Origin of the sequence: Streptomyces solicavernae (assembly GCF_029968095.1) — a bacterium.
Classification (GTDB): domain Bacteria; phylum Actinomycetota; class Actinomycetes; order Streptomycetales; family Streptomycetaceae; genus Streptomyces; species Streptomyces solicavernae.
Map to the genome: position 1 here is coordinate 1 of NZ_JASCIR010000014.1, position 54,999 is coordinate 54,999.

57 protein-coding genes (1 of these 57 only partly in view) are annotated in these 54,999 nt (G+C 72.8%); 35 read left to right on the plus strand and 22 right to left on the minus strand.

All coding sequences use genetic code 11. The features are described from left to right. The first annotated feature begins 118 nt into the window (after nt 1–118). From QIS99_RS17505 to QIS99_RS17540, 8 genes are all read left to right on the plus strand, one after another. Nucleotides 119–505: a VOC family protein gene (locus QIS99_RS17505; RefSeq protein WP_282514405.1), complete on the plus strand. Its 387-nt coding sequence runs from the start codon at nt 119–121 to the stop codon at nt 503–505. Nucleotides 506–788: 283 nt separating this feature from the next. Then, a complete protein-coding gene (locus tag QIS99_RS17510; RefSeq protein ID WP_282514406.1) occupies nt 789–2,081 on the plus strand; it encodes a cytochrome P450 in 1,293 nt (430 codons plus the stop codon). A 152-nt stretch (nt 2,082–2,233) separates the two neighbouring features. After that, a complete protein-coding gene (locus QIS99_RS17515; protein WP_282514407.1) occupies nt 2,234–2,884 on the plus strand; it encodes a DUF5134 domain-containing protein in 651 nt (216 codons plus the stop codon). A gap of 120 nt (nt 2,885–3,004) precedes the next feature. After that, nucleotides 3,005–3,940: a M56 family metallopeptidase gene (locus QIS99_RS17520; protein WP_282514408.1), complete on the plus strand. Its 936-nt coding sequence runs from the start codon at nt 3,005–3,007 to the stop codon at nt 3,938–3,940. Nucleotides 3,941–4,020: 80 nt separating this feature from the next. Next, nucleotides 4,021–4,731, plus strand: coding sequence for a phosphatase PAP2 family protein (locus QIS99_RS17525; RefSeq protein WP_282514409.1), 711 nt, complete (start codon nt 4,021–4,023; stop codon nt 4,729–4,731). A 125-nt stretch (nt 4,732–4,856) separates the two neighbouring features. After that, nucleotides 4,857–5,552 (plus strand): HAD family hydrolase, encoded by a 696-nt coding sequence (locus tag QIS99_RS17530; protein ID WP_282514410.1) that lies wholly within the window; start codon nt 4,857–4,859, stop codon nt 5,550–5,552. Nucleotides 5,553–5,595: 43 nt separating this feature from the next. Continuing rightward, on the plus strand, nt 5,596–5,856 hold the full coding sequence (locus QIS99_RS32185) for a hypothetical protein (protein ID WP_349017304.1): 261 nt from the start codon (nt 5,596–5,598) through the stop codon (nt 5,854–5,856). Beyond that, nucleotides 5,853–6,431: a 2'-5' RNA ligase family protein gene (locus tag QIS99_RS17540; protein ID WP_282514411.1), complete on the plus strand. Its 579-nt coding sequence runs from the start codon at nt 5,853–5,855 to the stop codon at nt 6,429–6,431. Before QIS99_RS32185 ends, QIS99_RS17540 begins: the two co-directional genes overlap by 4 nt. 27 nt (nt 6,432–6,458) lie before the next feature. Here the strand turns inward: QIS99_RS17540 and QIS99_RS17545 are convergent, their stop codons facing one another. Next, nucleotides 6,459–6,806, minus strand: coding sequence for a VOC family protein (locus tag QIS99_RS17545; protein WP_282514412.1), 348 nt, complete (start codon nt 6,804–6,806; stop codon nt 6,459–6,461). Between the two features lie 220 nt (nt 6,807–7,026). On the opposite strand from QIS99_RS17545, the gene QIS99_RS32340 reads away from it, so the two are divergent. Continuing rightward, nucleotides 7,027–7,101, plus strand: a complete 75-nt coding sequence (locus tag QIS99_RS32340; protein WP_373297613.1) for a 50S ribosomal protein bL37 — start codon at nt 7,027–7,029, stop codon at nt 7,099–7,101. Between the two features lie 105 nt (nt 7,102–7,206). On the opposite strand, the gene QIS99_RS17550 is transcribed toward QIS99_RS32340, so the two are convergent. Then, nucleotides 7,207–8,433 (minus strand): acyl-CoA dehydrogenase family protein, encoded by a 1,227-nt coding sequence (locus tag QIS99_RS17550; protein WP_282514413.1) that lies wholly within the window; start codon nt 8,431–8,433, stop codon nt 7,207–7,209. A 164-nt stretch (nt 8,434–8,597) separates the two neighbouring features. Between QIS99_RS17550 and QIS99_RS17555 the strand changes: the two genes are divergently transcribed. Next, nucleotides 8,598–9,242: a TetR family transcriptional regulator gene (locus QIS99_RS17555; RefSeq protein ID WP_282514414.1), complete on the plus strand. Its 645-nt coding sequence runs from the start codon at nt 8,598–8,600 to the stop codon at nt 9,240–9,242. A gap of 174 nt (nt 9,243–9,416) precedes the next feature. On the opposite strand, the gene def is transcribed toward QIS99_RS17555, so the two are convergent. After that, entirely contained in the window at nt 9,417–9,959 is a 543-nt protein-coding gene (def, locus tag QIS99_RS17560) for a peptide deformylase (protein ID WP_282514415.1), read from the minus strand. Between the two features lie 138 nt (nt 9,960–10,097). Here def and QIS99_RS17565 point away from each other — a divergent pair, with 138 nt between their 5' ends. From QIS99_RS17565 to QIS99_RS17585, 5 genes are all read left to right on the plus strand, one after another. Further along, nucleotides 10,098–11,345 carry a Mur ligase family protein gene (locus QIS99_RS17565; RefSeq protein ID WP_282514416.1) on the plus strand — a complete coding sequence of 416 codons (1,248 nt, stop codon included), beginning with the start codon at nt 10,098–10,100 and terminating at the stop codon, nt 11,343–11,345. Nucleotides 11,346–11,388: 43 nt separating this feature from the next. Then, nucleotides 11,389–12,117, plus strand: coding sequence for a type 1 glutamine amidotransferase (locus QIS99_RS17570; RefSeq protein ID WP_282514417.1), 729 nt, complete (start codon nt 11,389–11,391; stop codon nt 12,115–12,117). Nucleotides 12,118–12,390: 273 nt separating this feature from the next. Beyond that, complete coding sequence (locus QIS99_RS17575; protein WP_282514418.1) at nt 12,391–13,416, plus strand: 6-phosphofructokinase; 1,026 nt, start codon at nt 12,391–12,393, stop codon at nt 13,414–13,416. A gap of 101 nt (nt 13,417–13,517) precedes the next feature. Next, on the plus strand, nt 13,518–14,468 hold the full coding sequence (locus QIS99_RS17580; protein ID WP_282514419.1) for a cytochrome c oxidase assembly protein: 951 nt from the start codon (nt 13,518–13,520) through the stop codon (nt 14,466–14,468). A gap of 197 nt (nt 14,469–14,665) precedes the next feature. Continuing rightward, complete coding sequence (locus tag QIS99_RS17585) at nt 14,666–14,845, plus strand: hypothetical protein (RefSeq protein WP_282514420.1); 180 nt, start codon at nt 14,666–14,668, stop codon at nt 14,843–14,845. Nucleotides 14,846–14,925: 80 nt separating this feature from the next. Here the strand turns inward: QIS99_RS17585 and QIS99_RS17590 are convergent, their stop codons facing one another. The 7 genes from QIS99_RS17590 to QIS99_RS17620 all read right to left on the minus strand — a co-directional run bounded on the left by QIS99_RS17590 (nt 14,926) and on the right by QIS99_RS17620 (nt 20,843). Continuing rightward, nucleotides 14,926–15,420, minus strand: coding sequence for a thioesterase family protein (locus tag QIS99_RS17590; RefSeq protein WP_282514421.1), 495 nt, complete (start codon nt 15,418–15,420; stop codon nt 14,926–14,928). Next, the gene (locus QIS99_RS17595; protein ID WP_282514422.1) at nt 15,417–16,424 is read right to left on the minus strand and encodes a 3-hydroxyacyl-CoA dehydrogenase NAD-binding domain-containing protein; all 1,008 of its coding nucleotides are present in this window, start codon (nt 16,422–16,424) and stop codon (nt 15,417–15,419) included. Before QIS99_RS17595 ends, QIS99_RS17590 begins: the two co-directional genes overlap by 4 nt. 48 nt (nt 16,425–16,472) lie before the next feature. Continuing rightward, nucleotides 16,473–17,369, minus strand: coding sequence for a BKACE family enzyme (locus QIS99_RS17600; protein WP_282514423.1), 897 nt, complete (start codon nt 17,367–17,369; stop codon nt 16,473–16,475). Nucleotides 17,370–17,587: 218 nt separating this feature from the next. After that, entirely contained in the window at nt 17,588–18,481 is an 894-nt protein-coding gene (locus QIS99_RS17605) for a TetR/AcrR family transcriptional regulator (RefSeq protein WP_282514424.1), read from the minus strand. 70 nt (nt 18,482–18,551) lie between these two features. Further along, nucleotides 18,552–19,232, minus strand: coding sequence for a DedA family protein (locus QIS99_RS17610; RefSeq protein WP_282514425.1), 681 nt, complete (start codon nt 19,230–19,232; stop codon nt 18,552–18,554). After that, nucleotides 19,225–20,091 (minus strand): lysophospholipid acyltransferase family protein, encoded by an 867-nt coding sequence (locus QIS99_RS17615; protein ID WP_282514426.1) that lies wholly within the window; start codon nt 20,089–20,091, stop codon nt 19,225–19,227. The genes QIS99_RS17610 and QIS99_RS17615 overlap by 8 nt, the downstream gene beginning before the upstream one ends. Beyond that, nucleotides 20,088–20,843 carry a GNAT family N-acetyltransferase gene (locus QIS99_RS17620; protein ID WP_282514427.1) on the minus strand — a complete coding sequence of 252 codons (756 nt, stop codon included), beginning with the start codon at nt 20,841–20,843 and terminating at the stop codon, nt 20,088–20,090. Before QIS99_RS17620 ends, QIS99_RS17615 begins: the two co-directional genes overlap by 4 nt. Nucleotides 20,844–21,158: 315 nt before the next feature. On the opposite strand from QIS99_RS17620, the gene QIS99_RS17625 reads away from it, so the two are divergent. Beyond that, nucleotides 21,159–21,908: a lysophospholipid acyltransferase family protein gene (locus QIS99_RS17625; RefSeq protein WP_282514428.1), complete on the plus strand. Its 750-nt coding sequence runs from the start codon at nt 21,159–21,161 to the stop codon at nt 21,906–21,908. 302 nt (nt 21,909–22,210) lie between these two features. Here the strand turns inward: QIS99_RS17625 and QIS99_RS17630 are convergent, their stop codons facing one another. From QIS99_RS17630 to QIS99_RS17665, 8 genes are all read right to left on the minus strand, one after another. Further along, complete coding sequence (locus tag QIS99_RS17630; RefSeq protein ID WP_408909581.1) at nt 22,211–23,725, minus strand: alpha/beta hydrolase; 1,515 nt, start codon at nt 23,723–23,725, stop codon at nt 22,211–22,213. A 312-nt stretch (nt 23,726–24,037) separates the two neighbouring features. After that, nucleotides 24,038–24,802, minus strand: a complete 765-nt coding sequence (locus QIS99_RS17635; protein WP_408909582.1) for an urease accessory protein UreD — start codon at nt 24,800–24,802, stop codon at nt 24,038–24,040. Nucleotides 24,803–24,804: 2 nt separating this feature from the next. Further along, a complete protein-coding gene (gene ureG, locus QIS99_RS17640) occupies nt 24,805–25,506 on the minus strand; it encodes an urease accessory protein UreG (RefSeq protein WP_282514433.1) in 702 nt (233 codons plus the stop codon). 48 nt (nt 25,507–25,554) lie between these two features. Beyond that, nucleotides 25,555–26,229 (minus strand): urease accessory protein UreF, encoded by a 675-nt coding sequence (locus tag QIS99_RS17645; RefSeq protein WP_282514435.1) that lies wholly within the window; start codon nt 26,227–26,229, stop codon nt 25,555–25,557. Nucleotides 26,230–26,239: 10 nt separating this feature from the next. Next, nucleotides 26,240–27,961 (minus strand): urease subunit alpha, encoded by a 1,722-nt coding sequence (locus tag QIS99_RS17650; protein ID WP_282514436.1) that lies wholly within the window; start codon nt 27,959–27,961, stop codon nt 26,240–26,242. Beyond that, the gene (locus QIS99_RS17655; RefSeq protein WP_282514593.1) at nt 27,954–28,265 is read right to left on the minus strand and encodes an urease subunit beta; all 312 of its coding nucleotides are present in this window, start codon (nt 28,263–28,265) and stop codon (nt 27,954–27,956) included. The genes QIS99_RS17650 and QIS99_RS17655 overlap by 8 nt, the downstream gene beginning before the upstream one ends. Nucleotides 28,266–28,335: 70 nt before the next feature. Further along, a complete protein-coding gene (locus QIS99_RS17660) occupies nt 28,336–28,638 on the minus strand; it encodes an urease subunit gamma (RefSeq protein WP_282514437.1) in 303 nt (100 codons plus the stop codon). Nucleotides 28,639–28,872: 234 nt separating this feature from the next. After that, on the minus strand, nt 28,873–29,490 hold the full coding sequence (locus QIS99_RS17665) for a TetR/AcrR family transcriptional regulator (protein WP_282514438.1): 618 nt from the start codon (nt 29,488–29,490) through the stop codon (nt 28,873–28,875). 206 nt (nt 29,491–29,696) lie between these two features. On the opposite strand from QIS99_RS17665, the gene QIS99_RS17670 reads away from it, so the two are divergent. Further along, nucleotides 29,697–30,644, plus strand: a complete 948-nt coding sequence (locus QIS99_RS17670; protein ID WP_282514594.1) for an ABC transporter permease — start codon at nt 29,697–29,699, stop codon at nt 30,642–30,644. Between the two features lie 31 nt (nt 30,645–30,675). On the opposite strand, the gene QIS99_RS17675 is transcribed toward QIS99_RS17670, so the two are convergent. After that, complete coding sequence (locus tag QIS99_RS17675) at nt 30,676–30,954, minus strand: type II toxin-antitoxin system Phd/YefM family antitoxin (RefSeq protein WP_282514439.1); 279 nt, start codon at nt 30,952–30,954, stop codon at nt 30,676–30,678. Between the two features lie 86 nt (nt 30,955–31,040). Here QIS99_RS17675 and QIS99_RS17680 point away from each other — a divergent pair, with 86 nt between their 5' ends. The 4 genes from QIS99_RS17680 to QIS99_RS17695 all read left to right on the plus strand — a co-directional run bounded on the left by QIS99_RS17680 (nt 31,041) and on the right by QIS99_RS17695 (nt 33,617). Next, nucleotides 31,041–31,676 carry an ATP-dependent Clp protease proteolytic subunit gene (locus QIS99_RS17680; protein ID WP_282514440.1) on the plus strand — a complete coding sequence of 212 codons (636 nt, stop codon included), beginning with the start codon at nt 31,041–31,043 and terminating at the stop codon, nt 31,674–31,676. 9 nt (nt 31,677–31,685) lie between these two features. After that, nucleotides 31,686–31,994: a hypothetical protein gene (locus QIS99_RS17685; RefSeq protein ID WP_282514442.1), complete on the plus strand. Its 309-nt coding sequence runs from the start codon at nt 31,686–31,688 to the stop codon at nt 31,992–31,994. Nucleotides 31,995–32,503: 509 nt separating this feature from the next. Next, on the plus strand, nt 32,504–32,977 hold the full coding sequence (locus QIS99_RS17690; protein WP_282514443.1) for a C40 family peptidase: 474 nt from the start codon (nt 32,504–32,506) through the stop codon (nt 32,975–32,977). Nucleotides 32,978–33,044: 67 nt separating this feature from the next. After that, nucleotides 33,045–33,617: a DUF6328 family protein gene (locus tag QIS99_RS17695; RefSeq protein WP_282514444.1), complete on the plus strand. Its 573-nt coding sequence runs from the start codon at nt 33,045–33,047 to the stop codon at nt 33,615–33,617. 6 nt (nt 33,618–33,623) lie between these two features. On the opposite strand, the gene QIS99_RS17700 is transcribed toward QIS99_RS17695, so the two are convergent. Continuing rightward, nucleotides 33,624–34,055: an ATP-binding protein gene (locus QIS99_RS17700; RefSeq protein ID WP_282514445.1), complete on the minus strand. Its 432-nt coding sequence runs from the start codon at nt 34,053–34,055 to the stop codon at nt 33,624–33,626. A 236-nt stretch (nt 34,056–34,291) separates the two neighbouring features. Here QIS99_RS17700 and QIS99_RS17705 point away from each other — a divergent pair, with 236 nt between their 5' ends. Then, a complete protein-coding gene (locus tag QIS99_RS17705; protein WP_282514446.1) occupies nt 34,292–35,161 on the plus strand; it encodes a helix-turn-helix domain-containing protein in 870 nt (289 codons plus the stop codon). Nucleotides 35,162–35,170: 9 nt separating this feature from the next. Continuing rightward, nucleotides 35,171–35,410, plus strand: coding sequence for a DUF397 domain-containing protein (locus tag QIS99_RS17710; protein WP_282514448.1), 240 nt, complete (start codon nt 35,171–35,173; stop codon nt 35,408–35,410). Between the two features lie 16 nt (nt 35,411–35,426). On the opposite strand, the gene QIS99_RS17715 is transcribed toward QIS99_RS17710, so the two are convergent. Next, nucleotides 35,427–36,632 (minus strand): 8-amino-7-oxononanoate synthase, encoded by a 1,206-nt coding sequence (locus tag QIS99_RS17715; RefSeq protein ID WP_282514449.1) that lies wholly within the window; start codon nt 36,630–36,632, stop codon nt 35,427–35,429. A gap of 205 nt (nt 36,633–36,837) precedes the next feature. On the opposite strand from QIS99_RS17715, the gene bioB reads away from it, so the two are divergent. From bioB to QIS99_RS17745, 6 genes are all read left to right on the plus strand, one after another. Beyond that, complete coding sequence (bioB, locus tag QIS99_RS17720; RefSeq protein WP_282514450.1) at nt 36,838–38,052, plus strand: biotin synthase BioB; 1,215 nt, start codon at nt 36,838–36,840, stop codon at nt 38,050–38,052. After that, nucleotides 38,045–39,364: an adenosylmethionine--8-amino-7-oxononanoate transaminase gene (locus QIS99_RS17725; protein ID WP_408909576.1), complete on the plus strand. Its 1,320-nt coding sequence runs from the start codon at nt 38,045–38,047 to the stop codon at nt 39,362–39,364. Before bioB ends, QIS99_RS17725 begins: the two co-directional genes overlap by 8 nt. 91 nt (nt 39,365–39,455) lie before the next feature. Then, nucleotides 39,456–40,136 (plus strand): dethiobiotin synthase, encoded by a 681-nt coding sequence (bioD, locus tag QIS99_RS17730; RefSeq protein WP_282514452.1) that lies wholly within the window; start codon nt 39,456–39,458, stop codon nt 40,134–40,136. A 120-nt stretch (nt 40,137–40,256) separates the two neighbouring features. Next, on the plus strand, nt 40,257–40,940 hold the full coding sequence (locus tag QIS99_RS17735) for a class I SAM-dependent methyltransferase (RefSeq protein ID WP_282514453.1): 684 nt from the start codon (nt 40,257–40,259) through the stop codon (nt 40,938–40,940). 110 nt (nt 40,941–41,050) lie between these two features. Beyond that, entirely contained in the window at nt 41,051–41,932 is an 882-nt protein-coding gene (locus tag QIS99_RS17740; RefSeq protein WP_282514454.1) for an ABC transporter ATP-binding protein, read from the plus strand. 7 nt (nt 41,933–41,939) lie between these two features. Continuing rightward, the gene (locus QIS99_RS17745; protein WP_282514455.1) at nt 41,940–44,504 is read left to right on the plus strand and encodes an ABC transporter permease; all 2,565 of its coding nucleotides are present in this window, start codon (nt 41,940–41,942) and stop codon (nt 44,502–44,504) included. A gap of 55 nt (nt 44,505–44,559) precedes the next feature. Here the strand turns inward: QIS99_RS17745 and QIS99_RS17750 are convergent, their stop codons facing one another. Then, nucleotides 44,560–46,428, minus strand: a complete 1,869-nt coding sequence (locus tag QIS99_RS17750) for a serine/threonine-protein kinase (protein WP_282514456.1) — start codon at nt 46,426–46,428, stop codon at nt 44,560–44,562. 228 nt (nt 46,429–46,656) lie between these two features. Between QIS99_RS17750 and QIS99_RS17755 the strand changes: the two genes are divergently transcribed. The 6 genes from QIS99_RS17755 to QIS99_RS17780 form a co-directional block, all read left to right on the plus strand. Then, nucleotides 46,657–47,091, plus strand: coding sequence for a GNAT family N-acetyltransferase (locus QIS99_RS17755; RefSeq protein ID WP_282514457.1), 435 nt, complete (start codon nt 46,657–46,659; stop codon nt 47,089–47,091). A 258-nt stretch (nt 47,092–47,349) separates the two neighbouring features. Continuing rightward, nucleotides 47,350–48,732 carry a hemolysin family protein gene (locus tag QIS99_RS17760; RefSeq protein ID WP_282514458.1) on the plus strand — a complete coding sequence of 461 codons (1,383 nt, stop codon included), beginning with the start codon at nt 47,350–47,352 and terminating at the stop codon, nt 48,730–48,732. Beyond that, entirely contained in the window at nt 48,729–49,742 is a 1,014-nt protein-coding gene (locus QIS99_RS17765; RefSeq protein WP_282514459.1) for a hemolysin family protein, read from the plus strand. The genes QIS99_RS17760 and QIS99_RS17765 overlap by 4 nt, the downstream gene beginning before the upstream one ends. A 67-nt stretch (nt 49,743–49,809) precedes the next feature. Next, on the plus strand, nt 49,810–51,495 hold the full coding sequence (abc-f, locus tag QIS99_RS17770) for a ribosomal protection-like ABC-F family protein (protein ID WP_282514460.1): 1,686 nt from the start codon (nt 49,810–49,812) through the stop codon (nt 51,493–51,495). A 64-nt stretch (nt 51,496–51,559) separates the two neighbouring features. After that, the gene (locus QIS99_RS17775; RefSeq protein ID WP_282514461.1) at nt 51,560–52,390 is read left to right on the plus strand and encodes an SGNH/GDSL hydrolase family protein; all 831 of its coding nucleotides are present in this window, start codon (nt 51,560–51,562) and stop codon (nt 52,388–52,390) included. 155 nt (nt 52,391–52,545) lie between these two features. Beyond that, on the plus strand, nt 52,546–54,999 hold the 5' portion of the coding sequence (locus QIS99_RS17780) for an NACHT domain-containing protein (RefSeq protein WP_282514462.1). It continues 75 nt past the right edge of the window; the window shows 2,454 of its 2,529 coding nt (coding positions 1–2,454); its start codon is at nt 52,546–52,548; its stop codon lies off the right edge, out of view.

A 54,999-nucleotide genomic window follows, 5' to 3' on the forward strand; every position in this document is an offset into this window, starting at 1 on the left:
GTACTTGGGTGATTCGGGCGTGCGGCGAGTGGGGGTACCCCCGGCCGGAGGCTGGGGGAGCGTGCCAGACGTCGTGGACCCGCGAAGATCCGCCGGACAGGCCCTAGGGTGCCGTTTCATGGTCCACGTACTGAGCAGCCGCACCCTTCTGCGCCCCGTCGACCCCGAGCGGAGCCGCACCTTCTACGGGCGGACCCTCGGGCTCGGCATCTACCGCGAGTTCGGCACCGGGCCGGAGCGCGGCACCGTCTACTTCCTGGGCGGCGGCTTCCTGGAGCTGTCCGGGCGGGCGGACCGGGCGCCGTCGCCGGGGATCAGGCTCTGGCTGCAGGTCGCCGACGTCGCCGCGGCCCACGGCGAACTGCGGGCGGGCGGCGTCGAAGTGGTGCGGGAACCGCGTCAGGAACCCTGGGGCCTCATCGAGATGTGGATCAAGGACCCCGACGGCAACGACATCGTCCTCGTCGAGGTACCCGCCGACCACCCGCTGCGCTACCGCCCTTGACGTACGGCCCGTAACGCCACGTACCGCCCGCACCATCACGTACCCCCCACAACCCCCGCAGCCCTGCTCCCCCACTCCCCCGGAGCGCCCGCACGCGCCCCCCTGTGCCACAGCGCACACCCCGATCCGTGCAACCCCGAGACGAGGCCGGAGCGTCCCTGATTCGACCCTGATTCCCAGCCCAGAGACGCCCCTCGGTCACCACGGGGAGCGATCGGCCACTTATGCTGACCGCTCCCGTTAGTACCGAGACCGCATCGAGAGTCTGGGCTGTACGTCGACCATGGAGCTCACATTGAGGGCGAATCTCCGATCCCGCATCGCCGCTCGGCTGGGGCGCAAGTACCTGGCCAGGATCAAGAAACACGGCATCGGATCGTCCACGATCTCGCTCCTGCCCGAGCAACTCCTGATGCCGCTGCGCCGCGAGGGACTCGACCCGGCGCCACAGCTCATCAGAGCCCAGGACGAGGCGCCCATCTCCAAGGTGCCGCTGCCGTTCGGCATGGACGCCTGGGTCGTCACGGGGCACGAGGAGGTGAAGGCGGTCCTCGGCGCGACCGACGGATTCAGCACCGACTTCACCAACCTCGCGGGCAACGCGGGCGTGCTGGAGGAGCAGAACCCCGGCGGACTCGGCTTCGCGGACCCGCCGGTGCACACGCGGCTGCGCAAGATACTCACCCCGGAGTTCACCATGCGCCGCCTGCGCAGGCTGACTCCGCGGATCGACGAAATCGTCAACGACTGCCTGGACTCGATGGAGCGCAGCCCGGACCCGGTCGACCTCGTGCAGTCCTTCGCCCTGCCGATCCCGTCGCTCACGATCTGCGAACTGCTCGGCGTCCCTTACGAGGACCGGCATGACTTCCAGCAGCTGAGCATGGCCCGCTTCGACCTGTCCGACGGCGCGATAGCGCCCTTCGGCCACACCTCCGCCTCGCTCGACTACTTCCGCGACGTAGTGAAGAAGCAGCGCGAGAAGCCCGGTGACGGACTGCTCGGCATGATCGTCCGCGAGCACGGCGACACGGTCGGCGACGAGGAGCTGGCCGGCCTCGCCGACGGCGTCCTGACCGGCGGTTTCGAGACCACCGCGAGCATGCTGGCGCTCGGTTCCCTGGTGCTCCTGCAGGATCCGCGGGCCTTCGCCCGGGTCCGGGACGAGGACGCGGCGGCGGCGCCGTTCGTCGAGGAGGCGCTGCGCTATCTGACCGTGGTGCAGCTGGCGTTCCCGCGGTTCGCGAAGGAGGACATCGAGATAGCCGGGGTGCACATCCCCAAGGGCGACATGATGTTGTGCTCCCTCAGCGGCGCCAACCGCGACCCGCGCTTCACCGGCGGCGACCGCGGCGCCTTTGACGCGGACCGCAGGGCCGGCGGCCACCTCGCCTTCGGCTACGGCATCCACCGCTGCATCGGCGCCGAACTGGCCCGCATGGAACTGCGCGCCGCCTACCCGGCCCTGCTGCGCCGCTTCCCCGAGATGAAGCTGGCCGTCTCACCGGACGAACTCGCCTTCCGCAAGCTGTCCATCGTGTACGGCGTGGAGTCCCTGCCGGTCCATCTGCGCTGACGCTTCCTTCGCGCCCCCCTCGCCCCCTGCGGGCCCCGCGCGTGCTCCCCGCGTACACCCGTGCGCCCGCTTCGGCACGGCCCCGCCGGGCATCGACGTATCGACACGGACATGTGCCGACACGTCGACGGTGACGGAGGGGGAGGTGTGCCGTGCACGGATCGGCACTGGCCGGGTGGCTGCTCGTCGCGCTGTGCACGGCGACCGGGGCGTACTGCCTGCTGCGGATGCGCAGCCCGGTCGCCGAAGAGCGCAGCGCGGCGGGCGGTGAGGCCCTGATGGGGTTCGGGATGGCGCTGATGGCCGTCCCGGCCGCGGTGTTCGGGCCGCCCGCATGGGTGTGGTGGGCGTACGGGACGGTGTTCGGCGCAGCCGCGGTGCGCGCGCTGTGGAAGGCGCGGGGGCACGCCCGCGGGCGGGGGCGCGCCCGAGGTCGGGGTCACGCCCGCGAGCGGGGTCACGCCCGCGGGCGGGGGGACGGGTGCGCGGGCGGGCCCGCGCACCACCTGCACCATCTCGTCGGCGCCCTCGCGATGGTCTACATGTCGGTGGCGATGGCCGCCGCGCCCGCCGGTGGTGCGGGGCACGCGGCGCATCCGGGGCCGGGCGGGTTTCCGCTGGTCACCGGGGTGCTGTTGCTGTACTTCGCCGGGTACGTGCTGCGGACCGGGGTGCGGCTGGTACCCGCGGCCGCGGGTGCCGGGCCCGTCGGCGCCGTGGCCTGGGGCGACCGGGCGGAGCTGGCGCTCGCCTGCCGCCTCGCCATGGGCATCGGGATGTTCGCGATGCTCCTGACGGTGTGAGCGCCGCACGCCCCGTACGAAATCCGCAGCGCGCTCTCACACCTACGAAATCCGTGGCGTGCGTCACTTGACGGCTCACCCCATACCCTCGGGTAGCCCGGCGCTCATAGGCTGGGGGACATGTTGGTCCCCGTCGCCCTGCTCATGCTCGGCGCGCTGACCGCCGCCGTGGGCCCCAGACTCCTTGCGCACGCCGAGTGGCCGGAGCGCGACCCCGTGGTCGCGCTGTGGGTGTGGCAGTGTGTGATCGCCACCGTGCTGCTGTGCTGTGCGCTGTCCATGACGCTGAGCGCCGCCGCCGCATGGCACGCCGTGCGAGGCCACCTCTTCGCACCCGCCCCGCAGGGCGTGGTCGAGGCGTACGCGCTGTCGGCCGCGGGCCCGTGGGCCGCCGCCACCGCGGTCACGCTCGCCCTCGGCGGGGTGTGGACCGCGGCGATGCTGAGCCGCGAGGTGTTCCGGGCGCGCGCCCGCCGGCGTTCGCGCCGGGCCGAACTCCTCGTACGCTCCCCGCTGCTGCCCGGCGAGGAGACCGGCACGGACCGGCTCGTCGTCCTGGAAGGTGAGCGTCCGGACGCCTGGTGGCTGCCCGGCACGGCGCCCCAACTCGTCATCACCACCGCCGCGTTGCGCCGCCTGAAGGGCCGTCAGCTCGATGCGGTGCTCGCCCACGAGCAGGGCCACGCGCAGGCCCGGCACGACTGGCTGCTGCACTGCTCGGCCGCGCTCGCCAACGGCTTTCCGCAAGTGCGGGTCTTCGCCGCGTTCCGCGACCAGATGCACCGGCTGGTGGAGCTGGCGGCCGACGACGTGGCCTCGCGCCGCTTCGGCCGCCTGACGATCGCGCTCGCCCTGGTCGAACTCAACGAGCACCGGGGCGTGTTCGGGCCCTGCCCCGCCACGGCGGCCGAAGTGCCGCAGCGCGTGCACCGCCTGCTCGCGCCGCTGCCGCGGCTCACCGCCGGCCGGCGCCTCCGCCTCACCGCGGCCGCCGCCCTGGTTCCGGTGATCCCGCTGCTCATCACGTTCGTCCCGGGCCTGAGCGCCCTCCGCTGACCACCCGGGCTCCCGTACGACGGCCGGGCGGGGCCGCGCGGGGCTGGCCCGTACCGGCGCGGATCGGCGAGGATCTTCGTATGCACTCCGCACCACGCCCCCACACGCCCCCGCCGAACTCCCCCTCGGCGCAAGGTCCGGCGCCGCTCTCCGACCGGGCCGGCCGGGTCGGCGTCGCCGTGCTCGGGGTGCTCAGCGCGCTGCTGCTCGGCGCGGTGGCCGTCGGCTGGGCGCCGCTGCTCGACGCCGACGCCTCCCTCGCACGCACCACCCACCGCTGGGCCGTCGCCGACCCCACGCTGACGCACGTCAACCGGATCTTCACCGACTGGGTCTGGGACACCTGGACGATGCGCGCCCTCTGCGCGGTCCTCGTCGGGTGGCTGTGGTGGCTCGGCGACCGGCGGCTCGCGGTGTGGGCGGGTGCGAGCTGCCTCCTCGCGTCGCTGCTGCAGCAGGCCCTGAAGGCGGTCGTCGGGCGGGAGCGGCCCAGCTGGCCCGACCCGGTGGACAGCGCGAACTTCGCGGCGTTCCCGTCCGGGCACGCGATGACGGCGACCGTCGTCGGCGGGCTCGTCCTGTGGGTCCTCGCCGTCCGCCGCGCGGGCCGCGCCCTGTGGACCACGGTGCTCGCCGTGACCGTGGTGTCGGTGGCGGGCGTCGGCTGGACCCGCGTCTGGCTCGGCGTGCACTGGCCTTCGGACGTCCTGGGCGGCTGGCTGTTCGGCGCGCTCCTGGTACTGCTGACGGCACTGGCCTACGGGCGGTCGGCGCGCGCCGGGCGGGCTTGAGCGGTCGGCGGGGGCGGGCTTGAGCGGTCGGCCGGGCGAGTTGAGCGGTCGGCCGGGCCGGTTGAGCGGGGGCGTGCCTGGTTCCCTCCTTGACCGGGCCGGCCGGGCGCGTCAAAGATCGGCACATGGCGGTCAAGGGCGTGCTGTTCGACTTCTCCGGAACCCTGTTGCGCATCGAGTCCACCGAGTCCTGGCTCCGCGCCACCCTGGACGCGTCCGAACTCGCCGTTTCCGAGGAGGAGTTCGTGCGGTTGGCCGCCGGCCTTGAGGCCGTCGGCGCGCTGCCCGGCGGCACCTCGCCCGGCACGGTCCCGGCGCATCTGGCGGAGCTGTGGGCCACCCGGGACGTGAGCGCCGAGCTGCACCGGGCCGCGTACACCGGCCTGTCCCGCGAGGTGGCGCTGCCCGCGCCCGGCCTCCACGAGGCGCTGTACGAACGGCACAGGACGCCCGCCGCCTGGCGCCCGTACCCGGACACGGCCGATGTCCTCGCCGCGCTCAAGGAGCGCGGTGTGCTCGTCGCGGTGGTCAGCAACATCGGCTGGGACCTGCGCCCCGTCTTCCGCGCCCACGGCCTGAACCGGTACGTCGACGCGTACGTCCTGTCGTACGAGCACGGCGTGCAGAAGCCCGATCCGCGGCTGTTCGCGGCGGCCTGCCGGGCGCTCGGAGTGGCGCCTGCGGACGCCCTGATGGTGGGCGACGACCGGCGTGCGGACGGGGGCGCGGCCCGGCTCGGCTGCGGTGTGCACTTCGTGGACCACCTGCCGGTGGAGCAGCGCCCGACGGGGCTTGAGCCGGTGCTCACGCTCCTTGACTGAGCCCGCGCGCCCGGCAGTTCAAGCCCGGTGCTACGGTCCCGGGATGATCGTCCGGACCAACGGCGCCTTCGGCAGCGGCAGGACGGCCCCGGTCGAGAACCTGCGCGGGCGGCTGCCTGAGGCACTGGCCTTTGACCCCGAGGACATCGGCCAGGTCCTCGGCCGCATCGTCGACGTGCCCACCGGGAACGTCCAGGACCTGCCGCTGTGGATGACGCTGGTCGACCCCCGGTACGGGCTGCTGCCCGGACAACGCCTGGTGGACGAGGCGTTGGGGCGCCTCGATGCCCGGGCCCCGGCGTGAGCGGCACGGGCGAGGACGCGCAAGGCTGGCCGGACCGGCCCGGTGACACCGCCCTCACGATCAAGGTGCCCGCGGCCGACCATCTCGTACGGGCCCCGTTCCCCGCACATGTCACGGTGCTCTACCCCTTTCTGCACGAGAGCCGCATCGACGCGGAGACGGACGCGCGGCTCGGCGCGCTCTTCGCCGGGCACGAGGCGTTCGACCTGACCTTCGCCGAGTTCGGCCGCTATCCGGGCGTGCTGTACCTGGACCCGTTTCCGCACGACCGGGTCGCCGCGCTCACCAAGCAGCTGATGGCCTGCTGGCCGGAGGCGCTGCCGTACCGCGGGATCTTCGGCGCGGCCGCCCTGGCCCCGCACCTGACCGTGGCCAACGACGCGGGCCCGGACACCTGGCGCTCCGCGTACGACGCGCTGGCGGCGGAGCTGTCCCCGCAACTGCCGCTGACCGCCGCCGTGCGGGCCGTCGACCTGATCGTCTGGGACGGCACCGCCTGGCGGGACCGGAAGGCGTACGAGCTGGGGCGCGAGGGCGTGGGCGTGGGCCTGGGCGTGGGCCCGGTAGCCGATTGACAACGCCGGATCGCCGGGCGGGACCGCCTACGACACCGGGTTCTCGATCAGCGTGACGCGGTTGCCGTCCGGGTCCTCGGCGGCGGCGAAGCGGACGCGCTGCGTGCCGGGCGTGACCGGGCCCGGGGTGATCTCGCGGGCCACGAGGTCGGCGAGGGCCTTGTCGAGGTCGTCGACGACGAGGTTCACCAGCGTGTGGCCGGCCTGCTCGGGCGACTGGAAGACCTGCAGCCAGGCGTACGGCGCGATGTGCCAGTCGGCGAGGCCGGGCATGGGGCGGGCGTCGGCGGCGCGGCCCAGGAGGCGTTCGTACCAGGCGACCGAGGCGTCGATGTCACGCACCGGGGCGACCGCGAGGACGTGGGTGAAAGTCATGAGCGCAACCTTTCGCGAGGAGGGTCACCCATGGCAGGGAGGTTCACTCATACCGACTCCCCCGGCCCGCGAGACTCATCGCCCCCGCCCCCGAGACTCATCGCTCCCGCTGCGGAGGCTGAGGCTCCATCGACATGCGGCGCCTGACCGCCCCTCCCTACACTGACCAGCACGCCGATATGGACGGAAATATCGGCACGTACGGCAAGGAGCCGCCTCCATGTCCAAGCGAGGGAACAAGCGCCGGGCCCGCAAGAAGAAGGGCGCCAACCACGGCAAGCGCCCCAACGCCTGAGCCACGCGCCGCGGCCCCCGTCCCGGCTGGACGGGGGCCGCGGCGCGTTCTCGTACGGGATGCGCCGACGGAACCGGCGAAACGGAACCGTCTCAGGTGCCAAAGTCAGCGGATCGGCAGGCCCGAGAGCGTGCGGGCGATGACCAGGCGCTGGATCTCGCTGGTGCCCTCGAAGATCGTGTAGATCGCGGCGTCGCGGTGCATCCGCTCCACCGGGTACTCGCGCGTGTAGCCGTTTCCGCCGAGGATCTGGATCGCCTGGGCGGTGACCTTCTTGGCGGTCTCGCTCGCGAACAGCTTGGACATCGAGCCCTCGGCGTTCTCGAACTTCTTGCCCGTGGTCGCCATCCAGGAGGCGCGCCAGACCAGGAGCCGGGAGGCGTCGACCTGGGTGGCCATGTCGGCGAGCTGGAAGGCGACGCCCTGGTTGTCGATGATCGGGCGGCCGAACTGCTCACGCGTCTTCGCGTACTCCAGGGCCTCCTCGTACGCCGCACGCGCGGTGCCGACCGCCATCGCGCCGACGGCCGGGCGGGACGCCTCGAAGGTGGCCATCGCGGCGTTCTTCACCCGCTCGCCGCCCTTCTTGGCCTTCTCGCGGGCCCGGGCGAGGCGCTCGTCCAGCTTCTCCTTGCCGCCGAGCAGGCAGTGCCCGGGGACGCGGACGTCCTCCAGGACGACCTCGGCGGTGTGCGAGGCGCGGATGCCGTGCTTCTGGAACTTCTGGCCCTGGGACAGGCCCTCGGTGTTCGGCGGCACGATGAACGAGGCGTGGCCCTTGGAACCGAGCTCCGGGTCGACGGAGGCGACGACGACGTGGACGTTCGCGATACCGCCGTTGGTCGCCCAGGTCTTCGTGCCGTTGAGGACCCACTCGTCCTTGGCCTCGTCGTACACCGCGCGGGTGCGCATCGACGCCACGTCGGAGCCCGCGTCCGGCTCGGAGGAGCAGAAGGCGGCGACCTTCACGTCGTTCGCGTCGCCGTACATCTGCGGGACCCAGGTGCCGATCTGCTCCTCGGTGCCGTTGGCGAGGACGCCGACGGCGGCGAGGCCGGTGCCGACGATCGACAGGGCGATGCCCGCGTCGCCCCAGAACAGCTCCTCCATCGCCATCGGGATGCCGAGGCCGGTCGGGTCGAAGAACTGCTGGGCGTAGAAGTCCAGGGAGTAGATGCCGAGCTTGGCGGCCTCCTGGATCACGGGCCAGGGAGTCTCCTCGCGCTCGTCCCACTCGGCGGCGGCGGGACGGATGACGTCGGCGGCGAAGCCGTGCAGCCAGTCCCGGACCTCCTTCTGCTCGTCGTTCAGGTCCATGGTGAACTCGGCCATGCCCGTCCCCTCCAACACCTTGTTACTTGCGGTAACTAGAGTCTGTTACCCGCCAGTAGCACCTGTCAACTCCGGCGTCGCATTCCATGCGTTCGAGGGCCCGGACGAGCGGGGTGTTACGTTGCGCGTTGCGTCACGGAATCGCATGGGCGGGGAGTAACACCATGGACACGACAGAACGGACCGAGCAGGCCCTGGCGGCGGAGCGCCGCAGACGGGAGCTGCTTGAGGCCGCGGAACGGGTCGTGCTGCGCGACGGCCCCGGGGCGTCGATGAACGCCATCGCCGCCGAGGCCGGCATCACCAAGCCCATCCTGTACCGGCACTTCGGCGACAAGGGCGGCCTGTACGCGGCCCTCGCCAAGCGCCACACCGACGCGCTCCTCGCCTCCCTGCGCGCGGCTCTGGACGCCCCCGCCGACCGCCGCACGCGCGTCGAGACCACGCTCGACACGTATCTCGCGGCGATCGAGGGCGCGCCGCAGGTCTACCGCTTCCTGATGCACCCCGCCGATTCCGCATCGCCGGGCGAGCAGGGCTTCGACGTGGGCCGGCACTCCGCTCCGCTGCTGCGGCGGCTCGGCGAGGAGCTGGCCGAGGTGATCGCCGAGCGGGTCGACCTCGGCGCGGACTGCGAGCGGCTCGCGCGGGTCTGGGGGCACGGGATCGTCGGCATGATGCACGCGGCGGGTGACTGGTGGCTGGGTGAACGGCCGTGCGGGCGGGACGAGTTGGTGCGGGATCTGGCGGATCTGTTGTGGGGGCGGCTCGCTGCGGCGGGGAATCGGGAGGGTGGCCCCGGGTTCTGAGCCGCACGGTCGGCTCGGTGCAGGCCGGTCGCCCTGCGGGCTCGTCCTCAAACGCCGGACAGGCTGATTCAAGCCCCGACAGAGGCGCGGGGAACTGCGCGACCAGCCACCACGGCGCCGCAGTCGGACGACAGCCGACGGCAGTCTTTCGGGAAGGGGCGGGGTGGGGAAGGCTTAGCGCGCCCCCCACGGCGCTCGGCGGGCCGCCCGGAGGACGCGTGCCCTGCGCCACCCCGCAAGCAGGTCCGGGTAGACCGTGCCCGACAAGTGGTCGCACTCGTGCTGAAGGCACCGGGCGAACCACCCCGTGCCCTCGATGCGGACGGGGGCGCCGTGGCGGTCGACGCCCTCGATCAGCGCGCGGTCGAAGCGCGGGGTCTGCGCCTCCAGGCCCGGCAGGGAGAGGCAGCCCTCGGGGCCGCGTACGGTGTCGCCGTCGGCGGCAAGCAGGCGCGGGTTGACCACATGGCCGAGGTGGCGGCGGTCCTCGTCGTCCGGGCAGTCGTAGACGAACACCCGCTGCGGGACGCCGATCTGGTTGGCGGCGAGGCCCACGCCCGCGGCGGCGTACATGGTCGCGAACATGTCCTCGACGAGACGGGACAGTTCGGGGCCGAACTCGGTGACGTCCGCGCACGGCCCGTGCAGCACGGGGTCGCCGAGCAGGGTCAGGGGCCGTACGCGCCCGGAACTGCCGGGGATCGATCCGTGTCGCATGGCGGTCAAGCGTACGTTCCGGTGTACTGCGGCGGGCGTCACGGTGCCGCAGTTCGGGCACCGGCGGGGATCTCGATAGGCTGAGGCCACCAGTGCCGGGGGCAGGCGCGGCGCCGGAAGCAAGGAGGAACTAGGACGATGGCAGCAAACCCGGGTGGCGCGGACCCGCTGACCCCGCGGGCCAAGCTGGCCGTGACGGCCGGCAAGGCGGTCGCGGCGGCGTCGCGGGCCGCGGGCCGCGGCAGCGGATCGGTGATCGGCGGCCGCGTGGCCCTGAAGCTCGACCCGGACCTGCTCGGCCGGCTCGCCCAGCACCTCGACGTGGTCCTGGTCTCGGCGACCAACGGCAAGACCACCACCACGCGGCTGATCGCGGAGGCCCTCGGCGCCGCCGGACCCGTGGTGTCCAACGCGCTCGGCGCCAACATGCCCGCGGGCATCACCTCGGCGCTCGCCGGCGGTTCGGACGCCAAGTTCGGTGTGATCGAGGTCGACGAGAAGTACCTCGCCGGAGTCGCGCGCGACGTGGGCCCGAAGGCCATCGCCCTGCTCAACCTCTCCCGCGACCAGCTCGACCGGGCCGCCGAGACCCGCATGCTGGCCGAGAAGTGGCGCGAGGGCCTGGCCGGCTCCAAGGCCACGATCATCGCCAACGCCGACGACCCGCTCGTGGTGTGGGCCGCGTCCTCCTCGCCGAACGTGGTGTGGGTCGCGGCCGGCCAGGAGTGGAAGGACGACGCCTGGTCCTGCCCGTCCTGCGGTGGCGTGATGCAGCGCCCCGGCGACGACTGGTTCTGCGGCGAGTGCGGTTTCCGCCGACCCGCGCCGAGCTGGGCGCTGGGCGGCGACCACGTCCTCGACCCGCACGGCTCCGCCTGGCCGATCCAGCTGCAGCTGCCCGGCCGCGCCAACAAGGCCAACGCCACCAGCTCCGCCGCCGTCGCCGCCGCCTTCGGGGTGCCGCCGCAGGTCGCCCTGGAGCGGATGTACCAGGTGCAGGCCGTCGCCGGACGGTACGACGTCGTGCAGTTCATGGAGCGCGACCTGCGGCTGCTGCTCGCGAAGAACCCGGCCGGCTGGCTGGAGACCTTCTCGCTGATCGACCCGCCGCCCACCCCGGTGATCCTGTCCGTGAACGCGCGCGGCGCCGACGGTACGGACACCTCCTGGCTGTGGGACGTCGACTACACGCGTCTCGCCGGGCACCCGATCTTCGTGATCGGCGACCGCAAGCTGGACCTGGCCGTGCGCCTCGAAGTGGCCGGCCTGGAGTTCACGGTGTGCGACAGCGTCGACGAGGCCGTGCAGCTGGCCCCGCCCGGACGGATCGAGGCGATCGCCAACTACACCGCCTTCCAGGACCTGCGCCGCCGCGTCGGCAACTGACCCGCGCCTCAAGGCACTTCAAGGCTTCTAAGGACTTTCGAGCATGAGTGACAACAGTCTTCGCCTGGTGTGGGTCTACCCGGACCTGCTGAGCACCTACGGCGACCAGGGCAACGCCCTCGTCGTGGAGCGCCGTGCCAACCAGCGCGGCCTGCACGTGGAGCGGCACGACGTCCGCAGCGACCAGCCGGTGCCGACCTCCGGTGACATCTACCTGATCGGCGGCGGCGAGGACCGTCCGCAGCGGCTCGCCGCCGAACGGCTGCGCCGCGACGGCAACCTGAGCCGCGCGGTCGCCAACGGCGCGATCGTGTTCTCGGTGTGCGCGGGCTACCAGATCCTCGGCCACGAGTTCATCAACGACCTCGGCCAGCGCGAGCCCGGCCTCGGTCTGCTCGACGTGACGTCCACCCGCGGCGAGGGCGAACGCTGCGTCGGCGACGTACTGGGCGACATCGACGAGCCGTTGGGCCTGCCGCAGCTGACCGGGTTCGAGAACCACCAGGGCGTCACGCACGTCGGCCCGAGCGCCCGCCCGTTCGCGCGGGTCCGCCTGGGCAAGGGCAACGGCACCGGCGACGGCACCGAGGGCGCGTACAACGACACGGTGTTCGGCACGTACATGCACGGCCCGGTGCTCGCCCGGAACCCGCAGATCGCCGACATGCTGCTGCGGCTCGCGCTGGACGTGAACGCGCTGCCGCAGGTCGACGACCGCTGGTACGAGGCGCTGCGCAACGAGCGGATCGCGGCCGCCACGCAGCCCGCGTGAGCGCGGCCACCGACGATTGAGCGGGGTCGGCCGGCCCGCCTGAGCGGGCACACCGCCGAATGAGCGGGTCGGCCATCCCGCCTGAGCGGGCCTCAGCACGCTTGAGCGGACGCCTCAGGGGTCTTCACGACCCCTGGGGCGTTTTTGTGGTTCCGGACGAAGACCGGCCCGTGAAACGGATTCGGCGCGGTCGCTTCGCACTAGTAGGGTGACGCTGTCTTAGCCGGACGACGTGGTCCGGTCTTCCGCCCACGTTGCAAGGGTTCTTGGGTCATGCGTATTGGTGTGCTCACCTCCGGCGGCGACTGCCCCGGCCTCAACGCGGTCATTCGCTCGGTCGTGCACCGTGCCGTCGCCGACCACGGCGACGAGGTCATCGGCTTCCACGACGGGTGGAAGGGCCTCCTGGAGTGCGACTACCGCAAGCTCGACCTCGACGCGGTCGGCGGCATCCTCGCCCGCGGCGGGACCATCCTCGGCTCCTCCCGCGTCCAGCCCGCGCACCTGCGGGACGGCGTCGAGCGGGCCAAGGGCCACGTCGCGGAGCTCGGCCTGGACGCGATCATCCCGATCGGCGGCGAGGGCACGCTGAAGGCGGCCCGGCTCCTCTCCGACGCGGGACTGCCGATCGTCGGCGTGCCGAAGACCATCGACAACGACATCGCCGTCACCGACGTCACGTTCGGCTTCGACACCGCGGTCGGCGTGGCCACCGAGGCGCTGGACCGCCTGAAGACCACCGCCGAGTCGCACCAGCGCGTCCTGATCGTCGAGGTCATGGGCCGGCACACCGGCTGGATCGCGCTCAACTCCGGTATGGCGGCCGGTGCGCACGCGATCGTCGTGCCCGAGCGGCCCTTCGACATCGAGGAGCTGACGGCGAAGGTCGGCGCCCGTTTCGAGGCCGGCAAGAAGTTCGCCATCGTCGTCGCCGCCGAGGGCGCCAAGCCGCGCGCCGGTTCGATGGAGTTCGACGAGGGCGGCAAGGACATCTACGGCCACGAGCGTTTCGCGGGCATCGCCCGTCAGCTCTCCATCGAGCTGGAGCAGCGCCTCGGCAAGGAGGCCCGCCCGGTGATCCTCGGCCATGTGCAGCGCGGCGGCACCCCCACCGCGTACGACCGGGTTCTCGCCACGCGCTTCGGCTGGCACGCCGTCGAGGCCGCGCACCGTGGGGAGTTCGGGATGATGACCGCGCTGCAGGGCACCGAGATCATCATGGCGCCCCTCGCGCAGGCCGTGGAGACGCTGAAGACGGTGCCCGCCGACCGGTACGCGGAGGCCGAGACCGTCCTCTGATCTCTGGTGACCTCTGCTGTCCCGAACCGCCCCCGGCCGCACTCCCGGCCGGGGGCGGTTCTACTCTGGTCCGGACAACCGGCACGAATCAGGAGCAGCGGATGGATCACAGCGGGCACGGCATGACGATGGATCTGCCGCCGTTCACGCTGGGCCGAGCCCTTCAGTTCTCTTCGGACCCGTTCTTCCTGGTGGGCTGCCTGCTGGCGCTCGGCCTGTACGGATGGGCCATGGTGCGGCTGCGGCGCCGCGGCGACTCCTGGCCGGTCGGCCGCGCGGTCTCGTTCGTGCTCGGCGTGCTGACCGTCGCCCTGGTGATGTGCACCAAGCTGAACGACTACGGCATGGTCATGTTCAGCGTGCACATGGTGCAGCACATGGTGATCAGCATGCTGTCGCCGATCCTGCTGCTCCTGGGCGCGCCGATCACGCTGGCGCTGCGGGCGCTGCCGGTCGCGGGGCGTGGCCGCAAGGGGCCGCGTGAGCTGCTGCTGATGCTGCTGCACAGCCGGTACATGAAGATCATCACGCACCCGGCGTTCACCATCCCGCTGTTCATCGCGAGCCTGTACGCGCTGTACTTCACGCCGCTCTTCGACTTCCTGATGGGGTCCACGCCGGGGCACATCGCGATGATGGTGCACTTCCTGGCGGTGGGTCTGGTGTTCTTCTGGCCGATCATGGGCGTGGACCCGGGCCCGCACCGGCCCGGCTATGTGATGCGGATGCTGGAGCTGTTCGCGGGCATGCCGTTCCACGCGTTCTTCGGCATCGCCCTGATGATGGCGACCCAGCCGATGGTGGGTACGTACATGAATCCGCCGGCCTCGCTCGGCATCGACGCCCTGGCCGACCAGGAGGCGGCCGGCGGCATCGCCTGGGCGTTCAGTGAGATCCCGTCGGTGGTCGTGCTCGTGGCGCTGCTGTTCCAGTGGCGCAAGTCCGAGGAGCGCGAGGCCCGGCGCAAGGACCGCAAGGCGGACCGGGACGGCGACAAGGAGCTGGAGGCGTACAACGCCTATCTGGCCTCGTTGCACGCACGCGGTCAATAGCACGCACGCGGTCAACAGGCAGCACCCCGCTCCCGCGGAAGGCCCCCGGAAAGCGCAGGACGACCAACGGCGTCAGCGCAGTTCCGGGGGCCTTCTGTGACGGCCGCTGGCGCGGGCGGGCCTGTGCGGGGGACCATGGGGTCAGGTCGCGGGCGGGCACCGGCCGGGTGTCCGTCCGTCGTGAGGAGGGTGTTGCGATGCCCGGTTCGACGAAGATGCCCAGTTCCACGAAGACGATGGGGGTGGCCACCGTCGGAGCGCTCGTCGCGGTGACGGGCTACACGGTCGCCCTCGGCAGCAACGGCTGGCTGTGGTTCGGCTGGATCGTGCTCGGACTGATCACCGCCGCGGTGGCCCTGTCCAACCCCACGCCCTGAGCGTCCCCCTCCGGGAAGCCGTACGGGCCCCGCCTCCCCGGGAAGGAGACAGGGCCCGCAGGCGTGTGGGGCGGGTGGGTTCAGGCCACGGGGGCGATGGACCGGCCCGCCCAGTTAGGAGCCTCGGCGACGAGCGAGGCGAGCCGGTCCCGGATCTCGTCCGGGAAGGGTGTGGTGCGCCCGGCCTGCTGGTCGACGTGGAGGGCGAGCAGCTCGGTGGTGGCCACCGGCTCGGCGCCCTCGGGAACCTCGGTCTCGGGCTCGTCCAGGACGAAGAGCTCGTGGACGAAGTGCGCCTTCTTCGCGGCGGCGCCGAGGATCCGGGTGCGGACCGCGAGGTGAGCGCCCTCGGGGACGTCGTTGAGGTACCGGATGTGCGACTCGACGGTGTAGAGGGAGCAGCCCGTGGACTCGCGGTACGCGGAGTGCAGGCCCGCCTCGATCATCATGGCGTCGGTGGCGTGGCCGAAGACGAGGACGTAGAAGGCCTCGCTCATGTGGCCGTTGTAGTCGATCCACTCCGGCCTGACCGTGCGGTGCAGCAGGGGCAGGGTCTGCTCGGTCGTAGTGGTCATGCGTTCTCCTGGTGCTGATCGGCGCTCTGGGCGCGCTGCTGCGGCAGGCGGCCGGTCGCGCGCAGGACATCGATGACGCCCTGGTCGCGTTCGGCCACCAGATCCGCGATGGTGCGTCCTGCGGCCTCCTCGTCGCAACCCGCGACCACGGCGTCGTACAGCTTCTTGTCCAGCTCGGGGGCCTCAAGCCGGGTCCACGGGGACTTCAGGGACGGGCCGAAGTGGTCCAGCATGTGAGCCATTCCACCCTCGCCGCCCGCGAGCGCGAAGGTCAGCATCGGGCCCATGAACGCCCAACGCAGGCCCGGGCCTTCGGTGATGGAGTCGTCGATCTCCTGCACGGTGGCCTCGCCGTTCGCGACCATGTGCAGGGCCTCGCGCCACAGGGCTTCCTGGAGGCGGTTGGCGATGAAGCCGGGCACCTCGCTCTGCATGGTGATCACGGACTTGCCGGCCACGTCGTAGAACCGGGAGGACCAGGTCACGGCGTGCTCGGCGGTCTGCTCGCCGCCGACGACCTCGACGAGTGGGATCAGGTACGGCGGGTTGAACGGGTGGCCGACGACCAGGCGGCCCGGGTCGGCGGCCGTGGTCTGCATGTCGGTCATCGGGTAGCCGGAGGTGGAGGAGGCGATGACGACTCCGGCGGGGGCGGCGGCGTCCAGCTGGGCCAGCAGGTCCCGCTTGAGCTCCAGCTTCTCGGGGGCGCTCTCCTGCACGAACTGGGCGTCGGCGACGGCCTCTTCGAGGGTGGCGGCGACGGTGAGGCGGTCACGGGACGCACCGTCGGCGAGGCCGAGCTGGGTGAGCGCGGGCCAGGCGGCGTCGACCAGGCGGCGCAGCTTGACCTCGGCGTCGGGGGCCGGGTCCCAGGCGGTGACGTCGTAGCCGCGGGCCAGGAAGTGGGCGACCCAGCCGCCGCCGATGACGCCGGCACCGATGCAGGCGACGCGGGTGACGTCCTCGGGGGCGCAGGGGGCTTCGGGGGTGGTGACAGCGGTCATGAGGAGTCCTCGGGCAGGGGGTGTGCGGGGGTTCTCAGCGGTACGGCGTCAGGCGCGGGGCTTCAGGCCGAGCTTCACGCGGGCCTCGTCCGGCGTGACGACGCGGGCGCCGATGGACTCGGTGATCTGCACGGCGCGCTCGACCAGCTGGGCGTTGGTGGCCTTGTTGCCCTTGCCGAGGTACAGGTTGTCCTCCAGGCCGACGCGGACGTGCCCGCCGAGCAGGATGGACTGGGCGACCCACGGCATCTGCATGCGGCCGATGGCGAAGCTGGCCCACTGGGCGTGCTCGGGCAGCATGTTGACCATGGACTGCAGGACGCCCGGGTCGGCGGGCGCGCCCCACGGGATGCCCATGCACAGCTGGAAGACGGTGGGGTCGTCGAGCAGACCCTCCTCGCGCAGCTGCTTGGCGAACCACAGGTGGCCGGTGTCGAAGATCTCCAGCTCGGGCCGTACGCCGAGCTCCTGGATGCGCTTGGCGCCCTGGCGGAGCATCTCCGGGGTGGAGACGTAGAGGTTGTCGCCGAAGTTGAGGGAGCCGCAGTCCAGGGTGCAGATGTCGGGCAGCAGCTCGTCCACGTGCGGGAGCCGGTCGAGGCCGCCGACCAGGTCGGTGCCGGGCAGCTCGCCGAGCTTCTCCAGCGGCTGGAGCGGGTCGACGACGAGGTCGCCGCCCATGCCGGCCGTGAGGTTGATGATGACGTCGGTGCCGGTCTCCTTGATGCGCTCGACCGTCTCGCGGTAGAGCCGCGGGTCGCGGGAGGGGGCGCCGGTCTCGGGGTCGCGCACGTGGATGTGCACGGCGGCGGCTCCCGCCTCGGCGGCCTCGACGGCGGACTTGGCGATCTGCTCGGGCGTGACGGGCACGTGCGGGCTCTTGCGGACGGTGTCGCCGGCGCCGGTGAGGGCGGCGGTGATGATGACGTCCTGGTTCATGGGCATGCGGAACTCCCTTTTCTCGTACGGGATGTGAGGGGGTGAGGGGGTGAGGGGGTGAGGGGGCGTTACTGAACACGCCGGGGTGGTGGCCCCGGCGGGCGGGGACCACCACCCGGCGCGGGTTTCCGGCGCGGGGTCGGAGTACGCGGGCCGAGTTGCGCGGGCCGCGTTGCGTGGGCCGCGTTGCGTGGGCCGCGTTGTGCGGGCCGCGTTGTGCGGTCTCAGTGCGCGGCCAGCGCCGTGTCCACGTAGGCGAGGAGCGCGCTCTGCATGTCGTCCGCGCTGGTGCCGGGTTCGCCGGGGGTGGTCGCGAGGACCTGGGAGGCGAGGCCGTCGATCAGGGCGGTCAGGGTGAGGGCAGCGGTCTCCGGGTCGACGGGACGGAAGGCGCCGGCGGCTACGCCGCGGCGGATGACGTCGGCGACGGTCTCGCGCCACTGCCGGTAGTACTCGACGTGCAGCCCGCCGACCACGGTGGAGCGGGCGGCCTCGGCCCACAGGTCGAGCCAGACGCTCCACTGGCGGCGCTGCCGGCGGGTGTGCGGGGTCTGCAGCTCGATCAACTGCCGCAGTTCGCCCGCCACATCGGCCGCCTCCGCGATGTGGGCGGCACGGCGGGCGGTGTCCTCGTCCATGCACCAGCGCACGGCCGCTTCGAGCAGGTCGTCCCGGCCGGGGAAGTGGTAGTGGATGGCGGCGGTGCTGGTCGCGCAGGCCTCGGCGATGTCGGCGACGCGGACCGCGTGGAAGCCGCGTTCGGCGATCAGCCGGACCGTCTCGCGCACGATCTGCAGCGGCCGCCCGCCGTCCGACGGCGCCGCCCCGGCCGTACGACGGTTGCGTGCGGCCGTACGGCCCGTGGCGGCCGGGTCCGGCTGGGCGCCGGAGCCGAGCAGCCAGGCCGCGTCGACGTTGCCGGTGTCCGCGACCCGGGCCAGCTCGGCGACGGTGAAGCGGCGGGTCCCGCTCAGGGAGCGGGACAGCTTGGAGGGGTCCATGACGATACGGCGCGCGAACTCGCGCTGGCTGACGCCGACGGCGGCGATCACCTGGCGGACGCGCTCCGCGACCTCGCCGCCGGTGTCACCGACTCGGCCGTCCGATTCCTGCTGCATGGTCGAAGACCGTACCCGTGTGTTGAGATAACCGCAACAGGAGCGTCCAGTTCTTTCTGGCAGCTCCTTGTCATAGCTGGGTTTTCAGGGGGCAAGCCGGTGGTGTTGCGATGATGACTGACTCATCAGTCTGTCCGCGCAACACATGGCGCCGGCGGCACTGTCTCCGGATGCCCTCGCCCAGGAGCGTCAGCACCGCGACCGTACCGAAGGAGAGCAGCAGACCGTAGCCGGGGCGGTCGGCGAAGGCGGCGCCGCCGAGGGCCCCGACGGCCACGCCCAGTACGGCCCAGATGCTCGCTCCGATCGTGTCGAAGAGCAGGAAGCGGCGCACGGGATAGCGGACCCCGCCGGTGCTGAGCCCGGTCACCACGCGCCCGCCCGGGACGTACCGCCCGGCCACGATCAGCAGCGCTCCGTGCCGCGCGACCAGCCAGTGAGCGGCGGCGAGGCGGCTCCTGCCCCGGTCGCCGCGGAGGAGGAGCCGGGTCAGGCGGGGGCCGGCGCGGCGGCCGATGGCGTACCCGCCGAGGTCGCCCGCGGCCGCCCCCGCCGCGGCGACGACGGTGAGCAGGGCGAGGCGGCCGGGGTCGGCGCCGATGAGGACGGCGGCGGCGACCACCGTGGCCTCGCTCGGCATGAACGGAAGGAGTGCGTCCAGAGCGGCGGTGCCGAAGATGACCGGCCACAGCCAGGGCGAGTCCAACAGGCCCTGCAGAAAGGACACATAGGGGCCGAGCCAGTCAGCCATGGCGCCTCGACTGGTCCCGGAACACCGCGCCCTGCGCCGCCGCCGCGAGCGTCCGGCGGTCGCTGCCGGGACCGGTGGGCAGCGGTGCGTGCGCGCGGACCCGCACGGCCAGCCCGTCCGCCCTGGCCACCCGGTGCAGGGAGGGCACGAAGCCCTCGTCTCCGAGGAAACCGGCGACCGAGCTCTCCCCGCCGTACTGGAGGTAGCTGAGGGTCACCGGGCGGACCGGCACGCGCGCGTCGATCGCGGCCTGGAACATGGCGCGCCGGAAGCCGCCGCCCGCCGCCGAGCACCAGGTGGTGCCCTGCGGGAAGAGGGCGACGGTGCGGCCCGCGGCGAGGAACTCCCGTACGCGGTCCACCGCTTGGGGCAGGGCGCGCAGCGAGCCGCGGTCGATGAAGCAGGTGTCGATCCGGCGGGCGAGCGGGCCGACTACCGGCCAGCCGCCCACCTCGCGCTTGGCGACGAGCGTGACCGGCTCGCAGGCGAGCAGCGCCACGATGTCGAGCCAGGAGATGTGGTCGGCCACCACGAGCGTGCCCGTCCCGGGGACGGCGAGCGGGGCGTCGCCCGCGTCCAGGTGCACGCCGAGCGAGTCGAGGAGGGCGCGGGCCCGGTCGCGTACCGCCGGTCCGTCACGGGTCGCGGACGGGGCGGCGAGGGCGCCCGCGACGACCTGCCCGAACGCGGCGTAGCGGCGGGCCGTGGCCAGGCGGTGCACGGGCGGGGCGGCCGGGCGAGCGCAGCGCGGCGTGCAGGGCGAGGCCGGGAACCAGGGGCTCTGCGGCCGGGGCGGCGCGAGGGAGGCGCCGGGCGGGGCCACGGGCGTCGAGGCGGCCGCGGCGGCCGGTCCGGTCACTGCGCCTCCCCCAGGAAGTACCGGCGGTAGCGGTCGTTGATGCGGTCCATGGGCAGCAGGACGTAGAAGTCCGCGACGTCGAACTCCGGGTCGTGGGCGGGCGCTCCGCACATCCAGGCGCCGAGCCGCAGATAGCCGCGGAGCAGCGGCGGCAGGTCGGCGGGGCGGACCGGGCCGTCGAGCGGTCCCGAGGGGTGCCAGGGGCGGTGCGGGTGGACACGGAGGTCGGGCGGCGAGGCGTGCTTGCCGTTGCCGAGGAGCCAGGCGCTGCTCGCGGCCCGGCCGCCGTCGGCGAGCGGGACGGAGGCGCAGCCGCCGAGGTACTGGTGCCCGGAGAGCAGCAGATAGCGGGCGAGGGCCGCCCAGAGAAGGTTGATCACCGCGCCGTTGCGGTGGTCGGGGTGGACGCAGGAGCGGCCGGTCTCGACCAGCCGGGAGCGGATCCCGGCGAGGTCGGCGAGGTCGAACTCGCCGTCGGAGTAGAGGCGTTGGGTGCGGCCCGGCGGGATCAGGCGGTACGTTCCGACGACCTCACCGGTGGCCGCGTCGGTGACGACCAGGTGGTCGGCCACGGCGTCGAAGTCGTCCAGGTCGTGGCCGGGCAGCGGGGTGTGCAGGCGGGCGCCCAGCTCGCCGGCGAAGACCTGGTGGCGCAGGCGCTGGGCGGCACGGATCTGATCGTCGGAGTCGGCGATCGCGACGGCGTAGCTGCTGGAGGCCGCGACTACAGTGGACGGTGCAGGACTGGGCATGGCGAACCCGCTTTCTACGCAGGGGAAGGCCCGCGCGGGTCGTGGCTGATGACCGCGCGAGTCGGCTCGGTCGTGCACGGGTCGTCGAGTTGCCGCTCGGCGGCCCGCCTCACTCCACGGTGCAGTCGCCCGGTGAACAGGTCAAAGATTTCTCACAGTTGTCAGGGAAGGATGGGGGACATTCAGGGTTGCCTGAGGGTTGTCCGCGTCGCGGCGGCGGGCTCGGCTCACCGTCCGCCCGTGGTCTCCCCGGCACCCCGGCGACCTGGTAAAACGCAGTGCTGGAGAGGCCCTGCCGAATGAGGAGCGACCCCCGTGTTCTATTACGTGCTCAAATATGTGCTGCTTGGTCCCCTGCTCCGGCTGGTGTTCCGGCCGCGGATCGAGGGCCTGGAGCACATTCCTGAGGACGGCGCCGCGATCGTCGCGGGCAACCACCTGTCGTTCTCCGACCACTTCCTGATGCCGGCCGTCCTGAAGCGGAGGATCACTTTCCTGGCGAAGGCGGAGTACTTCACGGGTCCTGGCGTCAAGGGCCGGCTGACGGCGGCGTTCTTCCACAGTGCGGGCCAGATCCCGGTGGACCGCTCGGGCAAGGAGGCGGGCCAGGCGGCGATCCGCGAGGGGCTCGGGGTGCTCGGCAAGGGCGAGTTGCTCGGCATCTACCCGGAGGGCACGCGCTCGCACGACGGGCGGCTGTACAAGGGCAAGGTGGGGGTCGCCGCGATGGCCCTGAAGGCGCAGGCGCCGGTGATCCCGTGCGCGATGATCGGCACGTTCGAGGCGCAGCCCCCGGGCCAGAAGCTGCCGCGCTTCCGGCGCGTGACGATTCGTTTCGGCGAGCCGCTGGACTTCTCCCGGTACGAGGGCATGGACGGCGAGAAGGCCGTCCTGCGGGCGGTCACGGACGAGATCATGTACGCGATCCTGGGGCTCTCGGACCAGGAGTACGTGGACCGGTACGCGGCCGTCGTCAAGGCCGAGGAGCAGGCCGAGGCGCAGGCGGAGAAGGAGCGCCGGGCGGGGTCCGGCAACCGCAGGTTCCCCAAGCTGCCGGGGCGTTGAGCGGAGCGCCGCCCCCTGCCCGGCACGCCGGACCTCACGCGCCGCTCGCGCGCGCGGTGGGGGCGGCGTGGACCTGGTGGACGTGGTGGACGTGGTGGCGTACGGCCGGGAGCACGCCCGGCAGTTGACCGCCCTGTCGGGAACGCATCGGCCTGTCGGGAACGCATCGCCCTGTCGGGAACGCATCGGCTCGGCGGCGGAGGACGCGTGGGCGGAGCGGCGAGGAATTGTCTGAGCTGACCGAGAGGCGGCCGGAGTTGCCCCCGACCGCCCCTCGGTGCGGTACCGGTGTCCTGGAGGACTTACGGCTTGGGCGTGGCGTGCGGTTCGCACGTCACGTCGCGGCTGTCGGTCTTCCCGCTCAGCAGGTAGGCGTCGACCCGCTCGTTGATGCAGGGGTTCACCAGGTTGGTCACGCCGTGCGAGCCGGCGTTCTTCTCGGTGATCAGCCGGGAGCCCTTGAGCCGCTCGTGCAGCTCGACCGCGCCCTCGTACGGCGTGGCCGCGTCCCGCTCGGACTGGACGATCAGGACCGGCGGCAGGCCCTTGCCGGACTTCACCTCGACGGGGGTCTGCTGCTTCACGCCCCAGGTGGCGCAGGGCAGGTTCATCCAGGCGTTGGCCCAGGTCATGAAGGGGTGGTCCTCGTGCAGCCGCGTGTTGTCGCGGTCCCACTTCTTCCAGTTGGTGGGCCACTTGGCGTCGGCGCACTCCACGGCCGTGTAGACGGCGTTGCCGTTCTCCGCCGCGATGTTGCCCGCGGTGTCGGAAAGGTCCGGGCCCGCGGCCTCGACGAGCGCCTTCTCGTCACCGGCGAGGTACTTGCTCCACACCTCGGCGGTGGGCACCCACGCGGAGTCGTAGTAGGGCGCGCCCTGGAAGAAGCCGATGAGCTCGGCGGGTCCGACGACACCGCCGATGGGCTCCTTCTTGGCCGCTGCGCGCAGCTTCAGCCACTGGGCCTGGACCTTCTCCTGGGTGTCGCCGATGTGGAAGGAGGCGTCGTTCTTCGCGACCCACTCGGTCCAGTCGTCCCAGCGGGTCTGGAAGGCGACGTCCTGGTCCAGGTTGGCCTGGTACCAGATCTTCTCCCGGGAGGGGTTCACCACGCTGTCGACGAGCATGCGCCGCACATGGTCCGGGAAGAGCGTGGCGTAGACGGCGCCGAGGTACGTGCCGTAGGACACCCCGAGGAAGTTGAGCTTCCGGTCGCCGAGCGCGGCACGGATCACGTCCAGGTCGCGGGCGGTGTTCGGCGTCGTCATATGCGGCAGCATCTCGCCGCTGCGTTCCTTGCAGCCGTCCGCGTACTCCGCGGCGAGCTTGCGCTGGGCGCGCTTGTCGGCCTCGGAGTCCGGCACCGGGTCGAGCTTCGGCGCCTTGACGAACTCCTGCGGGTCGACGCAGGAGATGGGCGCCGAGTGGCCGACGCCGCGCGGGTCGAAGCCGACGAAGTCGTAGGCCTCGGCGGTCTTCTGCCACAGCGGGGACTTCTTGGTGATGCGCAGCGGGAAGCGCATGCCGGAGCCGCCGGGGCCGCCCGGGTTGTAGACCAGGGAGCCCTGCCGCTCTTCCTTGGTGCCGGTGCTCTTCGCCCGGTCCACGGCGAGCTTGATCTGCTTGCCGTGCGGCTTGCTGTAGTCGAGCGGGACGCTGACCCAGCCGCACTGGACGGGCCGGTCGAGCCCCCAGTCCGCCGGGCAGTCCTTCCAGTCGATGCCGGTCCTCGCCGCCTTCGCCGCGGCGATGGCGGTGCCCCGTGCTTCGGAGACCGTGCGACGGCCGCCGTCGGCGGCGTTCGCCGCCGGGGCCGCCATCGCGCCGGCTATGAGGGTCCCCGCGATCAGAGTGCCGGCCGAGCCGAGCACTGCGGTGCGTCTCAAGTGGTACCTCCCCCAGATCGTTTCGATCAGATGGCACGCGTTCTCAGGTCGTCACGCGTTCTCCGGGGGATCTTTGCGTCTGTGGGGTCCCTGACAACAGATCGGACAGATGTTCTTTGCCAATCCGATAACCGGTGGCCCCCGATCCGCTCAGCGGTCGCCCTCTGCGGGGGAGTTCACCCAAGCACCGGCCAAGCCCGCCCTCCGGGGCCGCCCACCCCGAAGACCCGGCCCCGGCCAGCCCCCTCACCCGCCCACAACCCCCACCGCCTCGTCCAACACCCGCCGCAACCGCAGCGCGTCCGGCGCCACCGCCGTCACCAGCAGCCCCGGGCCCGCCAGCGGAGTCACCGCGGCCAGCTCACCCAACATCCGCGCCCGTACCGGGTGCTGCCCCAACTCGGGTCGCACGAGGACGAGTTGGCCGATGGCCCGATGCCCGGCGAGGCCCGCCGGGCCGTCCCAGCCGCCGGGTGCCCCGGGCCCGCAGGCCAGCTCCTGGTCGAGCAGGAGACGGCCCTCGCAGCGCACGGTGAGCCTGCTGGTGAGGGTGCCCGGCTGCTCACCGGCCCGCCCGAGCACCTGCTCCTCCCGCAGCAACAGGCGTGCCCCGGCCCCCACTTCGGCCCGAGTCGTCACGCGCAGCTCGCTGCCGTACGCCGAGATCAGCTGTTCCGGCGCCCAGTTCAGCTCGGCGTCCTCCTCGACGCTCAGCCGTACGTCGTAGTGGGCCGGCCCCTTCGGCCGGCCGGGCAGCGCGAGGGTCGCGGCCGTCGAGGTCACGTCGAGCCGCGCCCCCGGCCCGGCCTCGGCCGTCACGGTCAGCCGGTCGCCGCCCAACGGTGCGCTCATCGCGCCGACCAGGGCTACCCGCGCCTGCCCTGCCGCGCCGCGGATTCGCCGTACGGCCAGCGGACCCTCGCCTTCGAGGACCGGGAGGCGGCTGATCCCGCGGCCGTCCGCCTCCGCGCGGATCCGGGCGGCCGCGCGGAGACCGGTGTCGACGGGCACGCTCACGCGGCGGTCCAGGCGGCGTGCCGCTCCCGCACCCACGCGGCCACCTCCGACACACCCGCCGGTGACCGCAACGACTGGAAGACCACGGGCAGTTCGGCCCGCTGCTCCTTCGCGTCCCGCGCCATCCGCTGCAGATCGGAGCCGACGTACGGGGCGAGGTCGGTCTTGTTGACCACGAGCAGATCGGCGGTCGTCACGCCGGGGCCGCCCTTGCGCGGAATGTCGTCGCCGCCCGCCACGTCGATGACGAACAGCTGGGCGTCGACCAGGCCCCGGGAGAACGTGGCCGTGAGGTTGTCGCCGCCGGACTCGACGAGGACCAGGTCGAGCGGCCCGACTCCCTCGTGAGCGAACACGGTCTCCAGGTCCTCGACGGCCTCCAGGTTGGCGGAGATGTCGTCGCGGATCGCGGTGTGCGGGCAGGCCCCGGTCTCCACGGCCATGATCCGCTCGGGCGGCAGTACGGCCTCGCGGAGCAGGAACGCGGCGTCCTCACGGGTGTAGATGTCATTGGTGACGACGGCGAGCGACAGCTCGTCGCGCAGGGCCCGGCAGAGCGCGGCCACGGTCGCGGTCTTCCCGGAGCCGACGGGCCCGCCGAGCCCGATCCGCAGCGCCCGCCGCCGCCCGTCGGGCCGCACGGCATCGGCGCTGAGGGCGGCGGGGCCGTCGGAGGCGTGGGAGTGGTCGAGGTGCATGGTGCGCTCCAGGGGTCGAACCGAAAAATTCAGGGGGAGAGGGAAGGTCTACGACGCGAACAGCCGTACCGCCCAAGCCGCATGAGCCTCCGCCCCGATGTCCAGGAGCGGGGCGGAGGACGCAGGCAGGGCGTCGACGCCCTCCTCCGGCACCCGCCGCGCGCACTCCGCCGCGTCCGCCGCGACCCGGTCCAGGTCCGGGGCGAGCCGCGCCAGGACGGCGGTCGCGTCGAAGGGGTCGAGGCTCAGCAGACGTACGACGGCCGTGGCGGGACCGGAGACCGACTCGTACGCCGCGACGTACGCCGCGTCCTCGGGCCCAAGGCCGGCCGAGCGGGCGGCGAGGCCGAGGACCACCGGCTGGTGGGCGCCCCTGGGCCGCGCGGAGGCGAGGGCGTCGAGCTCGGCCGACGGCCAGGTGGCGCGGGCCGCGCGCATCATCTGGCGGCCCAGCTTGCGTGCGGCGGTGCGCAGGGCGGCCGACGGAGTGCGCGCGTCCGCGGCCTCGTCGAGCTGCAACGGGTCGGTGCCGAGTGCGGCCGCCGCGGCGAGGGCAGCCGCGACCAGGCCGCTGGTGTGCAGCCGGCCGCGGCAGAACTCCGCCAGGTCGGCCGCGCCCGTGACGCGGCCCGCGGCGACCGCGGCCTCGGCCCCGCCGGAGTGCGCGTGGCCTCCGGCGGGAAAGCGGCCGTCGGCCAGGACAAGGAGGGTGGCTCTGCTCATCTCGCGGCGCTCAGAAGAGGAAGTACCGCTGGGCCATGGGCAGTTCCACGGCGGGCGCGGACTCGATCAGCTCGCCGTCGACGGTGACGGCGAAGCTGTCCGGGTCGACGTGCACCCGCGGCATGGCGTCGTTCTCCCGCATGTCGGCCTTGGTGACTGCGCGCGTACTGGCGATCGGGGTGAACTCCTTGCCGAGGCCGAGCCGTTCGGGCAGGCCGTCGTCCAGGGCGGACTGTGTGACGAAGTTCAGGGAGTTCCCGGCGGGCGCCGAGCCGAGCGCGCCGAACATCCGCCGCGGAAGGACCGGTTGGGGCGTGGGGATGGAGGCGTTGGCGTCGCCCATCTGCGCGTACGCGATCTGCCCGCCCTTGAGTACGAGCAGCGGCTTGACGCCGAAGAACGCCGGGTCCCACAGGACGAGGTCGGCGAGCTTGCCGCGCTCCACCGAGCCGATCTCGTGGTCGAGGCCCTGGGCGACGGCCGGGTTGACCGTGTACTTGGCGACATAGCGACGTACGCGATGGTTGTCGGCGCGGACGTCACCGGGCAGGAAGCCGCGGCGGCGCTTCATCACATGCGCGGTCTGCCAGGTGCGCAGCACGACCTCGCCGATGCGGCCCATCGCCTGCGAGTCCGAGGAGATGATCGAGATGGCGCCGAGGTCGTGCAGCACGTCCTCGGCGGCGATCGTGGACGGCCGGATCCGGGACTCGGCGAACGCCAGGTCCTCGGGGACGGCCGGGTTGAGGTGGTGGCAGACCATCAGCATGTCGAGGTGCTCCTCGACGGTGTTGACGGTGTGCGGCCGGGTCGGATTGGTGGAGCTGGGCAGCACGTTGGGCTCGGAGACCACGGTGATGATGTCCGGCGCGTGCCCGCCGCCCGCGCCCTCGGTGTGGTACGCGTGGATGGAGCGCCCGGCGATCGCGGCAAGGGTGTCGGCGACGAAGCCTGCCTCGTTCAACGTGTCGGTGTGGATGGCGAGTTGGGCGCCGGATGCCTCGCACACGTTCAGGCAGGCGTCGATCACGGCGGGGGTGGCACCCCAGTCCTCATGGATCTTGAACCCGAGGGCGCCGCCGCGGAGCTGGGCGTGCATGGCGTCGGCGGACATGGTGTTGCCCTTGCCGAGCAGGCCGATGTTGAGGGGCGTCGAGTCGAGTGCGGCGAACATCCGGCCCAGGTGCCAGGAGCCGGGCGTGATGGTGGTGGCCTTGCTGCCCTCGGCCGGTCCGGTGCCGCCGCCGACGAGGGTGGTGATGCCCCCGGCCAGCGCGGTGTCGAAGAGGGTCGGCGAGATGAAGTGGACGTGCGCGTCGATGGCCCCGGCGGTGACGATCCGGCCGTTCCCGGCGATGACTTCGGTCTCGGGCCCGATGACCAGGTCCGGGTGGACGCCGTCCATCGTGTCGGGGTTGCCGGCCTTGCCGATACCGGTGATACGGCCGTCCCGGATGCCGATGTCGGCCTTGACGATCCCCCAGTGGTCGACGATCACGGCCCCGGTGATCACGGTGTCGGGGGCGCCCTCGGCGCGTGTCGCACAGGACTGCCCCATGGACTCGCGGATCACCTTGCCGCCGCCGAACACCGCCTCGTCGCCGGAGCGTCCGGGCCCGCCGCTGCGGTCCTCCTCGATCTCGATCAGGAGGTCGGTGTCGGCGAGCCGGATGCGGTCACCGGCCGTCGGGCCGAACAGATCGGCGTAGGCGGCGCGGGTCAGTTCAGCCATCGAGGGCACCTCCGGTCTCCCCGCGCAGGCCGGGCACGCGGCGCAGCCCTGCTACGGGTACGAGTTCGACGTCGACGGGGATGCCGGGTTCGAAGCGGACGGCCGTACCGGCGGCGATGTTCAGGCGCAGTCCGCGCGCGGCGGCCCGGTCGAAGTCCAGGCCCGGGTTGGCCTCGGCGAAGTGGTAGTGGGAGCCGACCTGGACGGGCCGGTCGGCGGTGTTGAGGACGGTCAGCGGGGTGACCGGGGCGCCGGCGTTGAGGACGACGGGCTCGTCGGCGTACAGGATCTCTCCGGGGACCAGGGGGGAGCCGTACTCCGTGGAGGACGCGTGTTCGGCGGGTGACGCGGAGGACATCGGCAGGACTCCCCCGTCAGGCGATCGGCTCGTGGACGGTGACGAGCTTCGTCCCGTCGGGGAACGTCGCCTCGACCTGGACGTCGTGCAGCATCTCCGGGATGCCCTCCATGACGTCCTCGCGGCTGAGCAACTTCCGCCCGGAGGACATGAGCTCGGTGACGGTACGGCCGTCGCGGGCGCCTTCGAGCACGTGCGAGGTGATCAGGGCGACCGCCTCGGGATGGTTGAGGCGCAGCCCGCGTGCCCTTCGCTTCTGAGCCACGTCCGCGGCCACATGGATGAGCAGTCGCTCCTGCTCGTGCGGGGTCAGTTGCACGCGTGCCACCTCACAGTCCGTCATGGTCCGCCTGTGTGCGGGCAGGCGGGACCGGCATCGTCCGGGCCGAGGAGGCAGCTGGGAGGCACGCCTCCGCCAGGACGCAGGCGGAGACTAGTTGCCTTCAACATCTTGTTGACCCGGGCTTGGGTGTCCCGCCGGAAGACATTGCACGCTAATGCCGAAGTTTTTCCTGCGCGTTAACTGACCTTGGGTACTGGCTGACCTTGGGTCCTAACCGGCCTCGGGCAGTTCCATACGCATCAGGGCCCGCAGCCCGCCCTCCAGCTGCTCGACCTTCGCGTCCCCGAAGAGGGCCTGCTGGGCGATGAACCCCTGGGCCAGGGCCATCATCGTGCGGGCCACGTGGTCGGCCTCCACGTCCGCCGGCATCAGACCGGCCTCGCGGTAGGCGTCCACCAGCTTGCCCCAGGCGGCGCGCATGTCGACGAAGCCCTGCTGCAGGGGCGCCGACAGCTGTTCGTTGCGCAGCGTCTCCGCCCACACCTGCAGGACGAGGCGCGGGAACTCGATGCTGCCGCCGCCGACCCGCCCGTTCAGGACGATGTTCAGGACCTGCCCGAGCAGCCGGTCCGGCAGTGGCGGCGGGTCCTGCTTTGCTGCATCCTCGAAGGCGCCCCTGATGGTGCCGAAGACCTCGCCGACGATCGCCGCGATCAGCTCCTCCTTGCCGCGGAAGTACCGGTACACGGCTCCGGCGGAGAGCCCGGCCTCGCGCAGCACGTCCTGCATCGACGTGGCGTGGAATCCGTTGTGCGTGAAGCTGCGGATCGCGCCGTCGATGATCTGCCGGCGACGGGCGTCTAGGTGTTCCTGGGATACGCGAGCCATGGCCACAAACTAAAACGAACATTCATTCTTGACAAGGAGCAGGCGCGGCGGGACAGTGGCCACACAACGTAAAACGAACGGTCATTCTCTATATGTTCCCGACCGGAGCGGAGCCGGCCATGCCCGCCACACCCACCCCCACACCCAGCACCCCCAGCACCCCCTCCGCGACAGCGCCGGACCCGACCCCCGCCCGATCCCGGCACATGATCGCGGTACTCGTCCTCATCCCGGCCGTCGTCGCGCTCGCCCTGTGGGCCTTCGCCTGGCCCGCGGCCCGTACGGCCCCCCGCGACCTGCCGGTCGCGGTCGCGGGCGCACCGGCGGCGGTGGCCGGTGTGGAGCGGCAACTGGAACGCAAGGAGGGCGCGTTCGAGGTGCACCGGTACGACGACGAGGCCGCGGCGCGCGCCGCGATCGAGGACCGGGACGTGTACGGCGCGATCGTCGTCACCGAGCGCGGGCCCCGGCTGCTCACCGCCTCGGCCGCGAGTCCCGTCGTCGCACAGCTGCTGCAGCAGTCGGTCACGGCCCAGGCGCCGAAGGGGGCGCAGATCCAGGTCGAGGACGTGGTGGCGACGCCGTCCGGCGACCCGCGCGGGGTGGTGCTCGGGGCGAGCGTGCTGCCGATGGCGCTGGCCGGGGTCGCGGCCGGCGCGGTGGTGACGCTGCTCGGCCTGCGCGGGGTACGGGCCGCCTTCGTCCTGGTGGGCGCGGCCGCGCTGGTCGGCGTGGTGGCGGCCGCGCTGACGCACAGCTGGCTCGGGGCGCTGGCCGGTGACTGGTGGACGGAGGCGGGTGTCCTCGCGCTGTCGACGCTGGCGGTGAGCGCGGCCGTGGCGGGACTCGCGGCGGTGCTCGGCCGGGCCGGGATCGCCCTCGGCGCGCTGGCCGTGGTCCTGATCGGCAACCCGTTCTCCGGTGTCACCTCGGCGCCCGAACTGCTGCCGGAGCCCGCGGGCGTGGTCGGCCAGTGGCTGCCGCCGGGCGCGGGCGGCACGCTGCTGCGGTCGGTCTCGTTCTTCGACGGCGCGGGGGCGGCGAGGCCTGCGCTGACACTCGCCGTGTGGGCGGGGGCGGGGCTGGTGCTGGTGCTGCTGGGCGGGTTGCGCGGGCGCGGACGTGCGGGGGCACGGCGCCGGGCCGCGGCCTGACCCATCGGCCCCTCCGGCGCGCTGCGGCGCCCTACGACGCGGTGGACCCCCGATGCTCCGCCGCGATCCCGAACCGCTGACGCTCGCCCGGCGCAGGCGCCCCCGAGCCGACCGTCGAGACGGAACTGATCACCGGCTCCTCCGCGGCCTCGGACAACGCCTCCAGGCGGCGCAGGTCCTCCGCCGAGACCAGGGCCACGAGCGGCTTGCCGTGCCGGGTGACGACCACGCGCTCGCCGCCGTACACCACGCGGTTGATCAGGTCGGCGAGCTCAGCGCGGGCTTGCGTCACCGGAATCTCGTAGGCCATGGGCCCATCATAACGTCACGTACGTCCTGTACATTTTTTACAGAGAGGCAGATGCCACACGCAGCGCAGCCACCGAGGAGCCCGCCATGAGGAGCCCTGACGCACGCCATGTCCTGCCGGAGTTCACCGAGCACACGAGCTCGGGGACGCGCACCAGGGACCCGTACGCGAAGCTGCTGGAGGAGCGGATCGTCTTCCTCGGCACGCCCATCGACGACACCTCGGCCAACGACGTGATGGCGCAGTTCATGTACCTGGAGCACAGCGCGCCCGACCAGGACATCTCGCTCTACATCAACTCCCCGGGCGGCTCGTTCAGCGCGATGACGGCCGTGTACGACACGGTCCGGTACGTGAGTTGCGACGTGGAGACCGTCTGCATGGGCCAGGCCGCGTCGTCGGCGGCCGTGCTGCTCGCGGCGGGCGCGCCGGGGAAGCGGTCGATGCTGCCGGGCGCCCGAGTCCTCATGCACCAGCCGGAGTTCACCGAGCCGGTCCACGGCCAGACCAGCGACCTCGCGATCCAGGCGGCCGAACTGCAGCGCACCAGGGCCCTCTTGGAGGAGATGCTCGCCCGGCACACGGGGCAGACCCGGGAGCGGATCTCCGCCGACATCGAGCGCGACACGATCCTCGACGCCGTACAGGCACGGGAGTACGGCCTGGTGGACCGGATCATCGACAGCCGCAGGTCCACCCTGCTCGCGCCCGGCAGCGACTGAGGGGGCCGGATGCTGCCACCGGAACCGCCGGAGCTGCCCGCGCTGACGCGCGCCGAGGGCGAGTTGATCGACCGCTACCTCGAAGTAGTCGACCTGCTCGGCCGGATCAACCCCGCCCGCGCCCGTGACACGTACGGCGGACTGCGCGCCGCCCAGGCCCTGGTCACCAAGGCCGCTGCGCTGCGGGACGCGTTGACCCTGATGCACCAGCGCGGCGAGAGCGAGGTGCACGCCGCGACGCTGGCGCGCGCCCTGCGCGTCCTGGACGGCGAGCGGCGGGCGGGGCGGGTCACGGTGCCGCCCACGTCCGTGAGTTGACGGGGGCGTCGGCGCGCGGGTCGTCCGTTCGGCCTCACGGCGCGCCCCGTTGGGCTCGCACGGATGGCCTACGGGGCGATCTCCCCGGCGTACCCGCGCAGTTGCGATCTTCACGGGGCTGCCGCGAGGCGGTGATCTCTTCCGCTGCTGGTACGAGCCTCAAGGCCCTTGATCGCACCATCGGCGAAAATCCGCTGTGCACCCAAATGAGGCAGATGTGACGAGCGTCACACCCGGCCGGGTATGCACGGATTTGACACGGTCTGTGCGTGAGGATCCCTGCCACGACAAGCCCCCGTCGCAGCGGCGGGGCGGTCCGGGCGGACGCCGAGTCCTGCCGCCGTCCGGATGCCAGGTCGACGACGGTGGACCGGCAGGAGTGGAGGACCCGAGCACGACGGGGCGCGAGCCCCTTGGGGTGAAGCCGTGGCGCAGGCCGCGGCCGGGCAGTCTTCGTTGGCCCGAATCCGACAGGTCATCCTTCACAGGCGGCTGACGAAGGGTCGCGCATGATCTCGCACATTCGGATCCCCGCCCTGCTCTCCCGGGCCGGCACCGCCTCCGCCCTGACGCTCGCCGCGGTGGGCGGCACCACCCTGGCCCCCGGAGCCGTGACCGAGGCCCAGGCCGCCTCCGCGCCGGCCCGGGCGCTCCAGGTCGCGGCGGCGAAGAAGGGCGCCCCCTACCGCTGGGGCGCAACCGGTCCACGCCGCTTCGACTGCTCGGGCCTGACCCTGTACTCGTACCGGAAGGCGGGCAAGAAGCTGCCGCGCACCACGGCCCAGCAGTACAACCGCACCCGCCGGGTCTCGGCCGACCGGCGCGAACGCGGCGACCTGGTGTTCTTCCACTCCGGCCGGAACGTCTACCACGTCGGCATCTACGCCGGTAAGGGCCGCATCTGGCACGCGCCCAAGACCGGCGACGTGGTGCGGCTGCAGAAGATCTGGACGAGCAGCGTCTCGTACGGACGCGTGCGCTAGGGCCGCCTCCTGGAGTTTCCGCACGCCTGCGGGGCTTCATCGTGCCCGGCCGGGATACTCCTCAGCCATGGCCGATGATTCCAGGAAGAGCGACCGCAACGAGACTCCCTTCGAACGGGCCGACCGGAACTTCGGTGAGCTGCTGCAGGAGTTGCGGGTCGTGCAGGTGGGCGTGCAGATCCTGTTCGCGTTCCTGCTGACCCTCGCGTTCACGTCGCGCTTCCGGTCGCTCGACGACCTGCAGCGCGGGACGTACGTGGCGACGCTGCTGCTCTCCGTCGCGGCCGCCGCGCTGTTCACGGCGCCCGCGGCGGTGCACCGGGCACTGTTCCGGCGGCACGCCAAGCCGCAGATCGTACGGGTGTCCTCACGGCTCGCGGCGATCGGCATGGCGGTGCTGTGCCTCGCTCTGACCGGGTCGGTGCTGCTGGTGGTGGACGTCGCCCTCGGGCGCACGGCCGGGGTGACCTGCGGCGTGGGGACGTTCCTGATGTGCTTCGGGCTGTGGGGCGTACTGCCGCGGATGATCAGGACCGACGGCGGGAACGAGCCCGCCGCCCCGGAGAACCCGGACGCCCCGGAGAGGGCTCGGCCGCCAGACAGCGCGGACAGCCCGGACGGCCCGGACGGCCCGCGGTAGCCGCGCTCAGCTCTGCACCGGAGCCGTCCACGGCAGCGCGATCCACACCGTCTTGCCGCCCTCCGCGGTGGGCCGCACCGAGAGGCGGCCGCCGCACTCCGCCGCGAGCCAGCGGATGATCACCATGCCGCGGCCGTTGTCCTGCTGGACCGCCGCCGGCAGCCGCCTGGGCAGCCGCGGGTGGCTGTCGGTGACGCCGATGCGCAGCTGTTCGTCGCGCTCCAGCTCGATGTCGACGGTGAACGTCGGCGACTGGCCGAGGGTGTGCTGCACCGCGTTGGTCGCGAGCTCGGAGACGATCAGGCGGACCGTGTCCGCGGTCTGAGAATCGTCGGGCAGGCCCCAGTCGGCGAGCACGTCCGTCACGTATTTCCGTGCTCTGGAGACCGAGGCGGGATCGCTCGGCAGAGTGACGGAGGCTTCCTTGTGATCTGCCATGGCGACACTGTCCCTTTCCCACCGGGCCGGCATCCGGCGCGCGGTCGATGACCTGGGAATCACCGGATGACCGACGGACCCGGAGTGGTGCTTCGCGCCAGACTGCCACTCCGGAGCCGTCCGACGTGCCGATCCCCCGAGATATGCATATATCTGTCGCTCGAAGCGGTGAACTCTGCCACGGAAGACCGTATTTGGGGGCACACTGGCGCCCGCCCGCGGAGAGGAGTTCGGTCATGCAGTACGGACCTGCCGTGCGGCGCCGCAAGCTCGGCGCGGAGCTGCGGGCGCTGCGCGACCGGGCCGGTCTCACCAGCGGCCAGGCCGCGCTGAGGGTGGGCTGGCACCAGTCGAAGGTGAGCCGGATCGAGACCGGCCGCAGCAGCGCGAAGGCCGCGGACGTGCGGCTGCTGCTCGACGCGTACGACGTGCGCGACGCCCGACTCCGCGCGCTCCTGGAGGCGTTGGCGGGGGACGCGGACGGCGAGCGGGGCGCGCGGCAGCAGTGGTGGCACGCCTACAAGGGCCTACTGCCGCCCGCGTACCGCGACTTCATCAGCCTGGAGTCGCAGGCCTGCCGCCTGCGTACGCTGGAGACCTCCGTGGTGCCCGGTCTGCTGCAGACGCCGGACTACGCACGGGCGGTCACCCGCGCCTCGCTCGACGGGCTGCCGGCGGACCAGGTGGACACGCTCGTGGAGATCCGCCTCGCCCGGCAGGACGTGCTGCGCGGGAACCCTCCGCTTGAGCTGAGCGCGGTGCTCGACGAGTCGGTCCTTCGGCGTCCCGTCGGCGGATACGGCGTGATGGCGCGGCAGTTGCGGCATCTCGTGACGATGGGCCGGCAGCTGCCGCACATACGGCTGCAGGTGCTGCCGTACGCGGCGGGGGCGCATGTCGGACTGACGGGGCCTTTCGTCATCTTCTCCTTTCCGGACATCGCCGATCTCGACGTGGTTGTTCTCGACCACTTGGTGAGTAGCCTCTATCTCGAACGGAAAGAAGACCTCCAGGCCTACAGCGAGGCCTTCGACTCGCTGAGAGAACACGCCCTTCCGCCCGATGACAGCCTGGAATTCATCGCCGGGATCGGTGATGGCACGTAAGGGGGCACCATGTCAGCTCTGCCTCGGTACGTACCCACCAGCACTTCGTTGAACAGCGCACCGCACGACGCCCGTTGGCGGCGCAGCAGCCGCAGCACCGGGATGAACAACTGCGTGGAGACCGCGTCGATCGGCCGTGGCCCGCTGGCCGGCCGGTTCGCCGTACGCGACTCGAAGCGCATGTCCGGTCCTGCTCTGTTGTTCACCTCCGCCGCCTGGGACTCCTTCCTCGCCGCCGTCCGACGGTAGGCGTCCCGGGCAGGGATCAGCCCTGGAAGGCACCTGCGGGCGCGGTGCGCACGATCGTGCGCACCGCGTCCGTCAGTTGGGCGTCCGTCAGGTCGGCGCGGGCCGTGAGGCGGAGGCGGGAGATGCCGTCGGGCACGGACGGGGGGCGGAAGCAGCCCACGACCAGGCCCGCCGCACGGCAATCCGCCGCCCACCGGACCGCCTCGTCCGGAGTGGGCGCGTGCACCGAGACCACCGCGGCGTCCGGGCGCACCGTCGTCAGACCGGCCGCCGTCAACTGGGTGTGCAGGGCGCTCGCCACCTCGCGGGCGCGGGCCGCGCGCTGCGGTTCGCGGCGGATCAGGCGCAGCGCGGCGAGGGCGGCGCCGGTGGCGGCCGGGGCGAGGCCGGTGTCGAAGATGAACGTACGGGCCGTGTTGACCAGGTGCTCGATCACCCCGGCCGGGCCGAGGACCGCGCCGCCCTGGCTGCCGAGCGACTTGGACAGGGTGAGCGTGGCGACCACGTCGGGCGCGCCCGCGAGTCCCGCCGCGTGCGCGGAGCCCCGGCCGCCGTCGCCGAGGACGCCGAGCCCGTGCGCGTCGTCGAGGAGCAGGGCGGCGCCGGACTCCCGGCAGGCGGCGGCGAACTCGGGCAGCGGGGCGGCGTCGCCGTCGACCGAGAACACCGCGTCGGTGACCGCGACCGCCGGACCCTCGTGGCCGTCGAGCGCCTTGCGGGCGGCGTCCGGGTCGGCGTGCGCCACGACGGACGTGGTGGCGCGGGCGAGCCGGCAGCCGTCGATGAGCGAGGCGTGGTTGCCGGCGTCCGAGACGATCAGGCCGCCGTGCGGGCCGAGCGCGGTGACGGCGGCGAGGTTCGCGGCGTACCCGGAGGAAAGGACGAGCGCCGCCTCGAAGCCGCAGAACTCGGCCAGCTCACGCTCCAGTTCGGTGTGCAGGGCGGTGGTGCCGGTGACCAGGCGGGAGCCGGTGGCGCCGCCGCCCCAGCGGTGCGCCGCGGCCGCCGCGCCGTCGGTGACCTCCGGGTGCAGGGCGAGGCCGAGGTAGTCGTTGCTCGCCAGGTCGAGGAGGCCGCTGTCGGCCGTGCGCGGCCTGAGGGTGCGTACGAGACCGGCGGCGCGGCGGCGTTCGGCCTGGGCGTCCAGCCAGCCGAAGGGGTCGCGGTGCGGCTCACCGGTCGGGCCTGCGGCGGTGCGGTCGTCGGTCTCCTGGCGGTGCATCGGCCATCCCTCGCACGGCGCGCGCCGCAAGGGCGTGGACCACCCCTGCCCACGCCTTGATCGTCCCGGTCGCTTTGTCGGCAGTCAACAGACCCTAGTCGGAGGAAGGCGGGGCCAGGGTGTGGCAATACCCACACCGCACGGCCGACCTATTGTGAGGTTCCTACTTGGCCGCGGGCCCTGCCGTAAGCGAGGATCACACCTCATGGACCTGCTGAACACGCTGGTGGACAAGGGGCTCAGGCGCGAACTGCCGAGCCGCGAAGAGGCGCTCGCCGTACTGGCGACCTCCGACGACGAACTCCTGGACGTGGTGGCCGCGGCGGGCAAGGTGCGCCGCCAGTGGTTCGGGCGGCGGGTGAAACTCAACTATCTGGTCAACCTCAAGTCCGGCCTGTGCCCCGAGGACTGCTCGTACTGCTCGCAGCGGCTCGGCTCCAAGGCGGACATCCTCAAGTACACCTGGCTGAAGCCCGACCAGGCCTCCGAGGCGGCGGCCGCCGGCGTCGCGGGCGGCGCGAAGCGGGTCTGCCTGGTGGCGAGCGGCCGCGGGCCGACGGACCGGGACGTTGACCGGGTCTCGAAGACCATCGAGGCGATCAAGGGGCGACACGAGGACGTCGAGGTCTGCGCCTGCCTCGGGCTGCTCTCCGAGGGCCAGGCCGACCGGCTGCGGGGCGCGGGCGCCGACGCGTACAACCACAACCTCAACACCTCCGAGTCGACGTACGGCGAGATCACCACCACGCACACCTACCAGGACCGCGTGGACACCGTGCAGCAGGCGCAGGCCGCCGGGCTCTCGGCGTGCTCCGGCCTGATCGCGGGCATGGGCGAGAGCGACGAGGACCTGGTCGACGTGGTCTTCTCGCTGCGCGAGTTGGACCCGGACTCGGTGCCGGTGAACTTCCTGATCCCGTTCGAGGGCACGCCGCTCGCCAAGGAGTGGAACCTGACGCCGCAGCGGGCGCTGCGCATCCTGGCGATGGTGCGGTTCGTCTGCCCGGATGTCGAGGTGCGGCTCGCGGGCGGGCGCGAGGTGCATCTGCGCTCGCTGCAGCCGCTCGCCCTGCACCTGGCCAACTCGATCTTCCTCGGCGACTACCTGACCAGTGAGGGCCAGGCGGGCAAGGCCGACCTGGACATGATCGCGGACGCCGGGTACGAGGTGGAGGGCGCGGACAAGGTGACGCTGCCGGAGCACCGGCGCGGCGCCGAGTCGGACGCGGATGCCGGTACGGGTGCGGGTGCGGATGCGGATGCGGATGCGGATGCGGGCTGTGGTTCGCATGCGGGCTCCGGTGGTTGCGGACCGTGCGGTTCCGCTCCGGCGGAGCAGGACGCCGCCGACGAGGCGCGTACGGATCTGGTCGCGGTGCGCCGCCGCGGTGCGGGCACGGACCTGGCGCCCAATGCCTGAGCCTGCACTCTCCCCGTACGACTCCACGTACGACTCCCCGTACACGAAGCACGAACTGCTCGACCTCGACCGCCGCCACGTCTGGCACCCGTACGGTCCGATGCCGGGCCGGCAGGAGCCGCTGGTCGTCGAGTCCGCGTCCGGGGTCAGGCTCCGGCTCGCGGACGGCGGCGGCGAGTTGGTGGACGGCATGTCCTCCTGGTGGTCGGCCATCCACGGCTACAACCACCCGGTGCTCAACGAGGCGGCGCGCGGCCAGCTGGACCGGATGAGCCATGTGATGTTCGGCGGGCTCACGCACGAGCCCGCCGTCCGGCTCGCGAAACACCTTGTCGACATGTCGCCCGAGGGTCTTGAGCATGTCTTCCTGGCCGACTCGGGCTCCGTGTCGGTCGAGGTGGCCGTGAAGATGTGCCTGCAGTACTGGCGCTCGCTCGGCCGCCCCGAGAAGCACAAGCTCCTGACCTGGCGCGGCGGTTACCACGGGGACACCTGGCAGCCGATGTCGGTGTGCGACCCCGAGGGCGGCATGCACGAGCTGTGGTCGGGCGCGCTCCCCCGGCAGATCTTCGCCGACCCGCCGCCCGCCGCGTACGAGGAGTCATACGCGGAGCAGCTGCGGGAGGCGATCGCCGCGCACGCGCACGAGGTGGCGGCGGTGATCGTGGAGCCGGTGGTGCAGGGCGCGGGCGGAATGCGCTTCCACTCCCCCGCCTATCTGCGGGTCCTGCGCGAGGCCTGCGACGCGCACGGCGTCCTGCTCGTCTTCGACGAGATCGCCACCGGCTTCGGGCGTACGGGCACGCTGTTCGCCGCCGGCCACGCGGCCGTGACGCCCGACGTGATGTGTGTCGGCAAGGCGCTGACCGGCGGTTATATGACGCTCGCGGCGACGTTGTGCACCGCGCGGGTCGCGGACGGGATCTCGCGCGGCGAGGTGCCGGTGCTCGCGCACGGGCCGACGTTCATGGGCAACCCGCTCGCCGCCGCGGTGGCCTGCGCCTCCATCGAGCTGCTGCTCGCGCAGGACTGGCAGGCCGAGGTCAAGCGGATCGAGGCCGGACTGACGGCTGGGCTCGGCGCGTTGGCGGGCACGCCGGGTGTGCGGGACGTGCGGGTGCTCGGCGCGATCGGTGTCGTGCAGCTGGACCACGAGGTGGACATGGCGGCGGCGACCCGGGCGGCGGTGGCCGAGGGCGTGTGGCTGCGGCCGTTCCGCGACCTCGTCTACACGATGCCGCCGTTCATCACCGGCGACGCGGACGTGGCCCGCATCTGCCGGGCGGTCGGTGCCGTGGCGAAGGCGGCGTGAGCGGGGATGGGTGCGTGAGCGGGGATGGGTGCGTGAGCGGGGATGGGTGCGTGAGCGGGGATGGGTGCGTGAGCGGGGATGGGTGCGTGAGATGACGATTCTGCTGGTCAGTGGGACCGGTACCGAGGTCGGCAAGACGGTGACGACGGCCGCGCTCGCCGCCGCCGCGCTCGCCGAGGGCCGTTCGGTGGCCGTGCTCAAGCCCGCGCAGACGGGGGTGGCGCCGGACGAGCGGGGCGATGCGGACGAGGTGGTGCGGCTCGCGGGCCCGGTCACGGCCCTCGAACTCGCCCGCTACCCCGAGCCGTTGGCCCCCGACACGGCCGCACGCCGCGCGGGGCTGGCTCCGGTACGGCCGTACGAGGTCGCCGACGCGGCGCAGAAGCTGGCCGTCGAGCACGACCTGGTGCTCGTCGAGGGCGCGGGCGGTCTGCTCGTACGGTTCGACGCCGAGGGCGGGACGCTGGCGGACGCGGCGCGGCTGCTCGGGGCGCCAATGGTGGTCGTGGCGGCGGCCGGCCTGGGCACGTTGAACGCGACGGCGTTGACGGGGGAGGCGTTGCGGGCGCGGGGGCTTGAGCAGGCGGGGGTCGTCATCGGCAGCTGGCCTGCCGAGCCGGGGCTTGCGGAGCGATGCAACCTCGACGATCTTCCCGTTGCGGCGGGGGCGCCGTTGCTGGGTGTGATCCCGGAGGGGTCCGGGGGCCTCGCGCCGGAGGAGTTTCGCGCGGCGGCACCGGGGTGGTTTCTCCCCACCCCGCCCCTTCCCTGAAGCCTGCGGCGCTTCGGGGGCTCCGCCCCGGACCCCTTCCCCCATCTCAAACGCCGGAGAGGCTGATTTCGGCGGCCCCGGGGAAGAATGCGAAGTGTGCCCAGACCCGGGAGGTCCGTCATGCCGTTGCGCCCCACCCGTGCCGCCAAAGACACCGTTCACCACCCCCTCTTCGCCCGGTTCTACGCCTGGCAGAGCACAATCTCCGAGTCCGCCATCGGGCCGCACCGGGACGAGCTCCTCGCCGGGCTCTCCGGGCGCGTGATCGAGATCGGCGCGGGCAACGGGCTGAACTTCGCGCGGTATCCGAGCACCGTCGCCGAGGTCGTCGCGATCGAGCCGGAGAGCGTGCTGCGCCGGCACGCCGTCGAGGCCGCGCTGCGGGCCGAGGTGCCGGTGGACGTCGTACCGGGTGCGGCCGAGGCGTTGCCGGTGAAGAGCGAGGCGTTCGACGCGGCCGTGCTCTCGCTCGTGCTGTGCAGCGTGCGAAACGTGCCACGGGCGCTCGGCGAGCTGCGCCGGGTGCTGCGGCCCGGCGGTGAGCTGCGGTTCTTCGAGCACGGGCGGGCGCCCGACGGCCGGGCCATGCAGGCCGTGCAGCGGGGCCTCGACCGTACGGTGTGGCCGCGGCTGTTCGGCGGCTGTCATGTGGGGCGCGATCCGTACGACGCGATCCGTGCGGCCGGCTTCGAGGTCACGTCGTACCGCCGCTTCCTCGTGCCCGCCCGGGGCCCGAAGCTGCCGTCGTCGTTCTGCGTGCTCGGCACCGCCCGGCGGCCGGTCGGGGACCAGGACAGGCCCTAGCGCCGCCGGAACGCCAGGGCCTGTCCGGCGGCGACAAGGCCGAGTTCCGGCATCCCGGACACCGGGCTACCGTGGTCGGGGACGTGTGCGGTCGGCCCGAGGAGGCGGCCTTGTCCAGATCTGCCGCAGTGGATGCCCCGGACGGGGCGGATCCCGGTCCTCCGGTCGCGGCCCGCGCCCGCGGCCTCACCAAGGCGTACGGGGCCGGGGAGACCGCGGTCCGCGCGCTCGACGCCGTGGACGTGGACATCGCGCGCGGCCGGTTCACCGCCGTGATGGGGCCCTCCGGTTCCGGGAAGTCCACGCTGATGCACTGCCTGGCCGGGCTCGACTCCGTGTCGGCGGGCCGGGTCTGGCTGGGCGGAACGGAGATCACCGGGCTCAGGGAGCGGGAGCTGACCCGGCTGCGGCGGGACCGGATCGGCTTCCTGTTCCAGTCGTTCAACCTGCTGCCGACGCTGACCGCCGCCGAGAACATCACGCTGCCCCTGGACATCGCGGGCCGCCGCCCCGACCCGGCCTGGGTGGCACGGATCGTGGACACGCTCGGCCTGCGGGACCGGCTCGGCCACCGCCCGGCCCAGCTCTCCGGCGGCCAGCAGCAGCGGGTGGCCTGCGCGCGGGCGCTCGTATCGCGGCCCGAGCTGATCTTCGCTGACGAGCCGACCGGCAACCTCGACTCGCGCTCCGGGCTCGAAGTGCTCGGCTTCCTGCGGGAGGCCGTGGACCGGCTCGGCCAGACCGTGGTGATGGTCACCCACGACCCGGGCGCCGCCGCCCACTCCGACCTGGTGCTGTTCCTCGGCGACGGGCGGATCGTGGACACGATGGCCGAGCCGAGCGCGGAGGCCGTACTGGAACGGCTGAAGCGGTTCGACACGCTGCTGCCGGAGGCCGGCCCGGACGGCACGACCCGGGGTGCGCCCGGCACCGGGCCGCGTGCGGAGGGCGCGCCGGGCGCGCCGGGCGTACGGGCCCTCGGCGAGGGGTGAGCCGGTCGTGCTGAAGGCCACACTGCGGAGCTTCTTCGCCCACAAGGGCCGGCTCGTGCTCTCCGCGCTCGCCGTCGTCCTGTCCGTGGCGTTCGTCGCGGGCAGCCTGATCTTCTCCGACACGGTGAGCCGTACGTTCGACCGGCTCTTCGCGTCCACATCGGCGGACGTGACGGTCGGGCCGAAGCAGGGCTTCGGGGAGTCCGTTCCGTCCGGGACCGTGCCGACCGTTCCGGCCGGACTCGCCGAGCGGGTGGCGGCGGTGGACGGGGTGGCGGACGTCCAGGTGGACGTGGAGGTGGAGAACATCACCGTCGTCGACGCCCGCAGGGAACCCGTCGGCCCGACCACCGGCGCACCGACCATCGGCACCAACTGGTACGTGTACGACCGCAGTCCGGTCGAGCTGGCCTCCGGGCACGCGCCGCGCGGCCCCGGTCAGGCGCTCCTCGACGCGGACACCGCCGAGAGCAAGGACGTCTCGATCGGCGACACCCTGACGGTGCTCGCGCCGCCCGGCTCCTTCGACGTACGGGTCGTCGGCATCGCCGCCTTCACCACGACCAACCCGGGCGCGGCCCTGGTCTTCCTCGACACCCCGACCGCGCAGCGGGAACTCCTCGGCGACGCGGACGCGGCGACCTCGCTGGCCGTGACGGCCGCGCCCGGCAGCGACGACGAGACGTTGAAACGGCGGCTCGGCGCGGAGCTCGGCGGCGCGTACGAGCTGCGCACCGCCGACGAGCAGGCCGAGTCCTCGGCGGCCCAACTGGGCGAATTCCTCGACGTGATCAAGTACGTGATGCTCGGCTTCGCCGGGGTCGCGGTGCTTGTCGGGGTGTTCCTGATCGTCAACACCTTCTCCATGCTGATCGCCCAGCGCACCCGCGAGCTGGGCCTCCTGCGCGCCCTGGGCGCCGACCGCGCGCAGGTGCGGCGTTCGGTGCTCGTCGAGGCGCTGCTGCTGGGCCTGGTGGGCTCGACGCTCGGCCTGGCGACCGGCATCGGGCTCGCCTTCGCGCTGATCGAGCTGATGGCGCTCACCGGGATGAATCTGGACGCCGCGGAGATGGTCATCGGGCCGGTGACGCCCCTCGCGGCGTACGCGGTGGGCGTCGGTGTCACGTTCGTGGCCGCGTATCTGCCGGCCAGGCGGGCCGCTCAGGTCTCCCCGATGGCGGCGCTCGCGGATGCCGAAGTCGCCGGTGCGGGGCGGCCGTTGACGGTGCGTGCCGTGGTCGGTGCGGTGGTGGCGGTGGCCGGGGCGGCTGCCCTGGCCGGCTGTGCGGTGAGCGGGGACACGTCCACGTCGGCCTGGCTGCTCGGCCTCGGCGTGGTCCTCACCCTGGCCGCGGCGGTGATCGCGGGCCCGCTCCTGGTACGGCCGGTGATCCGGGTCCTGGGCGGGGCGTTCCCGGCACTGTTCGGCTCGGTGGGCCGGATGAGCCGGCGCAACGCGCTGCGCAACCCGCGCCGCACCGGGGCCACCGCGGCGGCGCTGATGGTGGGGCTCGCGCTGGTGGGCGGGCTCTCGGTGGCGAGCGCGTCGATGACGGCGTCCTTCGACAAGGAGATCGACCGGACCCTGGGCGCCGACTTCATGGTCCAGGCGGGCAACTTCCGGCCGTTCCCCCGGGAGATCACCGAGCGGGTGCAGGACGTCGAGGGTGCGGGTCTCGTCGTACGGCAGCGGTTTGTGCCGCTCGCGCTGTCGCTGCCGGACGGGAAGCGGGTGGAGTCGGCGGCGGCCGCGTACGACCCGGGGCTCGATCAGGTGGCGAACCTGGAGTACGCGGTGAACGGCTCCGCCGAGGCGCTCGCGCCCGGACACCTCGGCATGGACCGGGAGTTCGCCGCCGAGCACCGGGTGCGCGTCGGTGACACGGTGCCCGTGGAGTTCCCCGGCGGGCGGAAGGCCGAGCTGATGGTGGGCGCGCTCACCGACCTGGGCGGGCCGGGCAGGCCGGGCGCGGCGGGCAGCCTCGTCGTCGGGATGGGCACGGCGGACCGGTACGTGCCGGGCGGGCAGGACTCCGTGCTGTTCGTGAACGCGGCGGACGGTACGGATCCGGACGCGCTGCGCGCCGCACTGAACGCGGCGCTCGACCCGTATCCGCAGGTGCAGGTGCGAGACCAGGCCGACTACAAGGAACTGGTGCGGGAGCAGATGGCCGTGCTGCTGTACCTGGTGTACGCGCTGCTCGGCCTGGCGATCGTGATCGCGGTGCTCGGCGTGGTCAACACCCTGGCCCTGTCGGTGGTGGAGCGCACCCGGGAGATCGGGCTGCTGCGCGCGATCGGACTTTCGCGGCGGCAGTTGCGGCGCATGATCCGGCTGGAGTCGGTGGTGATCGCCGTGTTCGGCGCGGTGCTCGGCCTCGGGCTCGGGCTTGTGTGGGGGCTGGCCGTGCAGCAGGTGCTGGCCCTGGAGGGCATGACGGAACTGGCGATCCCGTGGGGCACGGTCGTCGCGGTGGTGCTCGGCTCGGTGGTGGTGGGCCTCGCGGCGGCGCTCGTACCGGCGCTGCGGGCGTCCCGGATGAACGTGCTCGCGGCGATCGCGCACGAGTGAGCCGCGCCCCCTCGGTTGCGGGGCGCGGCTCCGACTGCCCATGCGGGTACGGGAGTTACTTCTCGGGCTCCCAGAGCGTGGCCGTCGTCAGATACGTCGGCAGGCTGTCCGGCGTGTCCCGGTTGACCTTGCGGATCCACAGGTGGGCCACGGCCTTGTCGGCGGTCTCCACGCAGAGGCCGACGCCCTTCTTCAGGACCGAGTCGTCACGCAGCTCGTCCAGCGGGACGGGGTTGGGCAGGGAGCTGTCCCGGGCGGCCCTGAGGCAGGCGCTCGGGGTGGGGAACTCGGCGGTGACGGTGTTCATGATGCTGCCGTCGGTCGCCTGCAGCCCTTCCTCCGGTTCGGGTTCGGCGCAGGCGTGGTACGCGAGGGCGCCGAGGTAGTCGGCGGCGTCGATGTTGCCGGGGTGAGTCACACGGAACTCGTTGTCGATGTCGACGTGCACGGTGTCGCACTGGGAGACGTTGGTGGCCTTCTCCGGCTTCGGACCGGCGATGGTGACCGTCTTGTCCTGCAGGGTGAGCCGCCAGCCCGCCTCCGTCTTCGCGCCGCCGGGGGCGGGCTGCTCGCCGCCCGGACCGCCGTTGCCGCCACCGGAGTCGGCGTCCGCGTCGTCCGTGGGCCGCGGTCCGTCGGTGTTCTTCCCGGGCTCGCCCGTGGTGCCGTCGGTGGCCTCGTTCGAGGAGGGCGTGTCGTCCTCGAACAGCGTCTTGTACCCGAGCACCGAGCCCGCGCCGACGGCCACCACGGCGACGACGGCGGCCGCCACGATCAGTCCGGTCCTCCGTCGACGCGGCGCCGGGCCCGGCGCGGTCGGCGCCGGGTTCTGCTGGTCCGGTACGGCCGGGGCCCGCTGGTCCGGTACGGGGGCGGCGTGCTGGGGCGGCGGGGGCGCGCTCGGCCCGAAGGCGGGCGGCTGGGGCGGCTGCGTCGGCAGGTGCGCGACGGGGGCGGCCGGCGGGGGTTGCTGGGGCGGGGCCTGCTGGTCCGGGGATTGCTGGTCCGGGGATTGCTGCGGGGCCGATGGCGCGATCCGCATCGTGTGCTCCTGCTGCTCCACCGCCTGCGCGAGGTCCGGCGGCAGCCACCAGCCCTCCGCGCGGCCCAGCCCGGCGGCGCCCGCGGCCGCGTGGCAGTGCTCGACGATCTCCGCCGGGGACGGCCGCGTCGCCGGGTCCCGGCTCAGGCAGCTCTCCACCAGGCCCCGCAACTCCTGCGGGCAGCCGTCGAGTTGGGGCTCATTGGCGACGATGCGGTGCAGGATCGCCTGCGAGGGGCCTTCGCCGTACGCGTGCGTGCCCGTCGCCGCGTAGTGCAGGACGAGGCCGAGCGCGAACACGTCCAGGGCGGGGGTGATGTCGCCGCCCGTGGCCTGCTCCGGCGCCATGTACGCGGGCGTGCCGAGCGCGACGCCCGTACCGGTGAGGGCGGCGGTGTCGGCGGCGCGCGCGATGCCGAAGTCGATGACGCGCGGGCCGTCCGCGCCGAGCAGCACGTTGGACGGCTTGAGGTCGCGGTGCACGATCCCGGCGCCGTGGATGGTCTGCAAAGCCTCGGCCACCCCGCCCGCCAACTGCAGGACGGTGCGCAGCGGGAGGGCCCCGTGCCGGCTCACGGCCTCGGAGAGCGGCGGCCCGGGGACGTACGCGGTGGCGAGCCAGAGTTCGCCGTCCTCGGTGCGGCTGTCCAGGACGGGCGCGGTGTACGGGCCCTGCACGCGGCGGGCGGCCGCCACCTCCTGGCCGAACCGCTCCTTGAACAGCGGGTCCTGGGCGTACTCGCGGCGCACCACCTTCAGGGCGACGGGCTGGCCGCCGCGCGTGTGCGACAGGTAGACCACGCCCATGCCGCCCTGGCCGAGGCGCCCCTGGAGGCGGTAACCGGCAATCTCCCTGGGCTCGTCAGGAGCCAGCTGTTCCATCCGCGTACGCCTCCCCGTTCGTTGGAGTGGACATGATACGAACCGGTGCACGGGCCCTCGGAGCCCCCCACGCCCTGCCTCCGGACCCCGCCCGCGCCCGACGTCTCGGCCCGTCGGCCCGTCGGCCCGCCATCTCGACCCGACGTCTCGGCCCGACGTCTCGACCCGACGTCCCGGCCCGTGAAATCCCCTCGCCGCCGTCGCGCGCGCCGTGCTTCGCTGGCGATCATGAGCGCTCTGAGGATCCGTACCGCCGAACCCGCCGACGCCACCGACGTGCTCGCGTTCTGGAAGGAGGCGGCCGAGGGGACCAGCGTCAGCGACGACGAGGCCGGGGTGAGCGGGCTCATCGCGCGCGACCCCGGCGCCCTGCTGCTCGCCGAGACCGGGGACGGGCTGCTCGTCGGCTCCGTGATCGCGGGCTACGACGGCTGGCGCTGCAGCCTGTACCGGCTCGCCGTGCTTCCCTCGCACCGCAGGCGCGGCGTCGCCACGGCGCTGCTCGAAGCCGCCGAGGAACGGTTCACGGCGCTCGGCGGGCGGCGCGGGGACGCCATGGTCCTGGAGGCGAACGAGCGGGCGCAGCGGGCCTGGTCGGCGGCCGGGTACCGGCGTGAGGACCACTGGCGGCGCTGGGTGAAGCCGCTCGCGGAGCGCTCCTGACGGCCGACCCGGCGGTTCTCCTGACGGCCGCCCCGGCCGGTTCTCCTGACAGCCGCCCCGGCCGGTCCTTTTGCCGATCCTTTACTCTGGATACTCCGCTGCCGTTCACCCCGAGCGCAGCACCCCGTACCCGAACGAAAGGTGTGAGCGTCCGCCCATGGGCGAGCCTCCCAGTTGCGTCTCCGCGCACAGCAGCAGATCGGGCCGACATCGCGCGGCCGTCCCTCCCCTGCCGGATCATGGGACGGGGGTGACCCGATGACCGAACTGCTCCTGCTCGGCGTGGCGCTGCTGCTCACACTGGCCTGCGGTGTGTTCGTGGCCGCCGAGTTCTCCCTCACCACCGTCGAGCGCAGCAGCCTGGAGCGGGCCGTCGCCGACGGCGAACGCGGTGCGGACAGCGCCCTCAAGGCCGTCCGCAGCCTCACCTTCCAGCTGTCCGGCGCCCAGCTCGGCATCACCGTGACCGGCCTGGTCATCGGCATGCTCGCCAAGCCGTCCATCGGCACACTGCTCTCCGGGCCGCTCGACGACCTCGGCCTGCCCAAGGCCACGGCCGACGGCGTCGCCCTGACGCTCGGCACCGTGCTCTCCACGATCGTCCTGATGGTCGTCGGCGAGCTCGTCCCGAAGAACTGGGCGATCTCCTCGCCGCTGGCCGTCGCCAAGCGCGTGGCCACCGCCCAGCGCTGGTTCAGCGCCGCGTTCAAGCCGCTGATCACGCACCTCAACAACACCGCGAACCGCTCCGTGCGCCGCCTCGGCCTGGAACCCACCGAGGAGCTGGCGTCCGTGCGCGGCCCGCAGGAGCTGGTCGCCCTCGCCCGGCACTCGGCGAAGGAGGGCGCCCTGGAGGCGGACACGGCCGAGCTGTTCGTCCGTACGCTCAACCTGGCGGACCTCACCGCGGAGAACGTGATGACGCCGCGCGTGCAGGTGATGGCCCTGGACATCCAGGCCAACGCCGAGGACGTCGCCACCGCGACCCGCGCCACCGGACTGTCCCGCTTCCCGGTCTACCGCGGCAACCTCGACTCCGTCGTCGGCGTCGTGCACATCAAGGACGTGCTCGCCATACCGGCCGAGCGCAGGCCCCGCTTCCCCGTCGCCGAGCTCCTTCGCGAGCCGCTGCTGGTCCCCGAGACGCTGACCGTGGACCGCCTCCTGGACCGGATCTCCGGCAAGCGCACCATGGCCGTCGTCATCGACGAGTACGGCGGCACGGCCGGCGTCGCGACCCTGGAGGACATCGTCGAGGAGGTCGTCGGCGAGGTCCGCGACGAGCACGACCCGCACGAGACGTCCGACCTCTCCCCCGCCGGCACCGACGAGCACGGCCGCAGGCTGTACGACGCCGACGGCGCCGCCCGCCCCGACCAGCTGGCGAAGATCGGCCTGCGCGCGCCGGACGGCCCGTACGAGACGCTGGCCGGACTGGTCGCCACCGAGCTCGGCCGGATTCCCGCCGCCGGGGACGTGGTCGAGGTCGACGGCTGGCGGCTCGACGTCCTCGACGCCACCGGCCACCGCGCCGCACGCCTGCTCCTGCACGCGCCGCTCGACCTGCCCGGACGCGGCCCCGCGCCCACGGCCCCGACCAGCACGCCCGGGAACGGGAAGAACGGGGAGGCTGCGCGATGACCGCGGTCCAGCTCCTGATCGGCCTGGCCACGCTCGTGGTCAACGCCTTCTTCGTGGGCGCCGAGTTCGCCCTGATCTCCGTCCGCCGCAGCCAGATCGAGCCGCACGCCGAGAAGGGCGACCGGCGGGCCCGCAGCGTCATGTGGGGCCTGCAGCACGTCTCCCACCTGATGGCCGCAGCCCAGCTCGGCATCACGCTGTGCACCCTGGTCCTCGGCATCGTCGCCGAGCCCGCGATCGCGCACCTGCTTGAGCCGGTCTTCGACGCGGTGGGCGTGCCGCACGGCCTGGTCCACCCGGTGTCGTTCGTGATCGCGCTGGCCGTGGCCACGTATCTGCACATGCTGACCGGCGAGATGATCCCGAAGAACATCGCGCTCGCCGAACCGGTGCGCAGCGCGCTGCTGCTCGGCCCTCCGCTCGTGGCGATCACCCGCGCCCTGCGCCCGGTGATCTTCGCGATCAACGCCTTCGCGAACGCCCTGCTCAAGCTGCTCAGGGTGGAGCCCAAGAACGAGGTGGAGGCCACCTTCTCGGACGACCAGCTGGCCCGGCTCGTCAAGGACTCCGGGGACGCCGGCCTGATCGACGACCGCGCGCAGGAGCGCCTGCACGACGCCCTCGAACTGGGCCGCCGCCCGGTCCGTGACGTGGTCATGCCGCTGGAGCAGGTGGTGTACGCGGAGGTCGGCGTCACCCCCGAACAGCTGGAGCAGCTGTCGGCCCGCTCCGGGTTCTCCCGCTTCCCGGTGGTCGACCAGGGGCGCCGCATCGTGGGCTATCTGCACGTCAAGGACGCCCTCGACGCCTCGCCGCGCGACCTGCCGTTCCAGGTCAGGGACATGCGCCCGATCGCCCGCGTACGGGAGGCCACGCCGCTCGACGACGTGCTGACCGCGATGCGCAGCAGCCGCACCCACCTGGCGGCGGTCATCGGCGAGGACGGGAGGCTCGCGGGGCTTGTGACGATGGAGGATGTCCTGCGGGAGCTGTTCGGCCAGCCTGTCTGAGCGGACTGTCCGAGCGGACTGTCTGAGCGGACTCCGGCATTCGGGGGCGTACGGGAGAGGGGCGCGGGTGAGTCAACTGGTCCTGCGGGACGTGTCGTTCGGCTACCCCGAGCGGCCGGTCCTGGAGCGGGTCTCGCTGTCGGTGCGGCCCGGTGAGCACGTCGGCGTGATCGGCGAGAACGGCTCCGGCAAGTCGACGCTGCTGCGGCTGGCCTGCGGGCGTGGCGTGCCCGCCGACGGTGAGGTGCGGGTGGCGGCGGACGGCGGTACGGGGTATCTCGCGCAGACCCCGGAGCTGCCGCCGCACGCCACGGTGCAGGACGCCGTGGACGACGCGCTGGCCGAGCTGCGGGACCTGGAGCGGCGCATCCGGCTCGCCGAGGAGTCCCTCGGCTCGGCCGGTCCTGCCGGACTCTCCGCGTACGCCGACCTGGTCGCCGCCTTCGAGGCCCGCGACGGCTACCGGGCCGACGCCCGCCTGGACGCGGCCCTGCACGGGCTCGGCGTACCGCACCTCGGGCGTGACCGCAGGCTCGGCTCGCTGTCCGGCGGGGAGGCGGCGCGGCTCGCGCTCGCCTGCGTGCTCGCGGCCGCGCCCGAGCTGCTGCTCCTGGACGAGCCGACCAACCACCTGGACGCGGCGGCCCTGGACTGGCTGGAGGAACGGCTGCGCACCCACCGCGGCACGGTCGTCGCGGTCACCCACGACCGCGTCTTCCTCGACCGGATCGCGGACGCGATCGTCGAGGTCGACGGCGACCGGCACAGCGTGGACCGGTACGGCGGGGGCTGGCCCGGCTATCTCGCCCAGCGCACCGCCGCCCGCCTCCGCTGGGAGCAGCGCTACCGCGAGTGGCGGGACGAGGTGGAGCGCCAGGAGAAGATCGCCGAGGGCGCCGCCGACCGGCTCTCCTCGGGCTGGCGGATGCGGGACAGCAGCTCGTTCGCGAAGTTCTCGGGGCACCAGCGGTCGGTGGAGGGCCAGGTCTCGGGTGTCGTACGCAACGCGCGGGAGCGGCTGCGGCGGCTGCGGGCCGAGCCGGTGCCGCGCCCACCGGAGCCGCTGCGGTTCTCGGCCGCGCCGGAGGGCGGGGACCATCCGTTCCTGCTGCCCGTGGAGCTGACGGATGTGGCGGTGGGGGAACGGCTGGCCGTCGACCGCCTCCGCCTGGTGCCGGGCGCGCGGCTCCTGGTCACGGGGCCCAACGGCGCGGGCAAGTCCACGCTGCTCGGCGTCCTCGCGGGTTCGGTCACCCCGGACCGCGGCGAGGTCCAACGCCCGGTGCGTGTCGGCCACTTGCCGCAGGAGGTCCCGTACGACGAGTCCTCGTCGGGGCGTACGCTCCTGTCCGCGTTCGCCGCGGGTCTGGACGGACTGCCCGAGGACCACGCGGACCAGCTCCTCGCCCTCGGCCTCTTCCGCGAGGCGGACCTTGTCGTTCCGGTACGTGGGCTCTCGGTCGGCCAGCGCCGCCGACTGGCCCTGGCCCGCCTGGTGACCCGCCCCGCCGACCTGCTCCTCCTCGACGAACCCACCAACCACCTCTCCCCCGCCCTGGCGGAAGACCTGGACCAGGCCCTCGCGGCCTACTCCGGCACGCTGGTGGTCGTCTCCCACGACCGCCGACTGCGGGCCGCGTTCGCCGGGCACCGGATCGAGGTGATCGGGGGGCGGGTTCCCCCCTTCCCGCCCCTCCCCGAAAGTCCTGCGGACAGCCCTGGGGGCAAGCCCTCAGACCCCCGATCGCGCTGAGGCGCTCGTCCTGCGGGGTACGGGGGCACAGCCCCCGAACCCTCCGACTACCATCGCTGACGCCATGCAGATAAATGCCACCTACACCAGTCTCGTCGCGGTCGGCGACTCCTTCACCGAGGGCATGTCGGACCGCCTGCCCGACGGCACGTACCGCGGCTGGGCCGACCTCCTCGCCGCGCGGATGGCCGCCGTACAGCCCGGATTCCGGTACGCCAACCTCGCCGTACGCGGAAAGCTCATCGGGCAGATCGCCGCCGAGCAGGCCGACGCGGCGGCCGCGCTCAAGCCGGACGTCGTGACCCTGGTGGGCGGGCTCAACGACACCCTGCGCCCCCAGTGCGACATGGGCCGCGTACGGGCGCTGCTCGACGAGGCCGTGGAGAAGCTGGCGCCGGCCTGCAAACGGCTGGTCCTGATGCGCAGCCCCGGCCGGCAGGGCCCGGTGCTCGAACGGTTCCGGCCGCGCATGGAGGAGCTGTTCGCGCACCTCGACACCCTCGCCGCGCGGCACGGCGCGCTCGTCGTCGACCTGTACGGCGCGCCGGTCCTCGGCGACCAGCGGCTGTGGGACGTGGACCGGCTGCACCTCACCGCCGAGGGGCACCGCCGGGTCGCGGAAGCGGTGTGGCAGACCCTCGGGTACGCGGCCGAGGAGGACTGGCGGGCCCCGCTGCCCGCCGCGGTCCGACAGGGCTGGGCGGGGCGCCGCGTCGCCGACGTCCGGTTCGCCCGGGAGCACCTGGTGCCGTGGATCGGCCGCAGGCTGACGGGCCGCTCCTCGGGCGACGGCCGCCACGGGGCCCAGTTCGACGCGGCTCGCGGTACGGGGTTCTGGGTCAGCCCTGCGGAGGGGGATGCGCCGGGTCCGGTGACGGGGTGGCGGCGGGTCTAGGCCTGTCCGGCGGGCCTTCGACCGCCCTGCGGGGTGCGCCTTCTTCCCCTGCGAAGGGATTGTGCCGATGAAAGGGTGGCGGGAACTTTCCGTTGCGCCCTACCGTCTGCCACCCAACAGCCTTAACCGGAACACCAGTTGTCGGGGGTACGCAGGTGGATCCCGCACTCGTCCTCAGCCGTCTCGCCCAACCCTTCATGACCGAGCTCGTGCCGCGGCTCTTCGTCACGCCCGCCCCGGGCACGGGACTCGTCGAGAAGAGCGCCGTCCCGGTCCGGCGGCTCGTCGGGCCACGGGGCGAGACCCGTGCCGTACGCGACCGCGACCTGCGCGCACTCGGCGCGAAGCTCGTCCGGCAGGCCGTCGGCGGGCCCGGCGAGCGGCCGGTGCGGCCCGACGAGGACCGGGCCGTGGCCGACGCGCTCGCCCGCACCCTGGACGCGCTCGGCGAGGTGGAGATGAGCGACGTCCAGGCGGTGGCGCTGCAGGCCGACGGGTTCGCGCAGCACCTCCGCTCGCTCGTACCGGACGCCGCCCGCGAGCTGTCCGAGGAGGGCGCGCTGCTGCACGCGCTGCTCCTGGAGGTCACCGCCCGGCACATCCTGGAGTTCTTCACCAGCCGGTCGGCTTCGGTCCCCCGCACCCTCGTCGAGCACAGCGGCTTCCTCGCCGAACTCTGCAAGCGGTACGAGCGGCTGGAGGCTCGCGTGCCCTCGCAGGGGGCCGCCGACGCCGCGTTCGAGGAGCGCTTCGCGCGGGACACCGCGATCCTGCACAACCGTCTGACGATCTTCGGCATAGACCTCGCCAGCGCCCCCGACTCCTGGCCGCTCGACAGCACGTACCTCGGGCTGCGCTGCGAGCCCGGCGGCGGGCCGCAGGGCTCGGCCACGCCGGTGCCGGTGTCGCGCGCGCTCGCCGGGCGCAGCCGCATCCTGGTGCGCGGAGTGGCCGGTTCCGGGAAGACGACGCTGCTGCAGTGGCTCGCCGTCGCCACCGCCAAGGGCGAGCTGCCGGCGCAGCTTGCGGGGTTGCGGGGGCGGGTGCCGTTCGTGCTTCCGGTGCGCCGCTTCGGGCGGGAGAACCCGCCCGTGCCGGGGGAGTTCCTCGCCGTGAACGGGTACCCGGGCGCCGACACGCAGCCGCCCGGCTGGGCGGACCGGGTGCTGAGGCAGGGCCGCGGGCTCCTGCTCATCGACGGCGTGGACGAGGCCCCCGAGCCCGCCCGCGAACACCTCCGCCACACCCTGCGCGACTGGACGGCGCTCTACCCGGGCAACGTCTGGCTGGTCACCACCCGCCCCTCCGCCGTACCCGACGGCTGGCTGGCCGCCGAGGACTTCGGCGAGGTGCAGCTGGCCCCGATGAGCCGGGACGAGGTCCACGCGTTCGTGGAGCGCTGGCACGCCGCCGCCCGCCAGGAACCCGGCGCCGACCCGGCGGTCCTCGCCCGGTACGAGCAGACCCTGATCGACGCGCTGCGCCTCACCCGCGACCTGGGCCGCCTCGCCACCAACCCGCTGATGTGCGGACTGCTCTGCGCGCTGCACCGGCATCTGCGCGGCTATCTCCCCAGCGGCCGCAAGGAGTTGTACGACGCGGCCATGTCGATGCTGCTGGAACTGCGGGACCGCCAGCGGGTCGTACCGGACGACGGGATCGCGCTCAGCCGGCAGCCGAAGATCCAGCTGCTGCAGAAGCTGGCGCACTGGATGCTGATCAACGGCAAGTCGGAGATGGACCGGGACATCGCCGTCGACATCCTGCAGCGGCACCTGCCTGCCGTGCCGGCCGCGGCCAGGCAGGGCGACGCCGAGACGATCTACCGCCACCTGCTGAACCGCACGGGCCTGCTGCGCGAACCCACCGCGGGCTCCGTGGACTTCATCCACCGCACCTTCCAGGACTATCTGGCCGCCGACGCGATGGTGCAGCAGCACGACTTCGGCCTGCTGCTCGACCACTCCCATCTCACCGAGTGGGAGGACGTGGTCCGCATGGCGGTCTCGCTGTCCCGGCCGAACGAGGTCGCGGAGCTGCTGCGCGGCATGGTCTCCCGCCGCCCCGGCCTGCGCACCGCGCACGCCCGGCACAGCAAGCTGCTCGCCGCGGCCTGTCTGGAGCACGTGAGCGAGATCGACCCGGAGGTACGGCAGCTGGTGCAGCGGGCCACCCAGCAGATGGTGAACCCGGCACACCCGGCGGGGGCCCGTGCGCTCGGCTGGATCGGCCCGATCGTCCTGGAGATGCTGCCGGACCCGCGTACGGTCTCCGACGACCGGGCGTTCATCCTCGCGGTCACCGCGTCCTCCGTCGCTGACGACATGGCGATCGACTACCTCGCGGGCCTGCGCGAGCGCGAGCGCATGGACATCCGGGTCCAGCTGGCGAACGCCTGGCCGCGGTACGACACCGCCCGCTACGCGCGGGAGATCATCGCCCACCTCGACGAGCACGGCGGGCTCTACTTCCCGGTCACCGACCTGGACGAGGCCCGCGCCCTCGCCGGCCTCGGCGGCCGCGCCCATCTGCACGTCAAGGGCCAGCTCGACCCGGCGCAGCTGGCCGGGATCCTGCCGGTCGAGCCCGTCCGCCGGCTCCGCGTCGAA

Excerpts from the sequence above, each read along its gene's own strand:
- QIS99_RS17610 (WP_282514425.1), bottom strand. The coding sequence starts at position 19,232 with ATGGCTGACTGGCTCGGCCCCTATGTGTCCTTTCTGCAGGGCCTGTTG.
- QIS99_RS17650 (WP_282514436.1), bottom strand. The coding sequence starts at position 27,961 with ATGGCTGAACTGACCCGCGCCGCCTACGCCGATCTGTTCGGCCCGACG.
- QIS99_RS17580 (WP_282514419.1), top strand. The coding sequence starts at position 13,518 with ATGGATCACAGCGGGCACGGCATGACGATGGATCTGCCGCCGTTCACG.
- QIS99_RS17600 (WP_282514423.1), bottom strand. The coding sequence starts at position 17,369 with ATGCCCATGAACCAGGACGTCATCATCACCGCCGCCCTCACCGGCGCC.
- bioB (WP_282514450.1), top strand. The coding sequence starts at position 36,838 with ATGGACCTGCTGAACACGCTGGTGGACAAGGGGCTCAGGCGCGAACTG.
- QIS99_RS17575 (WP_282514418.1), top strand. The coding sequence starts at position 12,391 with ATGCGTATTGGTGTGCTCACCTCCGGCGGCGACTGCCCCGGCCTCAAC.
- QIS99_RS17585 (WP_282514420.1), top strand. The coding sequence starts at position 14,666 with ATGCCCGGTTCGACGAAGATGCCCAGTTCCACGAAGACGATGGGGGTG.
- QIS99_RS17520 (WP_282514408.1), top strand. The coding sequence starts at position 3,005 with ATGTTGGTCCCCGTCGCCCTGCTCATGCTCGGCGCGCTGACCGCCGCC.
- QIS99_RS17725 (WP_408909576.1), top strand. The coding sequence starts at position 38,045 with ATGCCTGAGCCTGCACTCTCCCCGTACGACTCCACGTACGACTCCCCG.
- QIS99_RS17775 (WP_282514461.1), top strand. The coding sequence starts at position 51,560 with ATGCAGATAAATGCCACCTACACCAGTCTCGTCGCGGTCGGCGACTCC.
- QIS99_RS17525 (WP_282514409.1), top strand. The coding sequence starts at position 4,021 with ATGCACTCCGCACCACGCCCCCACACGCCCCCGCCGAACTCCCCCTCG.
- QIS99_RS17700 (WP_282514445.1), bottom strand. The coding sequence starts at position 34,055 with ATGGCAGATCACAAGGAAGCCTCCGTCACTCTGCCGAGCGATCCCGCC.
- QIS99_RS17590 (WP_282514421.1), bottom strand. The coding sequence starts at position 15,420 with ATGACCACTACGACCGAGCAGACCCTGCCCCTGCTGCACCGCACGGTC.
- bioD (WP_282514452.1), top strand. The coding sequence starts at position 39,456 with ATGACGATTCTGCTGGTCAGTGGGACCGGTACCGAGGTCGGCAAGACG.
- QIS99_RS17665 (WP_282514438.1), bottom strand. The coding sequence starts at position 29,490 with ATGGCTCGCGTATCCCAGGAACACCTAGACGCCCGTCGCCGGCAGATC.
- QIS99_RS17630 (WP_408909581.1), bottom strand. The coding sequence starts at position 23,725 with ATGGCGGCCCCGGCGGCGAACGCCGCCGACGGCGGCCGTCGCACGGTC.
- QIS99_RS17710 (WP_282514448.1), top strand. The coding sequence starts at position 35,171 with ATGTCAGCTCTGCCTCGGTACGTACCCACCAGCACTTCGTTGAACAGC.
- QIS99_RS17685 (WP_282514442.1), top strand. The coding sequence starts at position 31,686 with ATGCTGCCACCGGAACCGCCGGAGCTGCCCGCGCTGACGCGCGCCGAG.
- def (WP_282514415.1), bottom strand. The coding sequence starts at position 9,959 with ATGCGACACGGATCGATCCCCGGCAGTTCCGGGCGCGTACGGCCCCTG.
- QIS99_RS17675 (WP_282514439.1), bottom strand. The coding sequence starts at position 30,954 with ATGGCCTACGAGATTCCGGTGACGCAAGCCCGCGCTGAGCTCGCCGAC.
- QIS99_RS17570 (WP_282514417.1), top strand. The coding sequence starts at position 11,389 with ATGAGTGACAACAGTCTTCGCCTGGTGTGGGTCTACCCGGACCTGCTG.
- QIS99_RS17690 (WP_282514443.1), top strand. The coding sequence starts at position 32,504 with ATGATCTCGCACATTCGGATCCCCGCCCTGCTCTCCCGGGCCGGCACC.
- ureG (WP_282514433.1), bottom strand. The coding sequence starts at position 25,506 with ATGCACCTCGACCACTCCCACGCCTCCGACGGCCCCGCCGCCCTCAGC.
- QIS99_RS17755 (WP_282514457.1), top strand. The coding sequence starts at position 46,657 with ATGAGCGCTCTGAGGATCCGTACCGCCGAACCCGCCGACGCCACCGAC.
- QIS99_RS17555 (WP_282514414.1), top strand. The coding sequence starts at position 8,598 with ATGGACACGACAGAACGGACCGAGCAGGCCCTGGCGGCGGAGCGCCGC.
- QIS99_RS17565 (WP_282514416.1), top strand. The coding sequence starts at position 10,098 with ATGGCAGCAAACCCGGGTGGCGCGGACCCGCTGACCCCGCGGGCCAAG.
- QIS99_RS17550 (WP_282514413.1), bottom strand. The coding sequence starts at position 8,433 with ATGGCCGAGTTCACCATGGACCTGAACGACGAGCAGAAGGAGGTCCGG.
- QIS99_RS17670 (WP_282514594.1), top strand. The coding sequence starts at position 29,697 with ATGATCGCGGTACTCGTCCTCATCCCGGCCGTCGTCGCGCTCGCCCTG.
- QIS99_RS17645 (WP_282514435.1), bottom strand. The coding sequence starts at position 26,229 with ATGAGCAGAGCCACCCTCCTTGTCCTGGCCGACGGCCGCTTTCCCGCC.
- QIS99_RS17595 (WP_282514422.1), bottom strand. The coding sequence starts at position 16,424 with ATGACCGCTGTCACCACCCCCGAAGCCCCCTGCGCCCCCGAGGACGTC.
- QIS99_RS17695 (WP_282514444.1), top strand. The coding sequence starts at position 33,045 with ATGGCCGATGATTCCAGGAAGAGCGACCGCAACGAGACTCCCTTCGAA.
- QIS99_RS17530 (WP_282514410.1), top strand. The coding sequence starts at position 4,857 with ATGGCGGTCAAGGGCGTGCTGTTCGACTTCTCCGGAACCCTGTTGCGC.
- QIS99_RS17715 (WP_282514449.1), bottom strand. The coding sequence starts at position 36,632 with ATGCACCGCCAGGAGACCGACGACCGCACCGCCGCAGGCCCGACCGGT.
- QIS99_RS17765 (WP_282514459.1), top strand. The coding sequence starts at position 48,729 with ATGACCGCGGTCCAGCTCCTGATCGGCCTGGCCACGCTCGTGGTCAAC.
- QIS99_RS17605 (WP_282514424.1), bottom strand. The coding sequence starts at position 18,481 with ATGCAGCAGGAATCGGACGGCCGAGTCGGTGACACCGGCGGCGAGGTC.
- QIS99_RS17705 (WP_282514446.1), top strand. The coding sequence starts at position 34,292 with ATGCAGTACGGACCTGCCGTGCGGCGCCGCAAGCTCGGCGCGGAGCTG.
- QIS99_RS17760 (WP_282514458.1), top strand. The coding sequence starts at position 47,350 with ATGACCGAACTGCTCCTGCTCGGCGTGGCGCTGCTGCTCACACTGGCC.
- QIS99_RS17505 (WP_282514405.1), top strand. The coding sequence starts at position 119 with ATGGTCCACGTACTGAGCAGCCGCACCCTTCTGCGCCCCGTCGACCCC.
- QIS99_RS17735 (WP_282514453.1), top strand. The coding sequence starts at position 40,257 with ATGCCGTTGCGCCCCACCCGTGCCGCCAAAGACACCGTTCACCACCCC.
- QIS99_RS17750 (WP_282514456.1), bottom strand. The coding sequence starts at position 46,428 with ATGGAACAGCTGGCTCCTGACGAGCCCAGGGAGATTGCCGGTTACCGC.
- QIS99_RS17545 (WP_282514412.1), bottom strand. The coding sequence starts at position 6,806 with ATGACTTTCACCCACGTCCTCGCGGTCGCCCCGGTGCGTGACATCGAC.
- QIS99_RS17620 (WP_282514427.1), bottom strand. The coding sequence starts at position 20,843 with ATGCCCAGTCCTGCACCGTCCACTGTAGTCGCGGCCTCCAGCAGCTAC.
- QIS99_RS17680 (WP_282514440.1), top strand. The coding sequence starts at position 31,041 with ATGAGGAGCCCTGACGCACGCCATGTCCTGCCGGAGTTCACCGAGCAC.
- QIS99_RS32185 (WP_349017304.1), top strand. The coding sequence starts at position 5,596 with ATGATCGTCCGGACCAACGGCGCCTTCGGCAGCGGCAGGACGGCCCCG.
- QIS99_RS17510 (WP_282514406.1), top strand. The coding sequence starts at position 789 with ATGGAGCTCACATTGAGGGCGAATCTCCGATCCCGCATCGCCGCTCGG.